This window comes from Lysobacter humi (ex Lee et al. 2017) (genome assembly GCF_054781815.1).
Genome location: NZ_BAAGTR010000009.1, coordinates 610,468 through 666,269, shown reverse-complemented (window position 1 = coordinate 666,269; position 55,802 = coordinate 610,468). Strand labels below are relative to the sequence as shown.

51 protein-coding genes and 3 tRNA genes (2 of these 54 only partly in view) are annotated in these 55,802 nt (G+C 70.4%); 13 read left to right on the top strand and 41 right to left on the bottom strand.

Features of this window, described 5'->3' with window-relative positions; all coding sequences use genetic code 11:
- A protein-coding gene (locus tag ACYVJJ_RS10015) for a BON domain-containing protein (protein ID WP_460833188.1) crosses the window boundary here: on the bottom strand, positions 1-293 show its start. Its footprint begins 1,480 nt before the window's first position; the window shows 293 of its 1,773 coding nt (coding positions 1-293); the start codon lies at positions 291-293; its stop codon lies beyond the left edge, outside the window.
- 394 nt (positions 294-687) lie between these two features.
- Here ACYVJJ_RS10015 and ACYVJJ_RS10010 point away from each other — a divergent pair, with 394 nt between their 5' ends.
- Positions 688-1,068, top strand: a complete 381-nt coding sequence (locus tag ACYVJJ_RS10010) for a hypothetical protein (RefSeq protein WP_460833186.1) — start codon at positions 688-690, stop codon at positions 1,066-1,068.
- Positions 1,069-1,169: 101 nt separating this feature from the next.
- Here the strand turns inward: ACYVJJ_RS10010 and ligD are convergent, their stop codons facing one another.
- Both ligD and ku read right to left on the bottom strand, forming a co-directional pair.
- Positions 1,170-3,980, bottom strand: coding sequence for a DNA ligase D (gene ligD, locus ACYVJJ_RS10005; RefSeq protein ID WP_460833184.1), 2,811 nt, complete (start codon positions 3,978-3,980; stop codon positions 1,170-1,172).
- Positions 3,981-3,983: 3 nt separating this feature from the next.
- On the bottom strand, positions 3,984-4,871 hold the full coding sequence (gene ku, locus ACYVJJ_RS10000) for a non-homologous end joining protein Ku (protein WP_460833182.1): 888 nt from the start codon (positions 4,869-4,871) through the stop codon (positions 3,984-3,986).
- 100 nt (positions 4,872-4,971) lie between these two features.
- Between ku and arsC the strand changes: the two genes are divergently transcribed.
- Positions 4,972-5,325, top strand: a complete 354-nt coding sequence (gene arsC / locus ACYVJJ_RS09995) for an arsenate reductase (glutaredoxin) (protein WP_460833180.1) — start codon at positions 4,972-4,974, stop codon at positions 5,323-5,325.
- Between the two features lie 185 nt (positions 5,326-5,510).
- Here the strand turns inward: arsC and ACYVJJ_RS09990 are convergent, their stop codons facing one another.
- The 30 genes from ACYVJJ_RS09990 to ACYVJJ_RS09845 form a co-directional block, all read right to left on the bottom strand.
- Positions 5,511-7,367 carry a carboxypeptidase regulatory-like domain-containing protein gene (locus ACYVJJ_RS09990; protein ID WP_460833178.1) on the bottom strand — a complete coding sequence of 619 codons (1,857 nt, stop codon included), beginning with the start codon at positions 7,365-7,367 and terminating at the stop codon, positions 5,511-5,513.
- Complete coding sequence (locus ACYVJJ_RS09985; protein WP_460833177.1) at positions 7,364-9,523, bottom strand: hypothetical protein; 2,160 nt, start codon at positions 9,521-9,523, stop codon at positions 7,364-7,366. The genes ACYVJJ_RS09990 and ACYVJJ_RS09985 overlap by 4 nt, the downstream gene beginning before the upstream one ends.
- Positions 9,520-10,671 carry a BatA domain-containing protein gene (locus ACYVJJ_RS09980; RefSeq protein WP_460833175.1) on the bottom strand — a complete coding sequence of 384 codons (1,152 nt, stop codon included), beginning with the start codon at positions 10,669-10,671 and terminating at the stop codon, positions 9,520-9,522. The genes ACYVJJ_RS09985 and ACYVJJ_RS09980 overlap by 4 nt, the downstream gene beginning before the upstream one ends.
- Positions 10,668-11,579 (bottom strand): DUF58 domain-containing protein, encoded by a 912-nt coding sequence (locus ACYVJJ_RS09975; RefSeq protein ID WP_460833173.1) that lies wholly within the window; start codon positions 11,577-11,579, stop codon positions 10,668-10,670. The genes ACYVJJ_RS09980 and ACYVJJ_RS09975 overlap by 4 nt, the downstream gene beginning before the upstream one ends.
- Before the next feature lie 3 nt (positions 11,580-11,582).
- The gene (locus ACYVJJ_RS09970; RefSeq protein WP_460833171.1) at positions 11,583-12,581 is read right to left on the bottom strand and encodes an AAA family ATPase; all 999 of its coding nucleotides are present in this window, start codon (positions 12,579-12,581) and stop codon (positions 11,583-11,585) included.
- Between the two features lie 16 nt (positions 12,582-12,597).
- A complete protein-coding gene (locus ACYVJJ_RS09965; protein ID WP_460833365.1) occupies positions 12,598-13,272 on the bottom strand; it encodes a DUF4159 domain-containing protein in 675 nt (224 codons plus the stop codon).
- A gap of 23 nt (positions 13,273-13,295) precedes the next feature.
- The gene (locus ACYVJJ_RS09960; RefSeq protein ID WP_460833169.1) at positions 13,296-14,921 is read right to left on the bottom strand and encodes a TldD/PmbA family protein; all 1,626 of its coding nucleotides are present in this window, start codon (positions 14,919-14,921) and stop codon (positions 13,296-13,298) included.
- A gap of 74 nt (positions 14,922-14,995) precedes the next feature.
- A complete protein-coding gene (locus ACYVJJ_RS09955) occupies positions 14,996-16,330 on the bottom strand; it encodes a TldD/PmbA family protein (RefSeq protein ID WP_460833168.1) in 1,335 nt (444 codons plus the stop codon).
- A gap of 18 nt (positions 16,331-16,348) precedes the next feature.
- Positions 16,349-17,977 carry a TldD/PmbA family protein gene (locus ACYVJJ_RS09950; RefSeq protein WP_460833166.1) on the bottom strand — a complete coding sequence of 543 codons (1,629 nt, stop codon included), beginning with the start codon at positions 17,975-17,977 and terminating at the stop codon, positions 16,349-16,351.
- Positions 17,978-18,244: 267 nt separating this feature from the next.
- Positions 18,245-18,331 (bottom strand) — tRNA-Leu (locus ACYVJJ_RS09945).
- Positions 18,332-18,460: 129 nt separating this feature from the next.
- Positions 18,461-18,534 (bottom strand) — tRNA-Cys (locus tag ACYVJJ_RS09940).
- Between the two features lie 121 nt (positions 18,535-18,655).
- A tRNA-Gly gene (locus ACYVJJ_RS09935) sits at positions 18,656-18,731 on the bottom strand.
- Positions 18,732-18,769: 38 nt separating this feature from the next.
- Positions 18,770-19,366, bottom strand: a complete 597-nt coding sequence (gene pgsA / locus ACYVJJ_RS09930; protein WP_460833164.1) for a CDP-diacylglycerol--glycerol-3-phosphate 3-phosphatidyltransferase — start codon at positions 19,364-19,366, stop codon at positions 18,770-18,772.
- Positions 19,367-19,369: 3 nt separating this feature from the next.
- Positions 19,370-21,274 (bottom strand): excinuclease ABC subunit UvrC, encoded by a 1,905-nt coding sequence (gene uvrC / locus ACYVJJ_RS09925; protein WP_460833163.1) that lies wholly within the window; start codon positions 21,272-21,274, stop codon positions 19,370-19,372.
- A 123-nt stretch (positions 21,275-21,397) separates the two neighbouring features.
- Positions 21,398-22,162, bottom strand: a complete 765-nt coding sequence (gene kdsB, locus ACYVJJ_RS09920; protein ID WP_460833161.1) for a 3-deoxy-manno-octulosonate cytidylyltransferase — start codon at positions 22,160-22,162, stop codon at positions 21,398-21,400.
- Positions 22,159-23,151 carry a tetraacyldisaccharide 4'-kinase gene (gene lpxK, locus ACYVJJ_RS09915; RefSeq protein ID WP_460833159.1) on the bottom strand — a complete coding sequence of 331 codons (993 nt, stop codon included), beginning with the start codon at positions 23,149-23,151 and terminating at the stop codon, positions 22,159-22,161. Before lpxK ends, kdsB begins: the two co-directional genes overlap by 4 nt.
- The gene (msbA, locus tag ACYVJJ_RS09910) at positions 23,152-24,897 is read right to left on the bottom strand and encodes a lipid A export permease/ATP-binding protein MsbA (RefSeq protein ID WP_460833158.1); all 1,746 of its coding nucleotides are present in this window, start codon (positions 24,895-24,897) and stop codon (positions 23,152-23,154) included.
- Complete coding sequence (locus tag ACYVJJ_RS09905; RefSeq protein WP_460833157.1) at positions 24,894-25,331, bottom strand: ExbD/TolR family protein; 438 nt, start codon at positions 25,329-25,331, stop codon at positions 24,894-24,896. The genes msbA and ACYVJJ_RS09905 overlap by 4 nt, the downstream gene beginning before the upstream one ends.
- A 3-nt stretch (positions 25,332-25,334) precedes the next feature.
- Positions 25,335-25,961, bottom strand: coding sequence for a MotA/TolQ/ExbB proton channel family protein (locus tag ACYVJJ_RS09900; RefSeq protein ID WP_460833156.1), 627 nt, complete (start codon positions 25,959-25,961; stop codon positions 25,335-25,337).
- 18 nt (positions 25,962-25,979) lie between these two features.
- On the bottom strand, positions 25,980-28,292 hold the full coding sequence (locus tag ACYVJJ_RS09895; protein WP_460833154.1) for a DNA internalization-related competence protein ComEC/Rec2: 2,313 nt from the start codon (positions 28,290-28,292) through the stop codon (positions 25,980-25,982).
- 21 nt (positions 28,293-28,313) lie between these two features.
- Positions 28,314-29,030: a lipoprotein-releasing ABC transporter ATP-binding protein LolD gene (lolD, locus tag ACYVJJ_RS09890; protein WP_460833153.1), complete on the bottom strand. Its 717-nt coding sequence runs from the start codon at positions 29,028-29,030 to the stop codon at positions 28,314-28,316.
- Positions 29,023-30,267: a lipoprotein-releasing ABC transporter permease subunit gene (locus ACYVJJ_RS09885; protein WP_460833151.1), complete on the bottom strand. Its 1,245-nt coding sequence runs from the start codon at positions 30,265-30,267 to the stop codon at positions 29,023-29,025. The genes lolD and ACYVJJ_RS09885 overlap by 8 nt, the downstream gene beginning before the upstream one ends.
- Positions 30,268-30,291: 24 nt before the next feature.
- Positions 30,292-30,660, bottom strand: a complete 369-nt coding sequence (locus tag ACYVJJ_RS09880) for a hypothetical protein (RefSeq protein ID WP_460833150.1) — start codon at positions 30,658-30,660, stop codon at positions 30,292-30,294.
- A 28-nt stretch (positions 30,661-30,688) separates the two neighbouring features.
- On the bottom strand, positions 30,689-30,940 hold the full coding sequence (locus tag ACYVJJ_RS09875) for an FAD assembly factor SdhE (RefSeq protein ID WP_460833148.1): 252 nt from the start codon (positions 30,938-30,940) through the stop codon (positions 30,689-30,691).
- Entirely contained in the window at positions 30,937-31,359 is a 423-nt protein-coding gene (locus ACYVJJ_RS09870) for an MAPEG family protein (RefSeq protein ID WP_460833146.1), read from the bottom strand. Before ACYVJJ_RS09870 ends, ACYVJJ_RS09875 begins: the two co-directional genes overlap by 4 nt.
- A 125-nt stretch (positions 31,360-31,484) precedes the next feature.
- Positions 31,485-32,267 (bottom strand): succinate dehydrogenase iron-sulfur subunit, encoded by a 783-nt coding sequence (locus tag ACYVJJ_RS09865; RefSeq protein ID WP_460833144.1) that lies wholly within the window; start codon positions 32,265-32,267, stop codon positions 31,485-31,487.
- A gap of 40 nt (positions 32,268-32,307) precedes the next feature.
- Complete coding sequence (sdhA, locus tag ACYVJJ_RS09860) at positions 32,308-34,101, bottom strand: succinate dehydrogenase flavoprotein subunit (protein ID WP_460833142.1); 1,794 nt, start codon at positions 34,099-34,101, stop codon at positions 32,308-32,310.
- Positions 34,102-34,115: 14 nt separating this feature from the next.
- On the bottom strand, positions 34,116-34,523 hold the full coding sequence (gene sdhD / locus ACYVJJ_RS09855; protein ID WP_460833140.1) for a succinate dehydrogenase, hydrophobic membrane anchor protein: 408 nt from the start codon (positions 34,521-34,523) through the stop codon (positions 34,116-34,118).
- Positions 34,520-34,915 (bottom strand): succinate dehydrogenase, cytochrome b556 subunit, encoded by a 396-nt coding sequence (gene sdhC, locus ACYVJJ_RS09850; RefSeq protein ID WP_460833138.1) that lies wholly within the window; start codon positions 34,913-34,915, stop codon positions 34,520-34,522. Before sdhC ends, sdhD begins: the two co-directional genes overlap by 4 nt.
- Before the next feature lie 56 nt (positions 34,916-34,971).
- Entirely contained in the window at positions 34,972-35,145 is a 174-nt protein-coding gene (locus ACYVJJ_RS09845; RefSeq protein ID WP_460833136.1) for a DUF1674 domain-containing protein, read from the bottom strand.
- A 29-nt stretch (positions 35,146-35,174) separates the two neighbouring features.
- Here ACYVJJ_RS09845 and ygfZ point away from each other — a divergent pair, with 29 nt between their 5' ends.
- Complete coding sequence (ygfZ, locus tag ACYVJJ_RS09840) at positions 35,175-36,038, top strand: CAF17-like 4Fe-4S cluster assembly/insertion protein YgfZ (RefSeq protein WP_460833134.1); 864 nt, start codon at positions 35,175-35,177, stop codon at positions 36,036-36,038.
- 87 nt (positions 36,039-36,125) lie between these two features.
- On the opposite strand, the gene ACYVJJ_RS09835 is transcribed toward ygfZ, so the two are convergent.
- The 5 genes from ACYVJJ_RS09835 to ACYVJJ_RS09815 form a co-directional block, all read right to left on the bottom strand.
- Positions 36,126-38,393, bottom strand: coding sequence for a thiamine pyrophosphate-dependent enzyme (locus ACYVJJ_RS09835; RefSeq protein WP_460833132.1), 2,268 nt, complete (start codon positions 38,391-38,393; stop codon positions 36,126-36,128).
- A 51-nt stretch (positions 38,394-38,444) separates the two neighbouring features.
- Positions 38,445-39,113: a glutathione S-transferase family protein gene (locus tag ACYVJJ_RS09830; RefSeq protein WP_460833131.1), complete on the bottom strand. Its 669-nt coding sequence runs from the start codon at positions 39,111-39,113 to the stop codon at positions 38,445-38,447.
- Positions 39,083-39,625, bottom strand: coding sequence for a GNAT family N-acetyltransferase (locus ACYVJJ_RS09825; RefSeq protein ID WP_460833130.1), 543 nt, complete (start codon positions 39,623-39,625; stop codon positions 39,083-39,085). Before ACYVJJ_RS09825 ends, ACYVJJ_RS09830 begins: the two co-directional genes overlap by 31 nt.
- A 79-nt stretch (positions 39,626-39,704) precedes the next feature.
- The gene (locus tag ACYVJJ_RS09820) at positions 39,705-40,868 is read right to left on the bottom strand and encodes an acyl-CoA dehydrogenase family protein (RefSeq protein WP_460833128.1); all 1,164 of its coding nucleotides are present in this window, start codon (positions 40,866-40,868) and stop codon (positions 39,705-39,707) included.
- 128 nt (positions 40,869-40,996) lie between these two features.
- Positions 40,997-41,851 carry a glycine zipper 2TM domain-containing protein gene (locus ACYVJJ_RS09815; RefSeq protein ID WP_460833126.1) on the bottom strand — a complete coding sequence of 285 codons (855 nt, stop codon included), beginning with the start codon at positions 41,849-41,851 and terminating at the stop codon, positions 40,997-40,999.
- Positions 41,852-42,013: 162 nt separating this feature from the next.
- Between ACYVJJ_RS09815 and ACYVJJ_RS09810 the strand changes: the two genes are divergently transcribed.
- Positions 42,014-42,217, top strand: a complete 204-nt coding sequence (locus tag ACYVJJ_RS09810) for a DUF6116 family protein (RefSeq protein WP_460833124.1) — start codon at positions 42,014-42,016, stop codon at positions 42,215-42,217.
- A complete protein-coding gene (locus ACYVJJ_RS09805; protein ID WP_460833122.1) occupies positions 42,214-42,996 on the top strand; it encodes a TatD family hydrolase in 783 nt (260 codons plus the stop codon). Before ACYVJJ_RS09810 ends, ACYVJJ_RS09805 begins: the two co-directional genes overlap by 4 nt.
- Here the strand turns inward: ACYVJJ_RS09805 and ACYVJJ_RS09800 are convergent.
- The gene (locus ACYVJJ_RS09800; RefSeq protein ID WP_460833120.1) at positions 42,983-43,780 is read right to left on the bottom strand and encodes a tRNA threonylcarbamoyladenosine dehydratase; all 798 of its coding nucleotides are present in this window, start codon (positions 43,778-43,780) and stop codon (positions 42,983-42,985) included. The genes ACYVJJ_RS09805 and ACYVJJ_RS09800 overlap by 14 nt on opposite strands.
- A 76-nt stretch (positions 43,781-43,856) precedes the next feature.
- Between ACYVJJ_RS09800 and ACYVJJ_RS09795 the strand changes: the two genes are divergently transcribed.
- The 7 genes from ACYVJJ_RS09795 to ACYVJJ_RS09765 all read left to right on the top strand — a co-directional run bounded on the left by ACYVJJ_RS09795 (position 43,857) and on the right by ACYVJJ_RS09765 (position 50,469).
- On the top strand, positions 43,857-44,303 hold the full coding sequence (locus ACYVJJ_RS09795; RefSeq protein ID WP_460833118.1) for a hypothetical protein: 447 nt from the start codon (positions 43,857-43,859) through the stop codon (positions 44,301-44,303).
- Positions 44,304-44,440: 137 nt separating this feature from the next.
- The gene (locus tag ACYVJJ_RS09790) at positions 44,441-44,908 is read left to right on the top strand and encodes a glycine zipper 2TM domain-containing protein (RefSeq protein ID WP_460833116.1); all 468 of its coding nucleotides are present in this window, start codon (positions 44,441-44,443) and stop codon (positions 44,906-44,908) included.
- 166 nt (positions 44,909-45,074) lie between these two features.
- Entirely contained in the window at positions 45,075-46,175 is a 1,101-nt protein-coding gene (locus tag ACYVJJ_RS09785; protein WP_460833115.1) for a M35 family metalloendopeptidase, read from the top strand.
- 102 nt (positions 46,176-46,277) lie between these two features.
- Positions 46,278-46,784, top strand: a complete 507-nt coding sequence (locus ACYVJJ_RS09780) for a DUF456 domain-containing protein (protein ID WP_460833113.1) — start codon at positions 46,278-46,280, stop codon at positions 46,782-46,784.
- An 88-nt stretch (positions 46,785-46,872) separates the two neighbouring features.
- Positions 46,873-48,138 carry a phospholipase D-like domain-containing protein gene (locus tag ACYVJJ_RS09775; RefSeq protein ID WP_460833112.1) on the top strand — a complete coding sequence of 422 codons (1,266 nt, stop codon included), beginning with the start codon at positions 46,873-46,875 and terminating at the stop codon, positions 48,136-48,138.
- 9 nt (positions 48,139-48,147) lie between these two features.
- Positions 48,148-49,458, top strand: a complete 1,311-nt coding sequence (locus ACYVJJ_RS09770; RefSeq protein WP_460833110.1) for a mechanosensitive ion channel domain-containing protein — start codon at positions 48,148-48,150, stop codon at positions 49,456-49,458.
- A 54-nt stretch (positions 49,459-49,512) separates the two neighbouring features.
- On the top strand, positions 49,513-50,469 hold the full coding sequence (locus ACYVJJ_RS09765) for a patatin-like phospholipase family protein (RefSeq protein WP_460833109.1): 957 nt from the start codon (positions 49,513-49,515) through the stop codon (positions 50,467-50,469).
- Positions 50,470-50,481: 12 nt separating this feature from the next.
- Here ACYVJJ_RS09765 and ACYVJJ_RS09760 read toward each other — a convergent pair whose 3' ends face one another.
- Positions 50,482-52,035, bottom strand: a complete 1,554-nt coding sequence (locus tag ACYVJJ_RS09760; RefSeq protein ID WP_460833107.1) for a fumarate hydratase — start codon at positions 52,033-52,035, stop codon at positions 50,482-50,484.
- 47 nt (positions 52,036-52,082) lie between these two features.
- Entirely contained in the window at positions 52,083-55,295 is a 3,213-nt protein-coding gene (locus tag ACYVJJ_RS09755; protein ID WP_460833106.1) for a sensor domain-containing protein, read from the bottom strand.
- Positions 55,296-55,625: 330 nt separating this feature from the next.
- Here ACYVJJ_RS09755 and ACYVJJ_RS09750 point away from each other — a divergent pair, with 330 nt between their 5' ends.
- On the top strand, positions 55,626-55,802 hold the 5' end (the start) of the coding sequence (locus ACYVJJ_RS09750) for a Tex family protein (RefSeq protein ID WP_460833105.1). It continues 2,193 nt past the right edge of the window; the window shows 177 of its 2,370 coding nt (coding positions 1-177); the start codon lies at positions 55,626-55,628; the stop codon falls past the right edge of the window.

Below are 55,802 nucleotides of genomic sequence, written 5' to 3'. Positions count from 1 at the left end.
CCCATGCCATGCGACGAGCTGCCGAAGCTATGCGAGCCGAAGCCCTGCCCGCCGGAGCTCTGCTGGCCGGAGTCGGACGTGCCGTAATTGGTCTGACCGTACTGGTTGCCGCGGCCGAACATCTCGCCTTGGTTCATCTGGTTGTTGTAGCCGACGTCCCACTGGCCGCTCTCGCGGCCATGGCCCTGTCGCGCGGCCTGGCCCTGATCGGCCTGATGCTGCCCACCGATGCCGCCGTGCGAGCCGTAGTTGCGGCTACCGGACTGCTGACTGCCGTGTTCGTTGTGATGCATGTCGTCTCTCCTTTCGTTGAGCCAATTGCGCCCTGCGTTGATCGCCTGAGCCCCGAGGCGCATGACGTCGGTCGCGACCTCCCGGATCTGGCGTCCCATCTGCTGATCACGCACGTCGAATTCCTCCTGTGTAGTGGTCGTCCGGCGTGTACCCGCCGCGCGAATCGCGACGAACGATCCCGCGCAAGACACGTGCCAGCGACCACCTTCGCAGATGCGTTGTTTCGCGCAGGTGCATGCACTGTGCGCACGTCGTTTGTTCAGGGCGCGCGCAGTTTTTTCAGTCGTTCATGTGAGAACGGAACGCTCACGCGCAGTTGACGCTGCGATGGCATACCGTCTGCGACAGTACATCCGAGGCTCCGCCTCCCTATCCCCTACCGAGACGCACACCATGAAGAAGATTCTCGCCATCGCGATCACGTCCCTCGTCCTGACTGCCTGCGGCAGCCGCGAGCAGGCTGACACCGCCGCCACCACCGATCCGGCCGTGACCGGCGCCGATACCACTGCGCCGGCGACGGATCCGGCCACGATGCCGGGCGCCGACACGGGCGCGGGCGCCACTACCGGCGACACCACCGGCACGGGCACCGATATGGGCACGGGTACCGGCACCGGCACGGGCACGGGCACCGACATGGGCACCGGCACAGGCACCGGCACGGGGACGGGCGTCGACGCCGGTACCGGCACCGACACGGGCGCCACCAATTCGACCACCACCGGCACCGACGCGAACCAGCAGAACCAGTCGACTCCGCCGACCCCGTAATCGGCTCGGGTGGTATGCAGCAACCGAACGGCGGCCTCTCGGCCGCCGTTCTTCCTTGCGGGTTCGACGACGCACGCACAGCGGCATGCGCGCAAGAGGCGTCAGACCGGCAAGGGCTTCGCGCGGCGGATCAGCTCGCGCGCCTCGTCGGGAAGGTCGCGCCTGGCCGCATCTTCGAGCGTGTAGCGCTGCGGCGAGCGCACCCGAGCGAGCTCGGCCCACGTGATCGGCACCGCGGCAGGCGCGCCAGCACGGGCGCGCAGGGACCAGCTGGCCACGCTGGTTGCGCCGCGGCCGTTGCGCAGCCAGTCGATAAAGATGCGTCCCTTGCGCTTGGCCTTGCTCATCGTCGCCACGTAGCGATTCGGCGCCTGGCGTTCCATCGCATCTGCGAAGGCATCGCAGAACATTCGCACCTGTTCCCAGTCTGCGCGCGGCTTGAGCGGCACGACCACATGCACGCCCTTGCCGCCCGACAGCTTCGGGAACGATTCGAGTCCGACGTCCAGCAGGCGTGCACGCACGTCCTTCGCCGCCGCCTTGATGTCCGCCCAGCCCACGGTCGGGTCGGGATCGAGGTCGAACACCATTCGGTCGGGCCGCTCGAGCGTCTCGATGCGCGAACCCCACGGGTGGATCTCGAGCGTGTTCATCTGCACCAGGGCCATCAGCCCGGCGAGATCATCGATATAGAAGTAGGTGGCCTCGTCACCGTCGTTCTCGACCAGCCGGTACGGCCGGATCGACGCGTCGAAGCCGGGCTTGACGTGCTTCTGGAAGAAATGCTGGCCGCCGATGCCGTCCGGGCATCGCACGATCGACAGGAGCCGACCGGAGATCTCCTCGAGCAGGCGCGGTGCCGCTGCAAGGTAGTAGTTCCAGACATCCTGCTTGGTGTAACCCTCCGCGGGATAGACGACGCGATCCGGGCTGCTGAGATCGGGCAGCGCGTCCGCGGCCGGCGATGCACCGCGTGTGCGGCGCGATACAGGCTTCTTGGTGGCGGCCGCGGCCGACGTGCGCACGGGCGCCGAACCGCGTGCGGCTGCGGGCGCCTTCTTCGACGCCGCGGACTTCTTCGCGGTCGCGCGCCCTGCACGCCGTGGCGCCTCGGGCTCGGGTTGTTCGAGCGCAGCAGGCGTGGCGGGCTTGTCGTCGCGCACGCGGTGGAACGATGCCTGCCTCACCAGCCCCTCCTTGCCCCAGCCGCGGAAGAACACTTCGACCACCATTTCCGGCCGCACCCACTGGATGCGCCCGCCGGGCAACGGCACGTGCTTCGGGATCTCGACGATCGGCGAGTCGGTCTCGATCGCGCGGAGCCGGCGGTGCAGGTCGAGGAGCAGCGTGTTCGTCATGCCGGAGCCGACGCGGCCCGCATAGACGAGCGTACGGTCCTTGTACTGGCCGAGCATGAGTGCGCCGATCCCCTGGCGGGCACCCTTCGGTGGCGTGTAGCCCACCACGACGAAGTCGCGCGTGTCGGCCGCCTTGACCTTCAGCCATTGCTCCGAGCGGCCGTCGACGTAGACCGAATCGGCGCGCTTGCTGATGATGCCTTCCATGCGCCGCTCGCGCGCCGCGTCGAAGATCTCGGGGCCGCGCCCGACGATGTGCGTGCTGTAGAAGAATCGCGGGTCGACGCCTTCGAGGAGCCGCTCGAGCAGCGCCTTGCGCTGCAGGAGCGGGACGCCGCGGAGGTCATGTCCGTCGAGTGCCAGAAGGTCGAAGACGACGTAGCGCAGGCATTCCGCATCGCGCTGCATGAGCGCACGCTGCAGCGCATTGAAGTCGCTGTACCCCGACCGATCGATGGCGATCAGCTCGCCGTCGAGTACGGCCGGGATGCCGAGCCCGCCGAGCATGCGGATGAGTTCCGGTGCGCGATCGTTCCAGGCGATGCCGTTGCGCGACCAGAGCAGCGGCGCTGCGCCGGACTGCCCGATCAACCGGTAGCCGTCCCACTTCCACTCGTGGATCCAGTCCTCCCCCGGCGGCGCCGCGGACGCGGCGACGGTGAGCATGGGCTGGACGAACTCGCCCATCGGGAAACGCGCGCCGTCGGCGAGCCTTGCTGCATCGCGGCGCAATGCACGCAGGTCGCGGCGGCCGGTCACGGCAAGCGGCGGCTTCGCCGACTTCCTCGCGGCCGTCTTTGCACCGCGGGTCGCCTTCGCAGGTTCGGCGCCTGCGGGCGATGCACTTGCGCGCTTGGCCGCGGCCGACGGCGTGCCCGCGATGCGGGTCGATCCGCGAGGAGACTTTGCGGGCGTCGTGCCGACGGTTCCACGGGATCGGGCTTTTGCAGGTGTCGCATCCACGTCGAACCCCTTGCGTGCGCGGATTTCCAGGCCCTCGCGGGTCGAGGCGCCCGGCGAATCGACCGGTGGCGCGGGCAGCGCCTCGATGAGGTCGTCGGCCTCGAGGTCGGCGGCGAACTCGTCGGTGCGCTTGAGCAGCATCCACTGCGCCTTGCTGCCGCGCTTGTGCGTGCGGATCAGTGACCAGCGCCCTTTCAGCCGCTCGCCTTCCAGCCGGAAGTCGATCCGGCCCTTGCGCATCGCACTGTCGAGGTCGCCCTCGGGCACCCAGGTGCCGTGGTCGAAGATCGCCATGTGCCCGGCGCCGTACTCGCCCTCGGGAATGAGCCCCTCGAAATGCGAGTAGGTGAGCGGATGGTCTTCCGTCTCCACCGCGAGGCGCTTCTCGCCCGGCCGGAACGACGGCCCCCGCGGGACGGCCCAGCTGCGGAGCACGCCGTCGATCTCGAGCCGGAAGTCGTAGTGGCGCGCGCGGGCGTGGTGCAGCTGCACGACGAAGCTGAGAGGGCCCCCGCGCTTCTTCGGGCGATCGCCCTTCGGCTCCGGCGTGCGCGCGAAGTGTCGCTTGCGGTTGTATTCCTCGAGCGCCATGCGTCAGGCCCGCTTGGTGCGCGTGCGCTTGGTCGTGGCGGTCGCCTTGCGCGCGGTCTTCTTGGCGGCCTTCTTCGCCGGCGCGCGGGCGTCCCCCTTCTTGTCGAGACTCTTCTTGAGCAGCGACATGAAGTCGACGACGTTGGTGGCGGTCTCGACCTCCTCGTCCTCGGACTCCTCCTCGATGCGGGTGGTGCCCTTCGCCTTGATGCGCGCCTTGATGACCTCCGACAGCCGCTCCCGGAACTCGTCCTTGTAGTTCGCGGGCGTCCAGTCCTCGGTCATCGACTCCATCAGCATCTCCGCCATTTCCATCTCGCGCGGCGTGACGTGGTAGCTGCGCGCGCTACCGGCGGGAAGCTCGTACTCGGAGACGTCGACCAGCTCCTGCGGGAAGCGCAGCAGGATCAGCATCAGCGCATCGCCCTGCGGGATCAGCATGCAGAGGTATTCGCGCGTGCGGATCACGACACGGCCGATGCCCACGCGCCCGTTCTTCTTGAGCACTTCGCGCAGGAGCACGTAGCCCTTCTCGGCCTTCTTGCCCGGTACGAGGATGTAGGGCTTTTCGAGATACGCGGGCGAGATCGAATCCGCGTCGACGAACGACTCGATCGCGATCGTCTCGTGGTTCTCCGTCGCCGCGCGCTCGATGTCCTCGGGCTTCAGGACGACGTAGTTGTCCTTGGAGAACTCGTAGGCCTTGACGATCTCCTTCCACGGCACTTCCTCGCCGGTGTCGGAGTTCACGCGCTCGTAGCGCACCGGGGAGTTGTCGCGTGCATCCAGCATGCGGAAGTGGATGTCGTTGCGGCGCTCACCCGACATCAGTTGGATGGGAATGTTCAGCAGGCCGAACGAGATCGATCCTGTCCAGATGGGCCGAGCCATGGGCGTCTCCAGAGGTTTTCCCCACCCTCGCGCACGCGCCGTACTCGGCGGGTGAAGCGGCCACGCGGCGATAATGCGACCTTCCCCCGGGAGCGCCGCGATGGCCGAGATCCGCCTGTTCCACAACCCGCGCTGCTCGAAGTCGCGTGAGGCGCATGCGCTGCTCGCTTCGCGCGGCGTCGCGTTCGAGGAGATCCGCTACCTCGAGACGCCACCGACCGTCGACGACCTTCAGGCGCTTGTTGCGCGGCTCGGCCTTCCGGCCCGCGCGCTGCTGCGGACCTCGGAGGACGCGTACGCGGCGCTCGGACTCGACGACGCCGCGCTCCCCGACGCGATGTTGCTCGCGGCGATGGCTGCGCATCCGCAGCTCATCGAACGGCCCATCCTCGTCGTGGGCGACCGCGCCGTGATCGGGCGTCCGCCGGAGCGCGTGCTCGAGCTGCTGGACTGACGCCACGCGGCGCATGGCGCGAGGCGCCACGCGCCCGAGCGGCCGTCGACGCGCCGAGCAGTACCGTCGTATCGAAACCGGCAATGGGCGCGCGAGGGCATATGCCGCAGTAGCGCAGCACCATCGCGCGGTTACGTCTCACGACCCGCATGGCATCTGCGCGCCCGACCCCGCCCGCCGTATCGTCAGCCGCGGCGGCCGATCCGAGCGCGCTCGAGCCACCAGAGCGCGCCGCTCGCGAGCAGCCAGCCGAGCCACCAGGGCCATCGGCGCCCCGGCTGCTCCGGCGCGGCCGCAGTGTTCGCGCGCTGCGCATCGGGTGCCGTGGCGCGCAGCCTCTCGGTCGCCTCGTGGACGGCATGCGCGTGCAGGCCCGGCGCCTCGTCGTCGCGACGCACATGCAGGATCGCCGCGAGCGTCCCCGCTTCGACACGGTGCAGACCGGCCTGCCGCGGCCAGAACGCGGCACAGGACCCGCTCGGTCGCGACGTCTCCGGCAGCGGAACCGTGACCGTCCCGTCGGGCGCGGTGACGCGGAGCGCGCCGCGCGCGTTGCAGAGCACGAGCCGCCGATGCGGCCGCGCGTCACCCTCTACGCTCAATCGCTCGGCCGACAGCGGGCGCGCCAGCGTCGCGAGCACCCCGCTCCAGAGGTCGCCATGCGCGTCGTCGCGGCCTGCGAGCACCAGGCGGTGGCTGTCGACGACCGTCAGCAGCCCGATGCGTCCCAGCCCTTCCGTGCGCCACGCACCGAGCGGTGCGCCGTCCACATCGCGCAGCAGCGTCGCACCGTCGAGCGGCGCGGCCTGCAGGTCGCGGCGGCTCAGGACAGGCGTTTCAGGCAGCGGGCCATCGGGCGCGCGCGGGGCATCCCGCGTGCCGGGGCCGAGGCGTGCGCGCAGGGCGTCCTCGTCCGGTGCCGGTGGCACCACGCGCGCCGGCATCGGGCGCGCATCGCCGCCGAGCGCGAACCCGAGCGCGGCGAAACGCCGGCGTTCCGCAGCGGACGGCGCACCGGTGAGGCGTACCAGCACGCCCAGGCCGCCGCGCACCGACTGGAGCACCGTCGCTCGGCCGCCTTCGCCCAGCGCGGCCCACGTGCGGTCGTCGACGACGAGCACGTCGGTCCGCGCGAGCGACGCGGTGTCGAGGCGCGCATCGCCGATCGCGAGGCCGCCGCCAGCGTCGATGCGCGAGCGGGCCTGCAGCCCGGCGTCCTGCATCCAGCGGCGCAGGTACTTGACCTCGGGTCCCGGCGCGGCGGCGACGAGCACCACGCGCGTTGCGGGCACGTCGTCGATCAGCACAGGCACGTCGATGCTCTCGACCGGGCGGCGACGTTCATCCCGCAAGCGCAGTGCGAATGTCGCGACCCCGGGCGCGTGCGCTCGGCCGCCCAGCGTGAACCGGCCGTCGGCACCGACGGAAACGCGATCGATCCGTCGCCCCGCGGGGTCGAGCAGCTCGACCGTCCCCCCGTCGAGCCGATGCGTGCGGCCGGAGACAGTGAACGATGCGCCGGTGCCGACACGCGCAGGGCTCAGCACCTCGACAAGGCCGCGGGGCAGCGGCGCGGCCACGAACTCGACAGCGAGCCCGCGCACCGCGTCGCGGTCGCGCGGCTCGAGGCCGCGCCCGACGATGCGCAGACGCGTGATGCCGGGGTACCGGCGGAGTGCCGTAGCGAGGTCCGGTACACGCTCGAGTCCCGCAGCCGGGTCCGCCTCCGGCAATGCGATGCGCGACGCGCTCGGCGGGCCACCGGCGATTATCGCGGGGGTTGCATCGGCGGTGACGACCAGCAGCATGCCGGCTCGACCGCGCTCGGGCGGCGGAAACAACGCGACATACAGCAGCGCAGCGCATGCCGGTTGCGCGAGAACGAGTACGACGACGCGCAGGGCATGCGAGCGCTGCGCGGCCGGCGTGCGCAGCTGCCGCAGCAGCAGGCGCGCGACCGCCAGCAGCGTCGCGAGCGCCAGCATCGCGCCCACGGCCACCTGCAGCTCCGATGCGGGCCACCGGAGGAGGTCCTGGATCATGGCGCGCCCTCCCGGCGCAGCGCATCGAGATAACGTCGTGCGGTCGCGTCGTCCGTGGGACGTCGCGGTACCGGGGCGGGCGGACGCGTGAGCAGCGGCCAGAGCTGCGCCCGCAGCGCGGCGCGGCAGCGCACGCAGGCGGGGTCGTCGCGCACCGCTTCCGCCGCACCGAGCAGCGCGAGCGGGTCCTGCACGCGGCCCGCGTTCGTGCGCAGCCAGCGCTGGAGGCCTGCGAGGTCCGGGCTCCCTCGTCGCTGCGGCGCGGGCTCGAGTGCGCGCCACAGGCCCGCGAGCACCGGATCCCCGGTCATCCTTGGCACGAGCGGGTCGTCGCGATCGGCGAGCCCGGTGCGGTCGCCGGTGAGCCGGCGCCCCTCGTCGATCGGCGGCAGCTGCGTGCCCGTCCGCGGCAGGTAGATGCGGCTCGCCTGCTGCACCTGCTTGATGAAGCCGAGCGCCCGGTACGCGTAGGGCAGCGCCTGTTCCGGATGCCCCTGCCGCAGGTGCAGTTCCGACTGCCACATCTCGTCGAGCGCGGCCTTGAGCGTCGCGCGCGTCTCCGGATCGAGCAGCGTCGCGGCTTCGGCTTCGTCGTGCGTGTGCCCGAAGGCTTCGAGAACACCGCCGGATTCCCCGAAGGCAGGCGCGCCCTGCGTCGCGCCCGCGGGTGCGTCGTCGTGCGCGCCCGGCGGCTCGCCGGCGTGGTCGCGGTCGCCCGCGCCGCCGTCTTCCGCATCGTTGGTTGGCAGCGCGGGGCCCTCGTCCGCCTCCTCGCCGAGGAACTGCCCGTAGCGCAGTCGCAGGATCCGCTGGTCGACGCCGATACCGTCGCTGCGCTCGAGGTAGCGCTCGGTATCGAGGCGGCGCTTCTCCTTCAGCAGGGCCTCGGCGTCGAGGATGATCTGGCGCTGGCTGCGGAAGTACGCCGGCATCACGCGCTTGACCATGCCGTCGAGCCCGGTCGTCTCCACGTCCGGCGGCGGCGGCCATCGCAGGATCAGGCTCGCGCTGCGCGCCGACTGCGGTGCCGGGCTGCGGCGGTCCTGCACGATCAGCTGCGCGATGAGGTCGTCGCCGGCGGCAAGCCCGAGCGCGACGGGATCGAGCGTGCGCGCATAGCGGCGACGCGTCGGCGGGCCCGATCCCGCCACGTCCACGACCTGCTCGCGGAAGGTGATGTTCTCCCCGCTGCCTTGCGCGAGCGTGATGCGCAGCCGCGCCACGGGTGCGACGCCGTGGTCGTCCGTCGCCTCGAACTCGAGCGTCCAGCGCCGCTGGCCCGGCGCGAGCAGCGTAAGTCCCCGTTCGGGCCGTAGCACCCGCACCTGCGGCGCGCGGTCGACGACCGCATCGAGCCGGTGCCGTGCACGCGGCGACAGCGGCGGCGCGCCGTCGAGCTCGATGCGGTAGAGCGTCGGACGCGACACGACCACGTCGGCGTACCAGGCGTCACCGTCGCGAACGAGCGGCGCGCGCCGGCCGTCGTGGAACACGAGCGAGGCCGCCGACGGCTGCGGCGTAAAGCGCAGCCTCCAGTCGACCCGGCTTCCCTCCGGCACGCGCGCGTCGAGTGCGTCCTGCTCCCTCGGCCGAAGACCGGTGTAGCCCGGCGGTGTAATGCGCAGGCGTGCGTGGGTTAGACGCGACTGCGTGGCAGGTGGCGTCCCCTGGATGCCCGACAGCAGCCGCTGCACGGCGTCGTCCTCTCGCGTCGGCCACAGCCACGCCCCACCGACCACCAGCAGGGCAGCGACATGCGCAAGGGCGATCCGCCGCAGCGACCACGCCGGTGCGGGATCCGGCGGCGGCTGATGTTCCAGGCGGCGCAGCACCCGCGAGCGCTGCAGGCGCTGCAACGCGCCGAGCGCGTCGGGGTCGGCGAAGAGCAGGTCGCTGCTGTCGTCAAGGTCGCGCCGGCGTGCGTCGAGTTCGCGGACGAGCCACGCGCGATCGAGCCGCATTGCCCGTCGGATCGCGATCCCAGGGATTAGGATCAGCGCGACGAGTGCCGACACGATCGCGATGCCGACCCCCGCCGCGCGCATCGCAACTGCAGCGGTGGCGAGCGGCAATGCGAGCCCGACCGCGAGCGTGTCGAGCGCGCGCCGGCGGCGCGCATGCGCGAGCATCGCGTCGAGGCGCGCCACGATGCTCATGCGCCCGCCCTGCCCCGGCGGCCCGTGGCGAGCCAGCGCTCGACCAGGAACAGCATCCCCGCAAGGAGCGCGAGGACCCCGCCCAGGTCGCGCGGCTGGATGGGAAACGCGTCGCCGCCCAAACGCGGCAGCATCTCCGCCGCGCGTGCACGGCCGGGTGGTGGCGGCGAGACCGTGATCGCGTCACGCACCAGCGCCGGGAACGTGCCGTCCAGCAGTTCCGGGATCGCTTCGGGGGTCAGCGGCCTGGAGAACCGCAGCAGGCGCCCGCGTCCGAATGCGCTGCCTTCCACCAGCGCATGGCCGCCGTCGTCCCGCACCAGCGTTGCCGGCGCGGGTGCCTTGTCGACGACGGCCTCGATATCGACCAGCACCACACCGCCGCGACGGGCCCAGTCCAGCACCCCGGCCGGAACATCCCCCGGCACCAGCCACGCGAGCGCGCCGGTCGTCGGCAGTGCGGCCGTCGGCGGTGCGATGTCGACTGCCGGGGATCCTGCGAGCGCGATCGCGGTCGCGCGCATGTATCGCGCGGCCTCGCGTCGCGCTGGTACGTAGCGGACAGTGAGCCGGGTCGGCGGGCTCGGCGTGGCGCGCGGCGCGTGCTTCGCGGCCGTCGGAACGATTTGCCAGTCCACGCGTCGCGACAGGCGCGGGCGCTCGCCGTCCACGCCGTCGAGCACCGCGGGCACCACGATCGTCAGCGGGACACCGCGCGGCAGCGTGGCGTCGAGTTCACGCGCCAGGCTCGCGACCGAGCCGCCTGCCCGGGGCATGCCGTCGAGCGCAGGGAAGCCCGGTGCCAGCCAGAGCCAATGCGCATCGGCCGGCGCCCGCACGTGCGCGCGCAGTGCGACGACGTCGAGCCCCGGCGCGACCGCCACGCGCGGACGCAGATCATCGGCGCCCTCGAGCACCGGACGCGCGAGAAGCAGCGCAGTGGCAGCGACGAGCAGCAGGCGCACCAGCAGCAAGGGCCATTCGTCGAAGCGGATGCGATGGCGCGGGCGTTGCTTGGTTCGCAGCCAGCGCAAGGCCGCGAAGACCGTGGGCCGCTGCTCGCTGCGCCGCGCGAGGTGGATCAACGCTGGAAGCAGCAGCGCGGCGAGCGCAGCCAGCCCGGCCGGCAGCAGGACGAACAGGCTCATGCGCGCGCAGCCGCCGTGTCGACGGCGAAGAGCCGACGCAGCGCGTGCTCGGGCGGCTCGTCAAGCACGTGGGTGGCATGGCGGATGCCCGCGGCCTCGAGGCGCACGCGCATCGCCTCGCGCGCCGCGCCGAAGCGCGCGAGGAACTCGTCGCGCATCGCCGCGCCGTCACCGAGCAGTTCCTCGCCGGTTTCGGGGTCGCGGAACCGGTGCCCGCCCTCGAAGGGGAAGTCACGCTCCTCGGCGGTCTGGATCGCGATCGCGAGCACGTCGCGCCGGGCCGCCGCGAGCCGGGTCGCGACGTCGATCGCAGCGTCGTCCAGCAGGTCGCCGAGCAGGATCACCATGTCGCCCGGGCGGATGCGTTCCCACAGCGGGCGGGTTCGCGCGTCGTCGGGCCAGCGACCGGCCGCGTCGAGCGCCTGCAGGACCTGGACGATGCGGTCGCGCTGGCGCGACGTCGCGGCAGGGGTGATCACGCCGACGCCGTCACCGCGCAGTGTCGCCAGGCCGAAACGATCGCCCTGCCGCAGCGCGAGCTCCGCGATGCAGGCCGCGAGCACGCGCGCGGCGTGGAGCCGCGTCCACGCCGCGCGTGCGTCGTCGCCCTGCCCCATCGAGGCCGTGGCATCCACCAGGATCCACACGGCCAGGGGGCTCTCACGCTCGGCCTCGCGCACGAAGAAGCGGTCGGAGCGCGCGTAGAGCTTCCAGTCGACCAGCCTCAGCTCGTCCCCCGGCTCGTAGGCGCGGTACTGCGCGAACTCGAGCCCGCTTCCGCGGCTGAGGCTGCGATGCAGGCCGATGCCGTGCTGGCCGATCGCGCGACGCGAGACCAGCCGCAGGTCCTTCAGCGCCACACGCGTCGACGGCGGGATCAGCCCCGCGATGGCGGCCGGACTGCGCATGGATCAGGCGGCGAACGGAACCGCGCGGAGCAGCGCGGCGACGACGTCGTCGGCCGACTTCTGCTCCGCCTCCGCCGCGAACGAGAGCAGAAGGCGGTGGCGCATGACCGGCGCGGCCAGCGCGGCGACGTCGTCGCGCGTGGCCGCAAGGCGGCCATGCAGCAGCGCGCGCGCTTTCGACGCGAGCACCAGCGATTGCCCCGCGCGCGGTCCCGCGCCCCAGCGCACCCAGTCACGCACCTCGGGCGGAGCGCCGGGACCCGGACGGCTCGCCCGCACCAGGCGCGTGACCCAGCCGAGCAGGTCGGCGCCGAAGTGCACCTCGCGGACGCGGGCCTGCAGCGCGAGGATCTGCACGCCGTCCATCACGCGCGGCACGTCGGCCTGCCGGCTGCCTGTCGTCTGCAGGAGGATCGCTTGCTCCTCCGCCTCGGTCGGGTAGTCCACGCGGATGTGAAGCAGGAAGCGGTCGAGCTGGGCTTCGGGCAGGGGATACGTACCGGCCTGCTCGAGGGGATTCTGCGTCGCGAGCACGAAGAACGGCGACGGCAGCGCATGCGTCACGCCCGCATAGCTCACGGTGCGCTCCTGCATCGCCTCCAGCAGCGCGGCCTGCGTCTTCGGTGGGGTGCGGTTGAGCTCGTCGGCGAGCAGCAGGTGCGTGAACACCGGCCCCTTCTGGAACCGGAAGCTGCGGTGCCCGGTGCCGTGGTCCTCCTCGAGCAGCTCCGTGCCGAGGATGTCGCTCGGCATCAGGTCCGGCGTGAACTGCACGCGGCGGAAGTCGAGCGCGAGCGCCTGCCCCAGCGAACGCACCAGCAGCGTCTTCCCCAACCCGGGCACGCCCTCGAGCAGGCAATGGCCGCCGGCGAGCAGGCCGATGAGCAGCTGCTCGACGACGTCCTGCTGGCCCACGATGGCCTCGGCGATCGCGGCCCGCAGGCCGCCCAACTGCGCGAGCTGCGCTTCGATGTCGGCTTCGGTCGGGGATGGGCTGTTCATGGTGTCCAGTGGGCGGTCAGCTGTTGAGTGCGTACATCACGATGTTGACGGCGAACTTCGTGTTGTCCTCGGCGAGGAAGCGCTTGTTGCGCCAGTCGTAGTCCCATTCGCAGCCATAGTCCTTGTTGCTGTAGAGCACGCCGAGCCGGCCGTCGATCGTGATGCCTCTGAGGTAGTCGTGGACGAGGTCGTCGCCCCACCCGTTCAGCTCGAACGCGGTCGCCGGCGGACCATCCTTGAACACGAAGAAACTGCGGTACAGCGCGTGGGTGTTCGGCAGCTTCTGCAACGCCTTCGCGCCGAAGATCGACGCCATCTGCGCCTCGAACGACTTCGCGAACAGCCCGTCGATGTCATGGTTGCAGTCGTCGACGAACACGAAGCCGCCGTTGCGGACGTACCGCTCGAAATTGCGACGCTCCGCCGGGTTGAACTCGACGAGCTTGTGGCCCGCCAGGTAGCAGAACGGCGCGTCGAACACCTTCGGGTCGGCGAGCGCCACGACGCGCTCGCGCGGGTCGACCCGCAGGTTCGTGTAGTCGATGAGCGCGGTAAGCAGGTTGGAGGGCATGCGCTGGTCGACATCCCAGTCGCCCGAGTCGTACTTCAGTCGCGTCAGCCAGAAGTCCACGTCGCCCGTCGCCGCACGCGCGAGCGACGGGACGAGCGCGCCCGCCGCCCCGGCGAGCATCAACCGCAGGAACTCCGCACGCGTCACAGCGATCGCGCGGTGTTGATCACGTTGATGCCGTCGAAGCGCGCCGTGCTCGCCCCGTGAGAGACCGCGGAGACCTGGCTCGGCTGGCCCTTGCCGTCGAAAAACGAGCCACCGAGGCGGAAGTCGCGCGCGTCGCAGATCGCCGTGCACGCATTCCAGAACTCGGGCGTGCGGATCTGGTAGGCGGCGTCCTCGACGAGGCCCGTCACCTTGCCGTTCTCGATCGAATAGAACAGCTGTCCGCCGAACTGCGCGTTGTAGCGCTGCTGGTCGATCGAGTACGAACCGCGGCCGTGGACATACAGGCCCTTTTCGACATCCTTGACCATGTCGGCCACCGAAAGCGGCTTCTTCCCGGGCATCAGCGAGACGTTCGCCATGCGCTGGAACTGCACGCTCGACCAGGAGTCGGCATAGCTGCAGCCGTGCGACGCCTTGTGGCCGAGGATGTGCGCCTCGTCCCGCGTGGCCTGGTAGTCGACGAGGATGCCGTCGCGGATCAGGTCCCATTCGCGCGTCTTCACGCCCTCGTCGTCCCAGCCGACGGCCGAGAGGCTGCCGGGCCGCGTCTTGTCCGCCACGAAGTTCACGATCTCCGATCCGAAGCGGAAGCCCTGCTCGCGCTTGTCGAGCGTCGCGAAGCTGGTGCCCGCGTAGTTCGCCTCGTAGCCGAGCACGCGGTCGAGCTCCAGCGGGTGGCCGACGTTCTCGTGGATCGTCAGGAACAGGTTCGACGGATCGATGACGAGGTCGTACTTGCCGGGCTTCACCGATGGCGCCTTGAGCTTCGCCCGCGCATCGCGCGCGGCCGCAACGGCGTCGGCCATCACATCGTAATTGCGCCCGTAGCCAACCACGCCGCCCGGCAGCGCGAAGCGGCCCTCGGCGGTGGGATCGAGGTACTCGTAGCCGAGGCCCATGGGCGCCGACAAGCCGTTCCGCGTGCGGAACTTGCCGCTCGCCTTGTCCACGGCGGTGGCGGTCAGCGGCAGCCAGATACGGTGCACGTCCTGGTCGATGTAGCTGCCGTCGCTCGACGCGAAATATTTCTGCTCGTTGATGACGAACAGCGAGGAATTGAAGAAATCGGCGCCCGCCTTCATGCCCGCCGCATTCACCGCGAGGAGCAGCTCCACCTTGTCCTTCAACGGCACGGCCATGGCGTTCCGTCTCACAGGCGTCGCCCAGCGCACTTCGCCCGTGCCCTTGACGGCTGCCAGCACGACAGGCGTCGTGCGCACCTTCGCATTCGCGCGCGCGATCGCGACCGCCTGGCGGGCGGCCGCGGCGACGGCGTCGGGCGTCTGCACATGGGTCGCCGCGAAGCCCCAGGCCCCATGTGCGAGCACGCGGATGCCCACGCCCGAGGACTCGGCGTTGACGACGTTCTCGACGCGGGCCTCGCGCGTGATCACCGACTGGCTGAGATAGCGCCCGACGCGAACGTCGCAATACGTCGCACCTGCCTCGCGTGCCGTGGCGAGCGCCGCATCGGCCAGCGTGCGGCGGCGGCCGTTGTCGGCAGGCTCAAGGAGCGCCTCGGCGGCCATGCTGCGGCCGTGGGGCAGCGCGAGCCCGGCGAGGCCGAGGCCGGTCAGGCTGAGGAAGTCGCGTCGATGCACGGCGTGGAGACTCTACGGAGGAACGGTCTTCTCGGCGGTGGGACGACGGCGCCGCCGAAGCGGCGCCGCCTGCCTCAGACGGCGTCGGAGAGCGAGGTGAAGGTGAAGTCCCGCAGCTTCATCGCGGGGATCATCATGACGAACGAGGCATCGCCGTCCGACACGCGCACGGGGCGGCCGAGCTCCTCGATGTTGTTGAGCATGATCACGGGCGACTCGTTGAACCGGAAGTTCTTCACCGGGTGCTTGATCTTCCCGTTCTCGATGTAGAACGTGCCGTCGCGCGTCAGGCCGGTGAGCAGCACCGTCTGCGGGTCGACCATCCGGATGTACCAGGTCCGCGTGACGAGGATGCCCTTCTGCGTGCTCGCGACCAGTTGCGCGGTGGTCTTGTCGCCGCCGGCCATCAGCAGGTTTCCCGGCGAGCCGACGGCGCGCTTGCCCTGCTTCTTCGCCCAGTAGCGCGAGTACTGCAGTGCGGCCACCTTGCCGTTCTTGACGATGTCCATCTTCTCGCGCGGCAGGCCTTCGCCGTCCCACGGCAGCACGGGGGCACGCGGATCCCATGGGTCGGCGCTGATGTTCACGCGCGGGTCGTAGACCTGGTCGCCCAGGCGGTTGCCGCCGCCCTTCTTCGACAGGAAGCTGCGGCCCTCATCGGCCTGGCGCGCGTCGAAGAAGTTCATCATGAACGAGATGAGCCCCGCGGCGGCGGCCGGCTCGAGGATCACCGTGTACTTGCCGGGCTCCAGCGCCTTGGCGTCGGCGGATTCCGTCGCCTTTCGCATGGCGATGCGGATGTCGGCATCGGCCTTGAAGTCGTCGGCATCCTTCAGGTTGCGCGCCACCCAGCCCGAGCCGCGGCCATCTTCGGTGCGCACCGTGCAGGTGTAGTCGAACTTCGTCGCGCGCTGGTAGCCGAAATTACCGTTGCTGTTGGCGATGGCGACGAAGCTCTGGCCATCCTCGAGGAAGCCGGCCGCGATCAGCTTCGCCGCCTTGCACGGCGCGATCGAATCCGCGGCAACCTGCGCACGAAACTCCGGCGTGATCGCGGCGGTCGAAGCACTGAACGTGGGACTCGGCTTGTAGGCCTGCTTGCCGATAGCCGGCATGAACTCAGGGTTCTCGGGCGCGAGACGCGCCAGGTCCTCCGCACGCCGGACGACACGTTCGAGCGCCGCGTCGTCGAACTCGTTGATCGTCGCTACGCCGACGCGGTTGCCGAACGCAACCTCGACGGCCAGCTCGGTGTTGTCCACGCTGCCGCTGGTGGAGATGTTGTTCAGCGCGAAGCGGATGTTCCCGTCCACGAAGCCGGTCAGCGTCGCGGTGCACTGGTCGGCCTTGCTCAGCTTGACGACCTTCTCGAGGATCGCGCGGGCCTGCTCTTCGGTATAGATGCTCATGTGCGGTGTCCTCGCCGGTCAGCCGAGCTTGCGGGCGGTGTTGATGACGTTGATGCCGTTGAAGCGCGCCGTGCTCGAGCCGTGCGAGACCGCCGAGACCTGGCCCGGCTGGCCCTTGCCGTCGAAGAACGAACCGCCGAGGCGATAGTCGCTCTCGTCGCAGACCGCCGCGCACGCGTTCCAGAACTCCGGCGTGCGGATCTGGTAGGCGACGTCCTCGATCTGCTGCGTGATCTTTCCGTTCTTGATCTCGTAGAACAGCTGCCCGCCGAACTGCGCGTTGTAGCGCTGCTGGTCGATCGAGAAGGAGCCGTCGCCGATGATGTAGATGCCGTTCTCGACGTCCTTGATCATGTCGTCGACCGACAGCTTCTTCTTGCCCGGCGCCAGCGAGACGTTCGCCATGCGCTGGAACTGCACGCTCGACCACGAATCGGCGTAGCAGCAGCCGTCGGACTCCGTCTTGCCGAGGATGTGCGCCTGGTCGCGGATGGTCTGGTAGTCGACCAGCTTGCCGTCCGTGATGAGGTTCCAGCGCTTCGTCTTGACGCCCTCGTCGTCGAAGCCGACGGCGCCGAGGCTTCCCTTCTGCGTCTTGTCCGCGAAGATGTCGACGTTCTCGCTGCCGTACTGAAAGCGCTGCTCGCGCTTGTCGAGCGTCGCGAAGCTCGTGCCGGCATAGTTGGCCTCGTAGCCGAGCACGCGGTCCAGCTCGAGCGGGTGCCCGACGCTCTCGTGGATCGTGAGCCAGGTGTGCGAGGGATCGAGCACCAGGTCGTACTTGCCCGGCTTCACCGAAGGTGCGCTGAGCTTGGCCCGCGCCTGCTTCGCGGCGGCGACCGCGTCTTCCATCATGTCGTAGGACATGCCGTAGTTCACTACGCCGTTCGGCGAAACGAACTTCTCCGACTTGTCGCCGTCGAGGTATTCGAAGCCCAGGCCCATCGGCGACGACAGCCCCTCGCGCGTGCGGAACTTGCCGCTCGCCTTGTCGATGGCGGTCACCGTGAGCGGCGCCCAGATACGGTGCACGTCCTGGTCGATGTAGCTGCCATCGGTCGAAGCGAAGTACTTCTGCTCGTTCACGAGGAACAGCATGGAATTGACGAAGTCCGCGCCGGCCTTCATCGCCGCGGCGTTGACGCCGAGCAGCAGGTCGACCTTGTCCTTGACGGGCACTTCGAGCGCGTTCTTCCTGATCGGCGTGCGCCACGACACATCACCGTACCCCGGGGCCTTGGCGAGCTTCACCGGCACCGTCTGCACCTTCGAGTTCGCCTTCGCGATCGCCGCGGCCTGCCGCGCGGCCTTGGCGACGCCGTCGGCATCGAGCTGGTTCGTGGCCGCGAAGCCCCAGGCACCGTCGACGAGCACGCGGATGCCGGCGCCCGTGGATTCGGTGTTCACCACGTTCTGGACCTTGTCCTCGCGCGTGATCACGAACTGGTTGAGGTAGCGACCGATGCGCACGTCGCAATACGACGCACCGGCGCCCGTCGCCGCGGCGAGCGCCGCATCGGCGAGCGTCTTCTTGCGCGCGACGTCGAGCGGCTCGAGCAGCGCTTCCGCGGCGACCACGCGGCCGAACGGCAGCATGAGTCCCGCGACCCCGATGCCCGACATGGTCAGGAATGAGCGTCGATCCACTGGTTTTGCTCCCCAAGAGTGGGCCCGCGCAGCGAGGATCGAGGCGTCGGGCGGAAGGTGCGATGGCGCCGCCCGACTCTGCGGAGCCCGTGGAGGGAGCGTCAAGTGACCTTTGGGCTATATGAGGTGACGGAATGAACACCACATCGCGGTGCGCGGCGGCTCCGACCGTCTTTCGCATTGCGTGGCGCGCAGGCGCGGTCCGCAAGCACTTCGCGCTGCGCGACTTCGCGAGGACGACGCAGGCGCGGCGATCGGGTCATGGAATGGTGCCCGGAGTGGGACTCGAACCCACATGACCTCGCGGTCGAGGGATTTTAAGTCCCCTGCGTCTACCGATTTCGCCATCCGGGCGGCGCGGCTAGCTTACGTCGCGCGGTCTTCGGCCGCGACGCGACACGGGGCGCAGCCACCGCACCGCACCGCACCGGTGCCGCATCTCGCCCAAGAAAAAGCCCCGCATCGCTGCGGGGCTTCGACGTCTGGAGGCCGAGGTCGGAATTGAACCGGCGTACGCGGATTTGCAGTCCGCTGCATAACCACTCTGCCACCCGGCCGGGAGGCGTTTCGCCCGCGACATGCGCGACGGGCCGAACTATCCGAGCCTGGCCCGGAAAAGACAAGACCCCGAAAACGGGGTCTGGTCGAACGGTTCCGATGCACAGGCCCCGATGAATCTGGAGCGGGAAAAGGGACTCGAACCCTCGACCCCGACCTTGGCAAGGTCGTGCTCTACCAACTGAGCTATTCCCGCGGAACAGGCTGCGCATTCTACGGACGCCGACGGCGATGTCAACTGTTCCCGGCGTCATCGCGGAGAACGGGCCACGCCGCGCGCAGATACTGGGCGCCCGACCACAGCGTCAGCAGCGCCGCGACCGCCAGCAGCCAGTCACCGACGTGGAAGATCGGCTCGCCCAGCCAGGCCTGCGGCCGCGGCGGCTTCTCGGGGGTGACCGAGTACAGCAGGCATGCCAGCGCGACCATCTGCACGGTCGTCTTGATCTTTCCGACGTTCGCGACGCGTACGGTGGCGCGCTGGCCGAGCTCGGCCATCCATTCGCGCAGCGCCGAAACGGCGATCTCGCGCCCGACGATCACCGCGGCCCAGAAGGCCATCCAGGGCGTCGGATGCCCCTGCACGATCAGGAACAGCGCCACGGCCACCATCAGCTTGTCCGCGACCGGATCCAGGAACGCGCCGAACGCCGAGTACTGGTGGTAGCGCCGCGCGATCCAGCCGTCGAGCCAGTCGGTGAACGCGGCGAGCGCGAACACCGCCGCGGACGCGAAGTTCGTCCATGAATAGGGGAGATAGAACACGAGCACGAGCACCGGGATCAGCACGATCCGGAGCAGGGTGAGGAGCGTTGGAACCGTCAGCCGCATGAATTACTCCGCGCCCTCCATCGGCGTCAGCCCGTGCAGGGTGTCATAGATCCGTTGCGCGAGCGCGGCGTTGACGCCCTCCACCCGCGCGATCTCCTCCACGCCCGCGGCCTTGAGCCCACCGAGGCCACCGAAGTGCTTCAGCAGGGCCGCGCGCCGCCGCGGTCCGATGCCGGCGATGTCCTCCAGCCGGCTCGTGGTGCGCGCCTTCTGGCGCTTTCCGCGATGCCCCGTGATCGCGAACCGGTGCGCCTCGTCGCGCACCTGCTGGACGAGCTGCAGCGCGGGCGACTGGGCGCCGGGATGCACGCACCGGCCATCCGGCAGCAGCAGGTCTTCGTCGCCCGGTCGGCGCTCGGGGCCCTTGGCCACGCCAACGATGCGCACGCCCTCGATGCCCAGGGTCTCGAGCACGTCGCGCGCCTGCGCCACCTGCCCCGCCCCACCGTCGATCAGCAAGACATCCGGCAGGACCGCCGCACCGGCTTTCGCCGCGCGCGCGTCGGCTGTCGCATCCGCGTCGGCGGCCGCATCGCGCGCCTCGACGGCGCGGCGGAAGCGCCGCGTCAGCGCCTGGTGCATGGCCGCGTAGTCGTCGCCCGGCGTGACGCCGGTGATGTTGTAGCGCCGGTATTGCGCCCGCACGGGGCCGTCGGCATCGAAGACGACGCAGGACGCCACCGTCGCCTCGCCCATCGTGTGCGAGATGTCGAAGCATTCGATGCGCCCGGGCACGTCGTCCATCGCGAGCAGGTCGCGCAGGCCTTCGACGCGGATCCGCTGCGCGGCACTGCTGGTCATTTCCGACGCGAGCGCCATCTGCGCATTGCGGCGCGCGATGTCGAGGTAACCGGCGCGTTCCCCGCGCACGCTGCAGCGCAGCTGCACCTTGCGGTCGCCCGCCATCGAGAACGCCTGCTCGAGCAGCTCGCGGTCGGGGATGTCGCGGTCGAGCACGATCTCGCGTGGCGGCGTCTTGTCGATGTAATGCTGCGAGACGAAGGCGCCGAGCACCTCGTCGGGCTGGTCGCTGCCGTTGGTTTTCGGAAAGAAGGCGCGCGTGCCGAGGTTGCGGCCGTCGCGGAAGGCCATCATCACGACGCAGGCGTGCACGCCCTGCATGGCGATCGCGAGCACGTCGAGATCCGCGGCGCGACCGTCGACGTACTGCCGCGCCTGGAGCGTGCGAATCGAACTGACCAGGTCGCGCAGTCGCGCGGCCTCCTCGAAGTCGAGGTTTTCGCTCGCCTGCTCCATGCCGCGCGTCAGCTCGGCCGTGAGCTCGTCGCTCCGGCCTTCGAGCATGAGCATCGCGCGACGGACGCTGCGCGCGTACTCCTCGCCGCTGACCAGATCGACGCAGGGCGCGCTGCAGCGGCCGATCTGGAACTGGAGGCAGGGGCGCGAGCGGTTGCGGAAGACGGAGTCCTCGCAGCTGCGCAGCCGGAAGAGCTTGTGCATGAGGTTCAGCGTCTCCCGCACCGCGCCCACGCTCGCGTACGGGCCGAAATACCGCCCCTGCACGCTCCGTGGGCCGCGGTGGACGGCGATGCGCGGATAATCCTCCCCCGTGAGCAGGACGTACGGGTAACTCTTGTCGTCGCGCAGCAGCACGTTGTAGCGCGGCTTGAGCGACTTGATGAGCTCGTTTTCGAGGATCAGCGCCTCGGCCTCGGTCCGCGTGACCGTGACCTCCACCCGCGCGATCTGCGAGACCATGGCTTGGATCCGCGCGGACTTCGGCGTGTTGTTGAAATAGCTCGAGACGCGGTTCTTCAGTGCGCTCGCCTTGCCGACGTAGAGCACGCTGTCGTCAGCCCCGATCATCCGGTAGACGCCCGGCGCCGTGCTCAGGCCGCGCACGAACTCCTTGCCGTCGAACTCGACCACGCGCGGTACGCGGCTCACGGCGTCGCCCTCCGCGCTGGGCGGGCGATCGACGACAAGGCTCGGGAGGGCGCGGGACGGATCAAGACGGGCATCGGCACGGATCTGCGGCCGATTATCCGCGAGTGCAAGTGAGCGCCGGCTTCAGGGCGCGCGCAGCCGGCGTTCGGCGCGCTCGAGGTCGTCGGGCGTGTCGACCCCCGGGGGAAAGGCCTCGGGGGTGAGCGCGACCGCGATCCGGTGCCCCGCCTCGAGCACGCGGAGCTGCTCGAGCGATTCGATGCACTCCAGGCGCCCCGGCGGCAGCGAACTGAAGGCCTGGAGAAAGCGGGCGCGGTAGGCGTAGATCCCGATGTGCCGCCACCAGTGCGGCCCCGTTGGGAGCGTGGACGGCCCCGCCATGAACGCATCGCGAGGCCAGGGCATCGGCGCGCGGCTGAAATAGAGCGCACGGCCGGCGGCATCGGCCACGACCTTGACCGCGTTCGGATCGAGCAGCGTCGCGGTATCGTCGATCGGAGTCGCAAGGGTCGCCATGGGGCAGCCGCTGTCCGCGAGCAGCTGCGCGACGGCGCGGATGCCGGCTGCCGGCGCGAACGGCTCGTCGCCCTGCAGGTTCACCACGAGCGTGTCCTCGCCCCAGCCGGCGATGCGCGCGCATTCGGCGAGGCGATCGGTGCCGGATGCGTGTGCGGTCGACGTCATCGCAATGCGCACTCCGCTGCCGACCAGTGCGGCGGCGATGCGCTCGTCATCCGCGGCGACCCAGACCTCGCGCGCACCGGCCGCGAGGGCGCGGCGCGCGACGTGCAGCACGAGCGGCTCGCCCGCGAGCAGCCGCAACGGCTTGCCCGGCAGGCGGCTGGCGGCGTAGCGCGCGGGAATGGCGACGACGAAGTCGGGATTCATCGGGTCTCTCGGAGGCGTGCGAGGCGGTCGAGCAGCGCGGTCCAGAACGCCTCGGGCAGCTCGGAGGACACCGGCACCGCATACGCGTCCTCGGGTGCGAACCCCGCGCACTTCACCGCGTCCTTCTCGGTCATGAGCACGGGCAGCGGGCTCGCGAACTCGAGGTCGGTCGGGCGGAAATCATGGTGGTCCGCAAAGGCATGCGGGACGACGGCGATGCCGCGTGCCTTGAGCATGTGGAAAAAGCGCGCCGGATCGCCGATGCCGGCGACCGCATGCACCCGCTGCCCCGCGAAGCTCGCCAGTGGACGGTCGCGCCGGCCCGCGAGCGGTATCGCGGCGTTCGCGACCAGGCGCATGGGCCATTCGCCGAATTCCGTCTCGGCGGCGCCGTCGCCGACGTTGGCGACGCGGAAGTCCACGTCCGCGGATCGCGACGCAGGCTCACGCAGCGGTCCGGCCGGGAGCATGCGTCCGTTGCCGTAGCGGCGCCGCGCGTCGACCACCTCGATCTCGATGTCGCGTGCCAGGGCGTAATGCTGCAGGCCGTCGTCGCAGAGCACGATGTCGCAGCCGGCGGCCGCGAGTTCCGTCGCCGCGGCCGCGCGCTGGCGGTCCACCCGGACTTTCGCGCCGGTGCGCCGCGCGATCAGTAGCGGCTCGTCGCCTGCCAGGTGCACCGGCGTGCCCGCTTCGACCCAGATCGGCTGGCTGCCCTCGCGCCCGTAGCCGCGGCTCGCGACGCCGGGTGACCAGCCGGCCTCGCGCAGCCGCTCCACCAGTGCGATCGTCAGGGGCGTCTTGCCTGCCCCGCCGGCGGTGAGGTTGCCGACCACCACCACCGGTACGCCGGGATGGCGCGCGCGCAGCAGGCCGCGCGCGTAGGCCCGGCGGCGAAGCCCGACGACACCGCGATAGACCGGCTCGAGGCAGCGCGCGGGCAGCGGCACGGCGACGTCGCCGTACCAGTGACGCGGTGTGCGTGCCACCTAGCCGGCCTCCCGGAACTGCATGCGATGCAGATGCGCGTAGAGCCCCCCACGCGCGAGCAGTTCCGAATGCGTGCCGCGCTCGACGATGCGCCCGGCGTCGAGCACGAGCACCTGGTCCGCATGCTCGATCGTGGAAAGGCGGTGCGCGATCACCAGCGTCGTGCGGTCGGGCATGAGCCGCTCGAGCGCATCCTGCACGAGCCGTTCGGACTCGGTGTCGAGCGCCGCGGTCGCCTCGTCGAGGATCAGGATGGGCGCGTCCTTCAGCATCGCGCGTGCGATCGCGAGGCGCTGGCGCTGGCCACCGGACAGGCGGCCGCCACGGATGCCGATCGAGGTCTCCGAGCGCTCGGGCAGGCGGTCGACGAACTCGGCCGCATTGGCGCCGCCGATCGCGCGTTCGAGGTCGTCACGCGTCGCCGCCGACAGTTCGCCGTAGGCCACGTTCGCGGCGACCGAACCGTCGAAGAGCATCACCTGCTGGCCGACGAGCGCGATCTGGCGGCGGAGGTCGGCGAGGCGGTACTCGCGCAGCGGCCGGCCGTCCAGCAGGATCTCGCCGGACTCGATCTCGTAGAACCGCGGGATCAGCTTGATGAGCGTGGACTTGCCGCTGCCGGAACGGCCGACGATCGCGGTCACCGTGCCGGGCCGCGCCACGAACGAGATGTCCGACAGCGCCGGCGCGTCCTGGCCCGGATAGCGGGCGACGACGTCGCGGAACTCGATCTCGCCGCGCGCTCGCTCGATACGCGCGGTGCCCGCGTCGGCCTCGTCGGGGCTGTCGAGCACCTCGAACAGGCGGTCGGCCGAGGCGACGCCGCGCTGGAGCATGCCCTGCACGTTGGTGAGCTGCTTGATCGCCGGAATGATCGCCATCATGGAGACCATCAGCGCGACGAAGCCGCCCGCGGTGAGCCGCCCCGCCGCGGCCTCGCGCCCGGCGAGGAACAGCAGCGCCGCGAGCCCGACCGCGCCCATCAGCTGCACGACCGCCGAGGAGATGCTGCGCGTCGATTCGACCTTCAGGCTGAGCCGGAGGTAGTCGTCGGCCTGCGCCGCGTAGCGCTCGGTCTCGATCGCCTGAGCGCCGTAGGCCTTGACGTCCTGATGGTTGCCGAGCGACTGGTCCGCGATCTGCAGCAGCTGCGCGGAACTCTCCTGGATGCGATGGCCGATTCGCCGGTAGCGGCGGCCGACCTTGTCCATGATCCATGCCAGCGGCGGCGCGAGCACGAAGATCGCGAGCGTCACGCTCCAGCTGTAATAGAGCATCACCGCGATCATCGCGACGACCTGCAGCGACTGCTGCACCATCACCTTGAGCGCGTCGACCGCCGCGAGCGCGACCTGGTCGCTGTCGGACCCGAGCCGCGTGAGCATCGATGGCACCGGCTCGGAGTCGAAACGCAGGCCCGGCAGGCGCAGGTACTTGCCGAGCACGTGCACGCGCAGGTCGCGCGCGATGCCGCGGCCGGCGCGCGCCGAGCTCACGTCGGCGACGTAGCCCGCGATGCCGCGGAACACGAACAGGCCGATGATCGCGAGCGGCAGCAGGACGCTGTAGTTGGGATCCCTCTCGACCATGGTCTCGTCGACCATCGGACGCATCAGGTACGAGAAGCCGGCGCTCGCAAGCGCCTCGAGGCCCATCGCGAAGAACCCGAGGCCCATCAGCCCGCGGTACGGGCGGCCGAACTGCTGAAGGCGGCGGTACGTCGCCCAGGGGGACTGCGGACTCACTGCGCGCCCTGTCCCGCGCGCTGCGTGGGTGTCGCGACCGCGAGCAGGATCCGCCGGTAGCCGAGCTGGCCGAGCGTCTCCTGCGCGGTGATGACGGCCTGGTAGGGCGTGCGGGCATCGGCGCGGAGCATCACGGGACGGTCGCGGTCCGTGCCGCCGACGTCGGCGATCGTCTGTCGGAGCGCGGTCGCGTCGTCGCGCAATACCTCGCGGTCCTCGACGAAGTAGCGGCCGTCGGCATTGACCAGCACGTCGAGCGGGTCCTGCGCCTTCGTAGGCTCGCCGGAGGCACGCGGCAGCTCGAGCTTGAGTGCGGAGCGGCCCTCGAACGTCGCGGTGACCACGAAGAAGATCACCAGCACGAGGATCACGTCGATCAGCGGGACCAGGTCGATGCCCGGCTCGTCCGACGGCCGGTGCCCTCCGATGCGCATGGCTCAGGCCGCCTGCGGCTCGGTGCGCGGGCTGCGCTCGACGACATCCATGAGCAGGATCGCCTCGTGCTCCATGTCGACGATGTACTCGGCGATGCGCCCGCGGAACCAGCGGTGCGCGATCAGTGCGGGGATGGCCACGATCATGCCCGCCGCCGTGCAGACCAGCGCCTTGCCGATGCCGCCGGCGAGCTGGTTCACGTCGCCGATGCCGTGGTCGAGGATCCCGAGGAACATCTGGATCATGCCGACGACAGTACCGAACAGCCCCAGCAGCGGGCCCGCGGCCGCGATCGTGCCGAGCGTGTTGAGGTAGCGCTCCATGCGGTGCACCAGATGGCGACCGACGTCCTCGACGCGCTCGCGCATGTGTTCGCGCGGGCGCTGCCGCATGTCGAGCACCGATGCGAGCAATGCGCCGAGCGGCGACGTCGCGCGAAGGGAGTCGATGTGGGCCGGATCGAGGTTGCCGCGGGCCGCCCAGACGCGGACCTCGTCGCCCAGGCGCGGCGGCAGCACGCGGGTGCGGCGGAGGGTCCACGCGCGCTCGACGATGAGCGCCAGCGCGAGCGCGGACAGCAGCAGCAGCGGAATCATCGGCCAACCGCCGGCTTTCACCAGTTCCAGCACTGCAGTCGTCTCCCGCGTCTAGTCGCGTCCGTAGGATAGCCCACGCTCGTGGCCGGCCGCCCGATGGCTGGCGTCCCACAGGCGGCGCTTCTCGCTCCGCCGCTCGGAGACCGTGATGCCGTCCGCACCCAGCCGGACGCGCAGCGCCCCGCCCTGCGCAGTCGTGTGGACCTCCGCGCCGGCCCCGCGCCAGCGTTCCATCACGGTCGAGGCGGGATGACGGTAGCGATTCGCGTGCCCCGCCGAGATCAACGCCACCCGCGGGCGGGTCGCCGCGACGAAGCGCTCGCCCGAGGAACCGCGGCTGCCATGGTGGGCGACGAGCACGACGTCGGAGGCGAGCGCACGCCCGTATCGCGCTACGAGACGATCCTCCACGACGTCGCCGATGTCGCCCGTCAGCAGCGCGGACCCCGTCGCGCCGCGGATGCGGAGCACGCAGCTCGACTCGTTCGCGAGGTACGGGAAGAGCGGCGGCGGGTGCAGGAACTCGAAACGGACCCCGTCCCAGGCCCACGCCTCGCCAGCGAGGCATGGCGCAGCCCTCACCGGGCCGCCCGCAGGGGCGTGCATCCGATCCGCCGGCACGGCGCGGATCACGGCCTGTACCCCGCCCGCGTGATCGAGGTCGCCATGGCTCACGACGAACCGGTGCAGCCGACGGACGCCGAGCGCATGCAGCGCCGGCACCACCGCCCGTTCGCCCGCGTCGAAGCCGTCGGGCACAGCCGGGCCCGCGTCGTAGAGCAGGTCGTGCCGATGCGTGCGGACGACGACGGCGAGTCCCTGCCCGACATCGAGCACGTGCATCTCGAACGCACCCTCGGCCGGCCGCGTGGTGTCCGGCCACAGCAGGGGCAGCCACAGCAGCAGCGCGACGGCCTTACCGGGGGTGCCGCGTGGCAACAGCAGCCAGAACGCGCCGACCAGCGCCAGTGGCACCGCCAGCGGAGGCGCTTCCGGCAACCTGAGGAGCGAGAGCGGGCTACGCGCGAGCAACTCGAACAGGGGCCAGCCGACATCGAACACGCGTGCCGCCGCGCGCCAGAGCAGCTCGGCCATGCCGACGTGGACGAAGTCGAGCCCGAGCCCGAGGACGGCGAGTGGTGCGACGACGAGGCTCCAGAGCGGCACCGCCACGAGATTCGCGAACGGACCGGCGAGCGAGGCCTCGCCGAACAGCAGGACCGTGAGCGGCAGCAGGCCGACGCTCGCGACCGCCTGTGCGCGGACGAGGTCGCGCGCAGGACTCGAACCGGCGCGCGGCATGCACCAGAGCAGCCAGGCCACACCCGCGAAACTGAGCCAGAAGCCGGCGGACAGCACGGAAAGCGGATCCACCAGAAGGATCGCGAGGAGCGCGACGGCGAGTGCCTGCATCGTCGAGAAGCGGCGTCGCGCGGCGAGCGCGAGCGCGCCGACGACGATCATCGCGAGCGTGCGCAGGGTGGGCAGCGAGAAGCCGGCCGCCGCCGCGTACAGCCCGGCCGCGGCCACGCCGACGACCGCCGCGGCGACGCGCGCAGGACAACGCCGCCCGAACGCCGGTGCCAGCCACCACAGCAGGCGCACGAGCGCGGCGCCGGCACCCGCGACCATCCCCACGTGGAAGCCGCTGATCGCGACGAGATGGGTGAGCCCGTTGGCACGAAGGACGGCCCAGTCCTCGTCCGTGAGCCATCGCGTGTCGCCGAGCGCGAGCGCGCGCACGAAACGCGACGTGCCGTCGGGGACGGCACTCGCGATACGTGCCGACGCGGCGTCGCGCCACGCGGCAAGCCCCGACCCGGCCTCGAGCCTGCGCGCGGCGTCGCCCCGGACGTAGCCGGTCGCCGCGAGGCAATCGGCGAACGCATGCCGTTCCGCATCGGTTCCGCCCGGGTTGCGCAATCCACGCGGCGCCTGCAGCCGCACGGCCAGACGCCAGCGCTCGCCGCCGCGCAGCACCGGCGGCGGCACCTCGCCGTCGGCGTACCAGGACACGCGCACGCGACGGCCGTCGAGGGCTAGCCCGCGGGCGCGCTCGACATCGAACTCGAAGACGACGCGCCGCGGCTCATACCGGGGCAGCCCCGCGATCCGCCCGTCGACCACGACGTCATGCTTCGCGGGCTGCGCCGGGACCTGCCGCGAAAGCGACCAGCCCGCATGCAGCGTCGCCCAGGCGAACGCCGCAAGCAGCATCGCCGCGACGAGGCTGCTGCGCGAGGCGAGAACGGCGGCGAGGAGTACCGCGAGGACCGCCGGCACTGTCGGCAACGACGCGCAGGCCAGGCACGCGCCGACGCCCGCGAGCGCGGCGATGGCGATGATGGGGAGCGAGGGCGGCATCCTTGCCGCGGGCATGCCGGACTAGACCTCGTCCGGCGCGAGCTGTCGCAATCGCCCCTCGTGCAGCTCGAGCACACGATCGAGCCGACGCGCGAGGCGGCGGTCATGCGTGACGAGCACCAGGCTGGTGCGCTGCTCGCGGTTGAGCGTGAGCATCAGGTCGAAGACGGTCGCGGCGGTCTTCTCGTCGAGGTTGCCGGTCGGCTCGTCGCCCAGCACGCACGCCGGGCGGTTGACCAGCGCCCGTGCGACCGCGGCACGCTGCCGCTCGCCGCCCGAGAGCTCGCCGGGCTTGTGTGCGAGCCGGTGCCCGAGCCCCACCGATTCGAGCAGCGCCTGCGAGCGGGCACGCGCTTCCGCCACCGGCGCGCCACCGAGCACCACCGGCAGCATCACGTTCTCCAGCGCGGTGAACTCGGGAAGGAGGTGATGGAACTGGTAGATGAAGCCGAGCGCGCGATTGCGTAGTCGACCGCGCTCGGCGTCGGACAGCGCGCTCATCTTCTGGCCGGCGACGAACACTTCGCCCGCGGTGGGCGTGTCGAGGCCGCCCAGCAGGTGGAGCAGCGTGCTCTTGCCTGCGCCCGAGGCCCCGAGGATCGCGACCGTCTCGCCCCGCGCCACGGCGAGATCGAGTCCGTCGAACACTGGCGTACGCAGTGCGCCTTCCGCATAGGTCTTGCCGAGGCCCTCGGCGTGGATCACCGGCTCCGAATCGTCCAAGCGAACCTTACTCATAGCGGAGCGCCTCGGCGGGCGGCGTACGCGAGGCGCGCCAGGCGGGATAGATCGTCGCCATGAAGGCCATCAGCAGGGCGACGGCGGCGATCGCGACGACGTCGCCCGCCTGCAGTTCCGTGGGCAGGCCGGTGATGTAGTAGACGTCCTCGGGAAGGAGCTGCACGCCGAGCACCGCCTCGATCCCGCGCAGGATGTGCTCGAGGTTGAGCGTGAGCAGGATGCCGAACACCACGCCGAGCACGGTGCCGATCACGCCGATCAGCGTGCCCTGCACGATGAAGACCTGCATGACGCCCCGCGGGCTCAGCCCGAGCGTGCGCATGATCGCGATGTCGGCCTGCTTGTCGGTGACCAGCATCACCTGCGACGACACCAGGTTGAACGCGCCCATGGCGATGATCAGCGACAGCAGGATCGCCATGATGGTCTTCTCCATCTTGAGCGCGCGGAACATGTTGGCGTTCTCGCTCGTCCAGTCGCTGACGCGGTATGGCCCGCCGAGCGAAAGCGCGAGGTCGCGCGCGACCTCCCAGGCCTGGTCCATGTCGTGCAGCTTCAGGCGTACGCCGGTGACGCCCTGCCCCATGCGCTGCAGGCGTTGCAGGTCCTGCATGTGCGCGAAGGCCATGCCGCGGTCGAATTCGTTATAGCCCGCCTCGAAGAGGCCGCTCACCCGGAAGCGCTTCATCTGGGGGAGCGCACCGAGCGGCGTCGCACGCGCCTCGGAGGTCATCATCACCACGTCGTCGCCGATGCCGACACCCAGCCACAGCGCGAGCTCGCGGCCCAGGACGATGTTGAAGCTCCCGGGCTTCAGGTCCTCGAGGCGGCCCTCCACCATCTTGCCGCCGAGCACGGAGACGGTCCGCTCCTCCGCGGGAAGCACGCCGCGCACGATCGCGGGCTGCTTGCGCGGGCCCGAGAGCAGCGCTTGGGCCTCCACATACGGCGCGGCGCCGGCGACGCGCTTGTCGGCCATCGCGCGGCCCACCGCGGTGCGCCAGTCCTCGATCGGCTCGCCGTAACCGCTGACCGTCGCATGCGCCACCATCTGCAGCATGCGGTCGCGGATCTCACGCTGGAATCCGCTCATGACCGCGAGCGTCGTGATGAGCGCGGCGACGCCGAGCCCGATCCCGAGGATCGACGCCAGCGAGATGAAGGAGATGAAACCGTTTCGGCGTTTCGCGCGCAGGTAGCGCAGGCCGATGGCGACGGGGAGCGGAGTGAACATTCGGTCGGCGCGGCCAGGGGTCGGCTATGGTGCCACCGACGGCGGCCGGCGCGCAGGACGCGTCGCCAGCGCCCACAGGCGGAGTTCACGACGGACGCCCCGATCGAGCACGTCGGGCCAGCCGACGAGCCGAAGCCGCCGACCGCCATCGCGGGCATCGAGGATCGCGAGCGGTCCCTGCCAGCACAGGCGGACGTCGTCGAGGGGCCGTGCGTCCGCCGTCACCCGCCCATCGGCGAGGAACTCCATGCGCATGCCGGGGCGACAGAGTTCGCGACGGACGGCCCGCAGCGAGGCAAGAACGGCCACCAGTGCGACCGGGACCGCCACCGCGCGCGGCATCGCACTCACCAGGACGGCGGGCACGGCGAGTGCGCCGAGCAGCGCAAGCATCGCCGCGACGAGGCGCGAAGGGCCCCAGTCAATGCTCGAGTGCGGCGATGGTGGCGACGAGATCCTGCGCGGCGGCATCGTCCAGCGGGTCCTGTCCGAGGAAGGCTCGCCAGAGCTTATCGTCCTCGAGGGTGAGGAGATGTCGGAAAACCGCTCGTTCCGGCTCGGAAGCCGCCGCCCAGCAGCGGTCGAGCCAGCGCTCGAGCAACTGGTCGAGCTCGCGCATGCCGCGCCGGCATCGCCAGCGCAGCGCCTTCACCTCGGGATCGGTGCCTATCATCGTGCGACCAGCCCCGCCGCAACGTAGACCCACAGCAGCACCAGCAGCAGGCCACCGGCGACATAGGTGGCGAATCGGTGCATCACGCGGTTGTACGTGACGTGCACCAGGCTGTGCGCGACGCGCGCCGATACGAACGCCCAGGCCAGTGCCAGCGTGACTCCGTCGACCCTCCCGATGCGCTCGGCCACCACAAGCGCGAGATAGAACAGCACCGGAAGCTCGAAGAGGTTGCGGAAGTTGTCGGCCGCGCGGCTGTCGGTAAGCAGCGCCGCGGCCTGCGCGGAGGTGGCGACCTTCTGCGGGTGGATGCGCTCACGCCTCATCTGCCCGACGCGGGCGAAGAACATCCTCAGCCAGACCAGGAACGTCAGCGCGACCATCGCGAGCGCGGGCAGCCAGATCGAGCGGGTATCCAAGCGGGTCCTCCTCGCGACAGGCAGTGCCTACTCGATGACGCAATGCAGGAAGCTCCTGCACGCGCGCCGGCTCATCGCCATCGCCGAGCCGGCCCGCGATGCAGTACGGCCACGCGGACGCTCCGTCAGACGCGGCGCGCCAGCATCAGCTTCTTGATCTCGCCGATCGCACGCGCCGGGTTGAGCCCCTTCGGGCACGTGCGTGCGCAGTTCATGATCGTGTGGCAACGGTAGAGCTTGAACGGGTCCTCGAGGTCGTCGAGGCGCGCGCCCGTGTCCTCGTCCCGCGAGTCGACGATCCAGCGGTAAGCCTGCAGGAGGATCGCCGGGCCGAGGTAGCGGTCGCCGTTCCACCAGTAGCTCGGGCAGCTGGTCGAGCAGCAGGCGCACAGGATGCACTCGTACAGGCCGTCGAGCTTGCGACGGTCCTCCGGCGACTGCAGGCGCTCGCGATCGGCCGGCGTCGGGCTCTGCGTGCGCAGCCACGGCTTGATCGACGCGTACTGCGCGTAGAAGTGCGTGAGGTCCGGCACGAGATCCTTCACCACCGGCATGTGCGGCAGCGGGTAGATCGCGACCTCGCCCGGGCGGCAGTCGTCGATCGCCTTGGTGCAGGCGAGCGTGTTGGTGCCGTCGATGTTCATCGCGCACGAGCCGCAGATGCCCTCGCGGCACGAGCGGCGGAACGTCAGCGTCGGATCGATCTCGTTCTTGATCTTGATGAGCGCGTCGAGAACCATCGGGCCGCACGAGGCAAGGTCGACCTCGTACGTGTCGACGCGCGGGTTGGCGTCGTCGTCCGGATTCCAGCGATAGACCTTGAAGACCCTCGCGCTCTTGGCGCCGGCCGTCGCGAAATGGCGGCCCTTCTGGATCTTCGAGTTCTTGGGGAGGGTGAATTCGGCCATCGTTCGGCTCCGGTGCGCCCGCCGGCGGCGGGCACGGATATCAGTAGACGCGCTTCTTCGGCGGGACCGGCGCGACCTCGTTGGTCAGCGTGTAGGCGTGGACCGGCCGGTACTCGATGCGCGTATTGCCTGCGGCGTCGACGCCACACAGCGTGTGCTTCATCCAGTTCTGGTCGTCGCGGTCCGGGAAGTCCTCGCGCGCATGCGCGCCGCGCGATTCCTTGCGGTTCTCGGCGGAGACGATCGTGACCAGCGCCTGGTCCAGCAGGTTCGCGAGTTCGAAGGTCTCGACGAGATCGGAGTTCCAGACGAGCGAGCGATCGGTGACGCGCACATCGGCGAACGATGCATGGATCTCGCGCATCTTGCGCACGCCATCGGCAAGCGTCTCGCCCGTGCGGAACACGGCGGCGTCGGCCTGCATCGTGCGCTGCATCTTGTCGCGGATCACGGAGGTCGGCGTGCCGCCATTGGCGTTGCGCAGCGCATCGAGGCGCGAGAGCGCCGGGTCGACCGAGTCCGCCGCAAGCGGCGCATGCGGCATGTCCGGGCGCATGGTTTCCGCGCAGCGGTTCGCGACGGCGCGGCCGAAGACGACAAGGTCGAGCAGCGAGTTCGAGCCGAGGCGGTTGGCCCCGTGGACGGACACGCACGCCGCCTCGCCGATCGCGTAAAGGCCCGGCACGACCGCATCCGGATCGTCGCCGCGCAGCTGCACGACCTCACCGTGGTAGTTGGTCGGGATGCCGCCCATGTTGTAGTGGACGGTCGGGATCACCGGGATCGGCTGCTTCTCGACGTCGACGCCGGCGAAGATCCGCGCGGATTCGGCGATGCCCGGCAGCTTCTCATGGATCACCTCGGGGCCGAGGTGCGTCAGGTCGAGCAGGATGTGGTCGTTGAACTCGCCGACGCCACGGCCTTCGCGGATCTCCATCGTCATCGCGCGGCTCACCATGTCGCGCGGGGCGAGGTCCTTCACGCTCGGCGCATAGCGCTCCATGAAGCGCTCGCCGTTCGAGTTGCGCAGGATGCCGCCCTCGCCTCGCACGCCTTCCGTGATCAGGCAACCCGCGCCGTAGATGCCGGTCGGGTGGAACTGCACGAACTCCATGTCCTGCATCGCGAGTCCCGCGCGCAGCGCCATGCCGCCGCCATCGCCCGTGCAGGTGTGCGCGGACGTCGCGCTGAAGTAGGCGCGGCCGTAGCCGCCCGTGGCGAGCACGGTGCCGTGTGCGCGGAACAGATGGAGCGTGCCGCTGGACATGTCGAGCGCGAGCACGCCGCGGCAGGCGCCGGCCTGATCCATGATCAAGTCGAGCGCGAAGTACTCGATGAAGAACTGCGCGTCGTGCGCCAGCGACTGCTGGTAGAGCGTGTGCAGGATCGCGTGGCCGGTGCGGTCGGCCGCCGCGCAGGTGCGCTGCGCCGGCGGGCCCTCGCCGAAGCGCGTGGTCATGCCGCCGAACGGGCGCTGGTAGATGCGGCCGTCCTCCGTGCGCGAGAACGGCACGCCGTAGTGCTCGAGCTCGACGATCGCGGGGATCGCCTCGCGGCACATGTATTCGATCGCGTCCTGGTCGCCGAGCCAGTCGCTGCCCTTCACCGTGTCGAAGAAGTGGTAGCGCCAGTCGTCCTCGCCCATGTTGGCGAGCGCCGCGGCGACGCCGCCCTGCGCCGCCACGGTGTGCGAGCGCGTCGGGAAGACCTTGGTGATGCAGGCCGTCTTGAGGCCCTTCTGCGCGAGGCCGAACGTGGCACGCAGGCCGGCGCCACCGGCGCCGACGACGACCATGTCGAACTTGTGTTCCTGGATGGGGTATGCGGCGGGCATCGAGGGTTTCCGGATCAGGCGCCGAGCATGACGCGCACCACGGCGAGGACGCTGGCGAGGCCTGCGATCCAGCACGCGAATACGATGAAGAGCTGCAGCGCGGCGTAGCGCGCAGCGGTATGGACGTAGTCCTCGACGATCACCTGCAGGCCGAGGCGGGCATGCCAGAAGTTCGCGACGAGGAAGGCGATCAGGAGCGTCGCGTGGACCGGATGGCCGACGCGCGCACGCACGCTGTCGAAATCGGCGCCGACCAGCGAGACGATGAGCCCGACGACGTAGAGCGTGAGGAACGTCAACGCGACCGCGGTCACGCGCTGGACGAGGAAGTGATGCGTGCCATCCTTCGCCGAGCCGAGGCCGCGGGCGACCTTCAACGGGTGGCGCAGCATGGGCGGACGAGAGCCGGAGTTCGTGCTCATGCCGCACCCCACTTCTGCATCGCGAGCAGCCAAACCACCGCGGTCAACACCAGGCTGCCGACGATCGAGACCCAGGCGCTCTTGACGAAGGCGGGAATCGACACGCCGACGCCCATGTCCTGCGACAGATGGCGCAACCCGTTGAGCAGGTGGTAGGCGAGCGCCCACGTCCAGCCGAACAGGATCAGGAAACCGAGCGGCGACGTGGCGGCGTCGGTGAAATCGCTCCACGCGCCGCGCCCCGCGGCGAGCGCGACGAAGCCCCAGGCGAGGAGCAGGCTGCCGAGCGACAGGATCACGCCGGTGGCACGGTGGATGATCGAGGCCACCATCTGCACCTGCCAGCGGTAGACCTGCAGATGCGGTGACAACGGACGTTCGCGGTACGCCATGCGGGAGATCTCGGTCGATGCGGACGCGGCGCAGCCGCGGGGCGAAGCGGGCGACGCTAGAAATCGATGCAGCGGCCGTCCTTTTCCCAGTCCCCGTAGCGCGTGGGCTCGGGGCCGGGGCGCCCACCGATCTCGCGCGGAAGCGGATGCGCGGGTGCCGCAGGCACCGGCTCGGAGGTCGGATTCTCCGGCGATTCCTGCGGGGTGTCGGGGGTCGTGTGGCCTATCATTCCAGCCGGAAAGCTTAAGTCCGGACCTCATGTCTGACAACCTGCAAAGTGGAACGGCATCGCCGTTCGCCCTGCCCCATATACGGGTGATCGCGCTCACTGGACGCGACGCCGCGGCATTCGCGCAGGCGCAGTTCATGAACGACGTGCTCGCGCTTCCGCCCGGCCGCTGGCAATGGAACGGCTGGCTGACGCCGAAGGGCCGGGTCATCGCGCTGTTCGCGCTGCTGAGGGTCGAGGACGAGGTGCTCTGGCTCGTTCTTCCCGACGCGGACCCCGAAGCGCTCACAACCGCGCTCCGGCGCTTCGTTTTCCGAAGCAAGGTGGCGATCGCGCTCGCGGGCGATGTCGTAGCAACCGGCGTGTTCGCCGCCCCAGCGCTCGCGAACGGCCCGGAGCTCGGCCGTCTGCAGGACGGCTGGGAGCTCGACATGGGCACGGGCGCCGCGCCGCGCGGACTTCGACTGGCGCGGTCTGGACCTGGCGCGCTAAACGCCGGGAGCGACGCCTGGGCGCTCGCCGACCTCGAGTCAGGCCTGCCGCGGCTCGGCCCCGAGCAGGCTGAGCGCTGGACGCCCCAGCAGCTCTCGCTCGAACGGCTGCGCGCCTTCAGCGTGAAGAAGGGCTGCTATCCAGGCCAGGAGATCGTGGCGCGGACGCACTTCCTGGGGCAGGCCAAGCGCGCTCTGGCGCTCTTCGAGGCGGACGCGCCGCCGCTCGCCTCCGATATCGAGGGCACCGCGGGCGTTTGGGGGGCGGTCGTGAGCACCGCTTCGCACGGAGGTCGCCATCTCGTGCTCGGCGTCGGAAGTCCGGAGCGGCTCCCGCCGGAGGCGCACTGCGGCGGTGTCGGCCTTCGCGCTTCACGGCTTCAGGAAGGGCTCGCGCGCTGAGACCCGCCCGGCGGTTCGCGCAAGCGGCACGTTCGGTGAGACGACACAGGCGGCTCGGGAGGATCGATCCCGGGCCGCGCTGCCCGCTTACGCGAGCCGGGTCGCCTCCGCCACGATGTCGTCGTCGCCGGGGATCACCATGAAGGCCGCGCCCGCCAGCGGCGTGTAGGTATCGGCCCCCACCACGCGACCGACAGGCGTGGCGCCCAGCCCGCCCTCGACCAGCGCGGTGATGACGCCCTCGCCCACGCTCGCACTGCGACGTCCTTCGTCCACGACGACGATGCGCCTGGCGCCCCTGCACTGCTCGACGATGTAGGCATCGTTCAACGGCACGAGCCAGCGCAGGTCGACCACGCGTACCTTCCAGCCGTGCTGCTGCTCGATGCGCCGCGCCGCGCGCAGGCTCATCGGCACGCCGTTGCCGTAGGTGACAATCACGAGGTCGTTGCCCTCCCCGTAGACGCGCCCTTCGCCGAGCGGCATCGCCTCGCCGGGCGCCGGGTACTGCGTCAGCCAGAGGCCATCGCCAGGCTCGTAGAGGTCCTTCGTCATGTAGAGCGCGATGGGCTCGAGGAAGATGCTCACGCGCCCGTCGACCTTCGCAAGCGCCATCAGCGTGCGCAGCATGGTCGCGGCGTCGTCGCCGCGGGACGGGCAGCCGACGACGAGCCCCGGGATATCGCGCAGCGCGGTGATCGAGTTGTCGTTGTGGAAATGCCCGCCGAAGCCGCGCTGGTAGCCCAGGCCCGCCATGCGCACGACCATCGGATTGCGGAACTGGTCGTTGCTGAAGAACTGCAGGCTCGCGGCCTCGCCGCGGATCTGGTCGCCCGCATTGTGGAAGTACGCGAGGTACTGGATCTCCGGCACCGGCAGCATGCCCATGTTCGCGAAGCCCTGGGCGAGCCCGAAGATCATCGTCTCGTCGAGCAGCGTGTTGAAGACGCGGCGTGCGCCGAAGGCCTTGTGCAGGCCCTTGGTGACCGTATAGACGCCGCCCTTCTGCGCGACGTCCTCGCCGAACAGCAGGGTTTCCGGATATTTCGCGAAAAGGTCGTGCAGGGCCTGGCCGATCTGGATGGCGAGGTGCCGCGGCGGCTGGTTCTCGGGCAGCTTCGCCTCGCTGCCGAAGACCTCGAGCCGACGGCCGGCATAGTCAGTGCGTGTGGCCTCCGCCCGCACCGCATCCGGGCTGTAGGGCGCGAGCGGCGCCACCACCTCATCGAGCGACTGGAGCTTCGGGCGGCGGTCCGCCTCCTCGGCGGCGGCGAAGCACTTGCGGCGCGTGGCCTCGTACAGGTCCAGCACTTCGTCCTTCGACATCAGGCCGGATTCGAGCGCGATCGCGGCCGAGCGCAGGAGAGGATCGCTGGCCTCCACCGCGCACAGCTCCTCGATCGAGCGCCACTCGATTTCGAAGTCGGTGCCGGCGTGGCCCATGATCCGGGTCGTCTTCAGGTGCAGGAACGTGGGACGGCGCGTGCGACGGCAATGCTCGACCGCACGCTGCACGTCGGCGTACCCGTGCGCGAGGTCGAGGCCGTCCGCGAAGAAGTAATCCAGGCCCGGCATGTGCCGGAAACGGTTCGCGATCCAACCCGTCGGCGTCTTGACCGAGATGCCGATGCCGTTGTCCTCGCAGACATAGAGCACGGGGGCGGGCAGCTTCTGGTAGGCGGTCCAGGCCGCGGCATTGAAGGCGGTCTGGGCCGTCGCGTGGTTCGCCGAGGCATCGCCGAACGAGCAGATCGCGATCGAGTCGTCGGGAATGGGCAGCGCATGCCCGATGCGTCGCGCGGTCTCGATGGCGACGGCGGTGCCGAGGGCCTTCGGCAGATGCGAGGCGATCGTCGACGTCTGCGGAAGGACCCAAAGCGGCTTGCTGCCCCAGACCTTGTGGCGCCCCCCGCTCGCGGGGTCATCCTTGCTCGCCGCGAAGCTGAGCGCGGAATCCATCACCGGATCCATGCCCGGCAGCTTGCGGAAGCGCTCGGCCATGAAGCCGCCGGAGCGGTAGTGCAGGAACGCCGGGTCTGTATGGCGCGTCAGTCGCGCGACCATCGCATTGCCTTCGTGGCCGCTGCTGCCGATCGTGTAGAAGACCTTATTCTGCACGCGCAGCACGCGCGCCATCAGATCGAGGTGGCGGCTGACCAGCTGCGACTCGAACAGCTCGCGGAAGCCCTGCGCATCGAGCGCGCTGCCCTCGAGGATCGACTCGCCCGGCGCGGGGCGTGCGTCGACGCGGCCGTCCCACGCCTTCACGAACTCGGTGAAGTTGACGTCGCAGATCTCGGCGCGGTTGAGCCCCTTCATGCGGGCGGGGATCGGATTCGGGAGCGTGGCGGCCATGCAGTCTTCCATGGACGGGCGCGGGCCCGTCGTAGCGGCAAAAAGGGGTGGTCAGTCGGACCGCGCGATCCGCTCGGCGGCGAGCGCGTCGGGCTCGGGCATGCGCACGAATCCCGGCGTCGCGCGGACACGCTCCAGCCAATTCCGGATCGCGGGATAGGCGTCGAGGGGAATGCCCCCGTGCGGCGCGACGTGGGTATAGGCGAAGAGCGCGATGTCTGCGATGCCGTAACCGTCACCAGTGAACCAGTCAGCGCGTGCCAGGTGCTGCTCCATCACGCGCAGCGCCTCGTGCGCGCGCTCGCGGAGCCGCGGGAGGTCGGCACGCCGCGTCGAATTGGCCGGCGTCCATCCGCAGATGAACCGGGCGACGGCGACGTAGGGCTCGTGGCTGTACTGCTCGAAGAACATCCAGCTCAGGGCCTGCGCGCGTTGCCAGGCATCGTCCGGCAGGTACGGCGTCCCTTCCGCGAGCCAGAACAGGATCGCGTTCGACTCGACCAGCACGCGGCCGTCGTCGAGCTCGAGCATCGGAACCTTGCCGTTCGGGTTCTTCGCCAGGTACTCCGCGCTGCGGGTCGCACCGTTCGCGCTGTCCGTCTCGATCCATCGGTACGCACGCCCGAGCTGCTCCAGCAGCAGGCGGACCTTGTGGCAGTTGCCGGACGGAGAAAAGCCATGGACCGCGATCATGCGCGCGTGGCCCGGCGCGCCTGCCATTCATCGCGCGTCTGCAACCAGACATCGATGTGCTTGGTGTCGAGCGGCGCCGGGAAGCGTCCCGGCCCCGTGTTACGCGCACCGAGACGCCGGGCCACGTTCTGCGAGGCGGTATTCGCCGGGTCGATCGAGTGGATGACCTCGGTCCAGCCGAGATGCTCGAACGCCCAGTCGATCGCGGCCGCGCATGCCTCGGTGCAGTAGCCGCGACCCCAGCCGTCGGGATGGAAGGCGTAGCCGACTTCCGTGCCCGGCCACCCGTCCGGCTGCCAAGGCCCGGCCTGCCCCACGAAGCGCCCCGTGGCCCTTTCCTCCACCGCGAACATCGCGAAGCCCTGGATCGCCCAGGCGCCGGGCATCTGCAGGAAGCGGCGCCAGGCGTCGCCCCGCGTGAGCGGCCCGCCGATGTGATGAGTCTCCGGCGCAGCGAACATCTCCGCATAGCGCGGGAAGTCGCCCTCGTGCCACTCGCGCAGGATCAGGCGCTCGGTCTCGACGCGGGGTCCGCTCATACCGCCTCCTTCGATACCGCGGCATCCAGCCACGGCGTTCCTCGTCGACCGCGCCGGCATCGGCCGGCGCGGCGGTGGATCAGAACGCGTTGATGCCCGTCAGCTCGCGGCCGACGACCAGCTGGTGCACCGTCTCGGTGCCCTCGTAGGTGATGACCGACTCGAGGTTCAGCGCGTGGCGGATCGCGGCATGCTCGGTGGTGATGCCGGCGCCGCCCAGGAGGTCACGGCATTCCCGGGCGATGTCGATCGCCATGCGGCAGTTGTTCCACTTCGCGAGCGAGACCTGCGTCGGCTGCATGGTGCCGGCGTCCTTCAGGCGGCCCAGCTGCAGCACGAGCATCTGCGCCAGCGTGATGCGGCGGGCCATGTCGGCCATCTTGATCTGCGCGCTCTGCGTCGCCGCCACCGGGCGGCCGAACAGGATGCGCTCCTTCGTGTAGTCGACCGCCTCCGACAGGCAGGCGATCGCGGCGCCGATGGGGCCCCAGGTGATGCCGTAGCGGGCCTGCGTGAGGCAGCCGAGCGGGCCCTTCAGGCCCTTCACGTTCGGCAGGCGGTTCGCATCCGGCACGCGCACGTTGTCGAAGAACAGCGCGCTGGTCACCGACGCGCGCAGCGACATCTTGTGCTTGATCTCCTGCGCGGCGAAGCCCGCCATGCCCTTCTCGACGACGAAGCCCTGGATGCCGTCGTCGGTCTGTGCCCAGACGATCGCGATGTCGGCGAGGTTGCCGTTCGTGATCCACATCTTCGAGCCGTTGAGGATCCAGTCGTCCCCGTCGCGCTTCGCGTTCGTCTTCATGTTGGCCGGGTCCGACCCGCCGTGCGGCTCGGTCAGGCCGAAGCAGCCGATGACCTTGCCGGCGGCCATGTCGGGCAGCCAGCGCATGCGCTGCTCCTCCGAGCCGTACGCGTAGATCGGATACATGCACAGCGAGCTCTGCACCGAGACGAAGCTGCGGATGCCGCTGTCACCACGCTCGAGCTCCTGGCAGATCAGCCCGTAGCTGACGCCGTTGAGGCCCGCGCAGCCGTACTTCTCCGGGAGCGACGAACCCAGCAGGCCCAGCTCCGCGATCTCCGGGACGAGTTCCTTCGGGAAGCGGCCCTGGTCGAAGGCCTCGCCGATGATCGGGATCACGCGCTCGTCGGTGAAACGCGCGACGGTGTCCTGCACCGCGCGTTCTTCCTCGGACAGCAGCGAGCGGACGTCGTAGAGGTCGTACGGATTCAGGGCCATGCGGGCAGCTCGGGCGTCGGAAGCCCTCCATTGTAATGGCCGTCACAAAGCCTCGACACCCCGGGGACGCATCGGCACGAAAAAAGGGCCGGTCGCCCGGCCCTTTCCGATCAACGCGTTATTACGCTTCAGCCGCGGCTGGCCAGGGCCCGCGCGGTCGCGGCGCTCGTCACGACCTCGCCGTCGACGACCGGAAGCCGCGCGCCCGGCCGGTCGGCCATGCGCACCGTCTGGATCTCGTCGCCGTAGCGGTAGGTCACGTCGTAGCCCACGACTTCCGACTCGGAGCCCATCCGGATACGGCTGCCGGGGCGCTTCTCGGTCCGCATGTTACCGATGGTGCCGTCGGGGTTCCGGAAGGTGACGTTGTAGGCGACGGTGCGCGAGCTGCTCGCGGTGTCGGTCACCGTGCGGCACTGGCGATCGGTCCGGCTGACGACCCGCCCGCCGACGTGTCGACGGTCGATGCGGTTGCCGATGAATCCGCCGGCCGTGGCACCCGCCACCGTCGCGGCCTTCTGCCCGTTGCCGTCACCGATGCGGCTGCCCACCAGGCCGCCGATGATCGCGCCGGCCACCGTGCCGCCGACGTTGCCGTCGCGCTCCGGCAGGCGGTCCTGCACCACGACGTCCTCGCAGATCTCGCGCGGCACCGACGTCGTGCTGGTCTCGCGCACGGGCTCCGTGCCGATCACCGTCGCATAGCGCGGGCTCGACGTGCGGACGGTGTCGACATCGACCACCTCGGCATATTCGAGGCGCGGCTGCTCGGGCGCGACTGCGGCCACCGGCAGCGCTGCGGCCGGAGCGATGCGCGCCTGCGTGGAGGCCGTCGTGTCGAGCTGCATCGCGCCCATCGCGGGCGCCGCGGCGGGCGTGCGTGCGACAGGCGCCGCCTCACCCGAAAAGCTGTTGTACGCCGCGACGGCGACGCCACCGAGGAGCATGGAACCGAGGGCGACGGCGAGAATGTTCTTATCCATGAGGGGTCCGTTTCGGTGCCGGGAATGTGGAGCCGATTCGAGCACCGCGAACCTGAACGACACGGGAGTTGCTTCAGCAGAGTGAGGAAAACGTTCAGGCAGCGGCCGTGGTCCTCGAGGCACCACGAGCCGTGCTAGCGTCCGCGCAACACGAGGACCCCGATGACACCACTCCTGCTCGCTCCGTTTCTGCGCTGGGCCGGCCGGCTCCGGCATCCCACCCTGCTCGCGATCACGGCGGTGCTGTTCGGACTCGACCTGCTGATTCCCGACTTCATTCCGCTGGCCGACGAACTCCTGCTGGGCCTGGGAACGCTGGTCCTCGCCAACTGGAAGAAGCGCGGCCTGCCCCCCGGCGGCCGATGATCCTGGTCGACAGCCACAGCCACATCGACGTCGACACCTTCGACGCCGACCGCGACACGGTCGTCGCGCGCGCCCGCGACGCGGGCGTCGCGCACCAGATCGTGCCGGCGATCGCCGCAGCGACGTGGCCGCAGCTCCGCGACGTCTGTACGCGGCATCCGGGCCTGCATGCCGCCTATGGTCTCCACCCGATGTACCTCGCCGACCACCGGCCTGCCCACCTGGTCGAACTGCGCGCCTGGATCGAGCGCGAGCGCCCGGTGGCCGTCGGCGAATGCGGGCTCGACCACTTCGTCGAAGGGCTCGATTCCATAGCGCAGGCCGCGTATTTCGATGCGCAACTCCGCATCGCGCGCGATTTCGACCTGCCCGTGATCGTGCATGCACGCCGCGCGGTCGACGCGGTGATCGCCGCGATCCGGCGCGTCGGCGGATTGTGCGGCGTGGTGCACAGCTTTCCGGGCAGCCGCGAGCAGGCCGACGTGCTCTGGCGCAACGGCTTCCTCGTGGGTATCGGCGGCCCCGCCACCTACGAACGTGCGAACCGGCTGCGCGGGCTGGTGGCCACGCTGCCGATCGAATCCATCCTGCTCGAGACCGATTCGCCCGACCAGCCCGGCAGCGCGCATCGCGGGCAGCGCAACGAGCCCGCGCACCTGCGGCACGTGCTGGAGAGGGTTGCCGCCCTGCGCGGCGAGGCCGAGGACGACGTGGCACGCGCGACGACGGCGAACGCGATGCGTCTTTTTCGGCTTGCGAGCCCGGTCAGCGCCGCTTGAGCAGCAGCTCGATCGCCTTGCCCGCCATCGCGAAGGCGAACGTGCCGGTGATGTGCGTCGCTGCACCCAGCCCCCCGCTGCAGTCGAGCTTGAGCGCGCCGTCCGCCTGCGGACGGACGCCGCAGACGCTGCCGTCGGCCTGGGGATACTTGACGTTCTCGAGCGAGTAGACGGCCGGGACGCCGAAATAGCGGTCGGCATTGCGCGGAAAGCCGAACTCGGCGCGCAGCTTCTTGCGCACCAGCGCGAGCATCGCGTCGTGCTCGGTGCGCGACAGGTCGCGCACGCGCACGAGCGTCGCATCCGTGCGCCCGCCTGCGGAACCGCTGACCACGAGGGGCAGCTTGCGCCGCCGGCACCACGCGATCATCTCGACCTTGCTGCGGAAGCTGTCGCAGGCATCGACCACGAGGTCGAAGCCGCCGTCGAGATGCGCCTCGAGGTTGGTCGGCGTCACGAAGGCCGGCACCGGCTCGACCTCGATCAGCGGATTGATCGCCATGCATCGCGCGGCCATCGAAGCGACCTTCGCATGCCCGTAGTGGCCTTCGATCGCGGGCAGCTGGCGGTTGGTGTTGGAGACACAGATGTCGTCCGCATCGATCAGCCGCATGTGGCCCACCGCCGATCGCGCGAGGGCCTCGGCGACCCACGAGCCCACGCCGCCGAGCCCGACGATCGCGACGCGGGAGCCCGCGAGTCGTTCGACCGCGCCCCGGCCGTAGAGGCGATCGATACCGGCGAATCGCTCGTGCCAAGCGGGTTCGAGGCTGCTCGTCTGCATCCGCATATTGTAGGCGCGGCGCGAACGAGCACCGTGCAGGTGCGTGATATCGTCGCCCGACCGACAGGAGGCGACCATGGCCGACGACGCATCGCACGCTCCCCGCCGCCCGCGCATGGGCCCGCGCTATCTGTTCATGGTGCTGCTGGGGCTGGTCGTCGGCGCGGTGGCGACGGTGTCGGCGATGCGTGCCATCGAAGCGCGCCGCGACCCCTATCCGGACGCGGTCATGCACGTCATGTCGGCGCATACCAAGGCGCTGAAGCAGAACGTCACGCAGAACCGCTGCAACGCCACCGACACCCTGCCCCACCTGCAAACCTTGCGCCTGCTCGCCAACGACATCGAGCCCGCGTTCGGCGCGATGAGCGACGACGCGCAGTTCGCCCGGCATGCCGGCGCGCTGCGTGGCGCACTCGATGCGTCGCTGACGTCGCCGCCGCTCAACTGTGCCGGCGTGCAGAAGGCGGTGCAGGACGTCGGCCGTACCTGCGAGGCCTGTCACCAGTACGCCCACGACTGAACCGTCGCCGCGGCTTGACCGCACGCCCGCTGAATGCGGCTGCAGCGTTTGATCGACCGTTCACCGCGTCACTCCTAGCGTGCGGCTGGACATGGCATCGGCCATGGACCATCACCGTCGCAAACGGGAGAGTCGCAATGAACATCAAGATTTCCATGGTCGCCGCCGCACTGGCGTCGACGCTCGCGCTCGCGGGCTGCGCCACCACGTCGTCCGGTTACGCGGGCAGCCCGCCGCCGATGGGCGGCTCCACCGCCTGCTACGACTGCGGCACGGTCACGCGGATCGAGACGGTGGCCGGCACCGGTGGCGGCACCGGGGTAACGGGCGCCGTCATCGGCGGCCTCGTCGGCGCGGCCGCGGGCCGTGAGCTGACGGACGACGAGAGCAAGGGTCGCCAGAACACCGCGACCGTGGCCGGCGCCGCGGCCGGCGCCGCGGCGGGTGCTGCGATCCAGCGCAACATGACCGGTGCCGGTGCGCAGTACAACGTCTACGTCCGAATGAACGATGGGCGCACCACAGTCGTGACGCAGAACGACCTCGGCGGCATCCGAGAGGGCTCGATGGTCCGCGTCTACAACGGGCGCGCCTGGGTCCGCTGAGGCACCTGAAATCGCGTTACGCGGGGCGGCCCTTCGGGGTCGCCCTCTTTTTGGCCGGTTCCATCGGCCTTTTGCGTTTTGTGCGCCGCGTCATGCTTCCGGCTGTCCAGAGGATTAACGTCGGGGGCGTCCGCATGGACGCCACCCTTCCCCCGAGGTGCTCCCGATGAAATCCGCTCCCCCGCTCCTGGCCGCGGCACTCACTGCGGCCGGTGCGGCCGCCCTGTCCGCGACCGCCTCCGCACCACCCGCGCAGTACAACCCGCTGCGCGTCTCGATGGTCGCCGCGCAGGGCGCGTCGTCGTTCCTCGGCGCGGTCGACGTCGAGCTCACCAACACCAGCAGCCGCACCGTGCGCGTCCCGGCGTGGCAGCTGCCGTCGCCCTACCTGATGGCGAAGCTCTTCGAAGTCACCCGCGACGGCCAGCCGGTGGCGTACGAGGGCGCGATGATCAAGCGCGGCCTGCCCGCGGCGTCGGACTTCGTGATCCTGCGCCCAGGCCAGACCCATCGCGCCACGGTCGACCTGTCCGCGTTCTACGACCTCACCCGTACCGGCGAATACACGGTGACCTTCAAGGCGCCGCTGCAGCATGCCTCGCTGTCGACCGGCGAAATGCTCAAGCTGCCGAACGGCGTGGCGATGAGCGCCCGCAGCGCGCCGCTGAAGCTGTGGGTGGACGGCACCGACCAGCTCGGCGCGAGCACGATCCAGGCGCAGCGCAAGCCGAGCACCGGCGGCACCATCGTCAATGGCGTGTCGTACAAGAACTGCTCGACGACGCAGATCAGCACGCTCGGCAGCGCGATCGGCTCGGCACGCAACTATTCCGAGAACAGCAAGGGCTACCTCGCGGGCGGCACCGCCGGCCCGCGCTACACCACGTGGTTCGGCGCCTACACCTCGACGCGCTATGCGACCGCGCGCCAGCACTTCGTCGACATCGACGCGGCGATGGACCAGACCGGCGGCCAGATCACGATCAACTGCGGCTGCAACCAGAGCTATTACGCCTACGTCTACCCGACCCGGCCCTACGAGATCTTCGTCTGCCGCGCGTTCTGGAACGCTCCGCTCACCGGCACCGACTCCAAGGCCGGCACGCTCATCCATGAGATGAGCCACTTCAATGCCGTCGCGGGCACCGACGACCACGCCTACGGCCAGAGCGCGGCGAAGTCGCTCGCGGCGTCCGATCCGACGCGTGCGCTGGACAACGCCGACAACCACGAGTATTTCGCGGAAAACACGCCGTCGCAGAACTAAAGGCGTCGCGGTGAGACCCGAAGACCCGGCTCCGGCCGGGTCTTTCTTTGCGGCGATCGCGGCCGCTCGCCCACAATGGCCGCCTTCCCGAAGGAGCGCATCGTGGCCGACCTCAGCACCCTCTGGTACGTGATCGCCGTCGTCCTGATCATCGTCGGCATCGCGGGCACGATCCTGCCCGCCCTGCCCGGCCTGCCCCTCGTCTTCGGCGGCATGCTACTCGCAGCATGGGCCGACGGCTTCGAGCGCGTCGGTGCCTGGCCGCTCACGATCCTCGCAGTGCTCACTCTGCTCTCGATCGGCGTCGACTTCCTCGCCACCGCGATGGGCGCCAAGCGCGTCGGCGCGAGCCGGCTCGCCCTGCTCGGCGCGATGATCGGCACGTTCGCGGGGCTGCTCGCGGGCATCGTGGGCGTCTTCATCGGGCCGTTCATCGGGGCCCTGATCGGCGAGCTCGCGCATCGTCGTCGGCTCGGCGGCGAGGACATGGCGCAGGCCGCAAAGGTCGGCGCGGGCACGTGGATGGGGATCGTGCTCGGGGTGGTCCTCAAGCTGGGCATCGCCTTCGCGATGGTCGGGCTGTTCACCGCGGCATGGCTCTGGTGGTAAGGCGCTAGCGCCGCTTCACGCCCGCTTCCAGCCGCTTGGACCAAAGTCGCCCGCGATGATCCGCCTCAGAGAATGGAGCCGTCGCCGCATGATCTGGACTATCGCCCTCACGGCGTTGGCCACGCTGTTCGTCGTCGTGCTGTCGATGAACTTCGCGACGCCCGAGAAGAAGATCGAGCGGCGTGTCGCGCACCGCTACGCGACGACCGACCCCCAGTTCCTCCGCGAGATGGGCGTGATGCTCGGCCCGTCGATCGTGCCCGGCAACCGCGTCACGCGGCTCGACAACGGGGACGAGATCTTCCCGGCGATGCTTTCGGCGATTCGCGGCGCCCAGCGCACGATCACGTTCGAGACCTACATCTACTGGTCGGGGCAGATCGCCGAGCAGTTCAGCGAGGCGCTGTCCGAGCGCGCCCGCGCGGGCGTCGACGTCAACGTGACGGTCGACTGGGCGGGCAGCATGAAGATGGACAATGCGCTCCTCGAGCGGATGAAGACCGCAGGGGTGAAGATCGAGCGCTACCGGCCACTGCACTGGTACAACCTCGGCCGCCTCAACAACCGCACGCACCGCAAGCTGCTCGTGATCGACGGCCGGATCGGCTTCACCGGCGGCGTCGGCATCGCCGACCAGTGGCTGGGACGCGCGCAGGACAAGGACCACTGGCGCGACATGCACTTCCGCGTGGAGGGGCCCGTCGTCTCGCAGGTCCAGGCCGCGTTCAACGACAACTGGATCAAGAGCACCGGCACCGTGCTCAACGGCGCGGACTATTTCCCGCACGTCGAGCAGGCTGGCGACATGAGCGCGCACATGTTCGTCGCCTCGCCCGCCGGGGGCAGCGAGAGCATGCACCTGATGTACCTGCTCGCGATCGCCTCCGCCACGAAGAGCATCGACCTCGCCGCGTCGTATTTCGTGCCGGACGACCTCATGGTCAAGGCGCTGCTCGCCGCGCGGCAGCGTGGCGTGCGGGTCCGCCTGCTCCTGCCGGGCCCGCACATCGATTCCGAGACCGTGCGCATCGCCTCCAAGCGCGAGTGGGGCCCATTGCTCGCAGCCGGCGTCGAGGTGCATCTCTACCAGCCGACGATGCTGCACGTGAAGCTGCTGATCGTCGACCGCTATATGGTGTCGGTCGGGTCGACCAACTTCGACATCCGCTCGTTCCGCCTCAACGACGAGGCGAGTCTGAACGTCTACCATGCCGACTTCGCCCGGGAGATGGGCGAGGTCTTCGAGCGCGACCTGGAATCGGCGACGCCCTACACCCACGCGATGTGGAAGCGGCGGCCGTGGACCGAGCGGCTTTCGGAGATGTTCCTGCTCCCGATCAAGTCCCAGCTCTGAGGTCGACCCGTGTCCTTTTCCCGCGCGGCCGGCGCGCTGCTCGCCGCCCTGCTTGTCCTGTCGCCGACCTCCGGCGCCGCCGTGGCGCCCCCTGCATCCCCCGCGGCCGCCGCGTCGAAGGTTCCGACCGACGCCGACGCGCGGCTCGCGCACAGCGTCGCGCGTCGGCTGCACGCCGTGCCGGACCTGCACGACATCACCGTGACCGCGACCGCCGCCGAGGTGCGCCTGGACGGCCGAGTGGCCGGGCTGGAGGACCGCGCGCATGCCGAGCAGATCGCGCGGCAGCAGCCGGGGGTGCGCGCCGTCGACAACCGCGTGCAGCTGAGCACCGGGCTCGTCGACCGTCTCCGCGTCGCGCTGGGGCAGGTCTACGGCAAGCTCATCGGGCTGGTCGCCAAGCTCCCGCTCCTGCTGGTGGCCGGCCTGATCGTCCTGCTCGCGTGGTGGATCGCGCGGCGGGTGACGCGGCACATCCACCTCTCGCGCTTCAGCGCGCGCAATCCGTACATCGACGCGCTCGTCGGGCGCCTGCTGCGCTGGGGCATCGTGCTGCTCGGGTTGCTGGTGGCGCTGGACCTGCTCGAGGCCACGGCGATCGTCGGCGCGCTCCTCGGCTCGGCGGGCGTGGTGGGCATCGCCGTGGGCTTCGCCTTCCGCGACATCGCCGAGAACTACGTCGCCGGGATCCTGCTGAGCCTGCGCCGCGGGTTCGCGCCGGGCGACCACGTGCTCGTGGAGAAGTACGAGGGCAAGGTCGTCGCGCTCACGGCGCGCTCGACCCTGCTGATGACCTTCGACGGCAACCAGGTCTCGGTGCCGAACGCGCTGGTCTTCAAGTCGGTGGTGACCAACTTCTCGCAGAACGACAACCGGCGCTTCGAGTTCACCACGGTGATCGACGTCGCCGAGTCGGCCGGCGAGTCGCAGCGCGTCGCGCTCGCGGCGATCGCGGGGGTGGACGGGGTCCTGCCCGATCCCGCGCCATCGTCTGTCGTCGACGGCTACCTGGGCGGCGGCATCCAGCTCAAGTTCCACGGCTGGGTGAACCAGCGCGCGAGCGATCTCGGCAAGGTGCGCAGCGAGGCGGTGCGCGCGGTGAAATCGGCCTTCGAGAAGGCGCGCATCGACGGGCCGCGGCCGGTGCAGTACGTCTTCACGGCGCCGCTGCCGGAGGACGTCGCGGAGCGGATGGGCATCTCGACGGCGCCGAGGAACGCGACCGAACCGGCCGCCTGCGGGGACACTTCGGTGAACCACGACATCGACGCGCAACTGGACGCCGAGCGCAAGGCGCACGTCGACGACACCCTCATCTAGGGTCGCGCAGGCTGCGACCCGGGACGCGCATCATGGGCTTCACGGAGGACGGCCATGCAGCTTCGACGCATCCTTTCGCTCGACGGCGGCGGCATCCGCGGCCTGGTCACCTGCCGCTGGCTCGCGGGAATCGACGCCGCGCTCGCTGCGGCGGGCCGGCGAGAGATCCCGACGAGCTTCGACCTGCTGGCGGGCAGCTCGACCGGGGGCCTGATCGCCTGCGGGCTCGCCCTGGGCCGACCGCCCGGCGAGCTCGCCGAGCTGTACCGGCAGCGGCGCCACGACATCTTCCCCGGCATGGCGCGGCGGCTGTGGTCGCGCGCGACGCGCCTTTTCGGCGCCGGCCCCTCCGCACCGCGCTATGACGGACGCGGCCTCGAGCGGGTTCTCGCCGACGTCTTCGGCGATGCGCGCCTTGGTGACCTGCGCGTGCCGACGCTGGTGACGAGCTACGACACGATCAGCCGCAAGCCGGTCGTGTTCAAGAGCTTCAAGGCCGAGCACGCCGGGTTGCGCGTGCGCGACGTCTGTCGCGCCACCAGCGCAGCGCCCACCTACTTCCCGGCTCATCCGATGCGTGTCGAAGGCGTTGACTGCGCGCTCATCGACGGCGGCATCGTGGCCAACAACCCGACCGCCTGCGCGATCGCCGAGGCCCTGCGCAAGGACCCGGCCGTCGATCGCACCCAGGATCTGGTCGTCGCCTCCGTCGGCAGCGGGGAGCGCGTGCGGCCGATCGACCTTGCGTCGGCACGCGAATGGGGCGCGCTCGAGTGGGCGATCCCGATGATCGACGTTCTGTTCGACGGCAATGCCGAGTCGGTCGACTACATCGCGCGCCACGTCGTGGGCGATGGCTACTTCCGCCTGCAGGCGCCGCTCACCGTCGGCCTCGATGACCTCGACGACGTGAGCGACACCAACCTCGAGGCGCTCGAGCTACTCGCCGCGCGCTATCTCGCCCTGCCTGCGACGCGCGCGACGCTCACGCGCCTTGCGTCGCGGCTCTGAGGCATCGACGGATCAGGCCACGACCACCGGGATCTTGCCGATGCGTGCCTGCCACTCGCGCGGGCCGGTCGCGTGGACCGAGGTGCCCTGCGAATCGACGGCGACGGTGACGGGCATGTCCTGCACGGTGAATTCGTAGATCGCCTCCATGCCGAGGTCCTCGAAGGCGACCACGCGTGCGGCCCTGATCGCCTTCGAGACGAGGTAGGCCGCCCCGCCGACGGCCATCAGGTAGGCCGAGCGGTGCTCGCGGATCGCCTCGATCGCGACCGGCCCGCGCTCGGCCTTGCCGACCATGCCGAGCAGGCCCGTCTGCGCGAGAACCTGCCCGGTGAACTTGTCCATGCGGGTCGCCGTGGTCGGGCCGGCGGGGCCGACGACCTCGTCGCGCACGGGATCGACCGGGCCGACGTAGTAGATGAAGCGGCCCGCGAGGTCGACGGGGAGCGGCTCGCCGCGGTTGAGCATGTCGACGATGCGCTTGTGCGCGGCGTCGCGGCCGGTGAGCAGGCGACCATTGAGCAGCAGCACCTCGCCGGGCTTCCAGCCCGCGACGTCCTCGCGCGTGATCGTGTCGAGGTTCACCCGCCGTCCCGCGCTCGCGTCGTAGGTCAGCTTCGGCCAGTCCTCGAGCGACGGCGGCTCGAGCATCGCAGGGCCGCTGCCGTCCAGCGTGAAGTGCGTATGCCGCGTGGCCGCGCAGTTCGGGATGATCGCGACCGGCAGGTTCGCGGCGTGCGTCGGGTAATCCTTGATCTTGACGTCGAGCACGGTGGTGAGCCCGCCGAGGCCCTGTGCGCCGATGCCGAGCGCATTGACCTTCTCGAACAGCTCCAGCCGCAATTCCTCGATGCGATTCGATGGGCCGCGCGCGACGAGGTCCTGGATGTCGATCGGCTCCATCAGGACTTCCTTGGCGAGCTGCATCGCCTTCTCGGCGGTGCCGCCGATGCCAATGCCGAGCATGCCCGGCGGGCACCAGCCCGCGCCCATGGTGGGTACGGTCTTGAGCACCCAGTCGACGATCGAGTCGGACGGATTGAGCATGGCGAACTTGGACTTCGCCTCCGAGCCGCCGCCCTTCGCCGCCACGGTCACGTTCACGGTATTGCCCGGGACGAGCTTCACGTGGATGACCGCGGGCGTGTTGTCGCGGGTGTTGCGGCGCGCGCCCGCGGGATCGGCGAGTACGCTCGCGCGCAGCACGTTGTCCGGATGCGAGTAGGCGCGGCGCACGCCTTCGTTGACCATGTCCTCGACCGACATGGTGGCGCCATCCCAGCGCACGTCCATGCCGACGTCGAGGAAGACGGTGACGATGCCCGTGTCCTGGCAGATCGGGCGGCGGCCCTCCGCGCACATGCGCGAATTGATGAGGATCTGCGCCATCGCGTCGCGCGCGGCGGGCGATTCCTCGCGCTCGTAGGCCGCCGTGAGCGCCTTGATGTAGTCGACCGGGTGGTAATAGCTGATGTACTGCAGCGCGTCGGCGACAGACTGGATCAGGTCGTCCTGGCGGATGGCGACGGGCGCGGACGGGGCGAACGGAGCGGACTGGGCGGTCACGGCGGCACGGGCGGCGGAAAGTCCGCCATTTTACCGCCGCTGCCGGCCTATGCCCGCCGTGCCTCCGGCATCGGGCGCGGCACGTCGACCAGCGCGGGCAACAGTTCAGCCGACATCGGTGGCGCGAACAGCGCGCCCTGCAGGCCCACGCAGCCCCAGCCGACGAGCAGCTCGCGATGCGCCTCGCTCTCCACGCCCTTGGCGATGACGGGGTACCCAAGAGCACGGCCGAGCCGGCAGACGCCCTCGGCGACGCGACGCGCGCGGGCGTCGTCGGGAAGTGCACCGACCACCGAAAGATCGAGCTTGAGTGCATCCAGCCCGAGGTCCGCCAGCGAGGCCACGCTCGCGTCCGTGCTCGCCACGTCGTCGATCGCCACCTTCGCGCCCACGGCACGCAGCTCGGCCACCAGGGCGCGGCCCTTGTCGCCGAGCGGGATGAGCTGGTCGCCGCGGAACTCGATCTCCAGGCACGCGGCGTCGAGCGCGGCGCTGGCGAGACTCTCGCGCACCTGCCCGAGCAGGCGCGCGGGGTCGAACCGCGCGAGCGAGACGTTCACCGAGATCGGCCAGCGCGGCAGCTCCCTGGCCTGCCAGGCTGCATTCTGGCGACAGGCTTCGCGCAGGACCCATTCGTCGATCTGCACGATCAGCCCCGTCTCCTCGGCGACGGACAGGAAGTCCTGCGGCAGCAGCACGCTGCCGTCGCCGCGGCGCCAGCGCAGCAGTGCCTCGACCGACGTGAAGCGGCCCGTCGCGACGTCGACGATCGGCTGGTAGTCCAGCACGAAGTCCTCGTTCATCAGCGCGAAGCGCAGGTCGTGCTCCATGCGGATGCGTGCCTCGGCACGCTCGCCCATCAGGTCGGTGAAGTAGCTGTAGCGCCCACGGCCGGTCTCCTTGACGTGGTAGAGCGCGGTGTCGGCCTGCTTCATGAGCGTTCGCGCATCACGACCGTCCTGCGGAAACAGCGAGATCCCCACGCTTGCCCCGACGCGCAACTCGTGCCCGTCGACGAGGATCGGCTGCTCGACCGAGCGGATCAGCTTCTCGGCCACGCGGGCGGCATCGCGCGGGTCGGCGAGGCGCTGCAGCAGCAGCACGAACTCGTCGCCGCCCTGCCGGCTCACGGTGTCGTCCTCGCGAACGCAGGCACGCAGGCGCGTGGACACTTCCTGCAGCACCTTGTCGCCCACCGGATGGCCGAGCGTGTCGTTGATCGGCTTGAACTTGTCGAGGTCGATGTAGAGCACGGCGCCCTTGCCGCCCTGCGCGACGGTCGCGAGTGCCTGCGTCAGCCGGTCCTGGAACAGCACGCGGTTCGGCAGGCCAGTGAGGAAATCGTGCTGCGCCATGTGTGACAGCGCCTGCGCCTGCTCGCGCACGTGGGCGACGTCGTGGAACATCAGGACGCCGCCGATCGACTGCCCCGTGCGGTCGCGCAGCGGCGAGGCCGACTCCTCGATCGCGCGCTGCGCGCCGTCGCGGCGAACGAGTTCGATCTCGCCGTCGGCGCGGCCCGGGCGGCCGGTGCGCAGCACGTCGCGCACGATCGACGGGCGCATCGCGCCCTGCCCTGGATCCACGAGGCGGACGACCTCCTCGAGCACGCGGCCGACCGCGTCCGCGGCGGGCCAGCCCGTCAGCTCGGTCGCGGCCGGGTTGAAGCCGGTGATCGTGCCGTCGCGGTCGACGACGACGAGCGCATCGCTGATCGAGTCGAGCGTGGCCTGCGCCTGCTCGCGGGCGTGCCGGGCCGCCTCCTCGAGCGCGCGCTGGCGCGAGAGGTCACGCAGCGCGACGACGGCGCGGCCGCCATGCTCGCCGGGCATCGACCCGAGACGCAGCTCGACGGGAAACACGGAGCCGTCGCTGCGCCGCGCCCTGAGGCCCGCGTCGGCGCCCTCGCGCGCTTGGCGTCCGGTCGCCTCGCTGAGCCAGGCGGTGAGCGGCGTACCGACCAGTTCGCGCGACGTCGCGGCGAACAGCGCGGCGGCCGCCTCGTTGTGGAGCTGGATCTGGCCGCTCTCGTCGAGCACGAGCGTCGGCTCCGGCGATGCCGCCACGAGCGCCTTGAGGTCGCGCTCCGACTGCCCGCGCCAGGACACGTCTTCGGCCAGCACGTGTACGCCCGCGATCCCGCCGTCGAGGCCGAAGTACGGCTCCAGCCGGACGTCGAGCGAACGCCCCTGCGCGGTCTCGACCTGCAGTTGCTGCGAGGCCCCCGCCATCGCGCGCGCGATGGAGCTGTCGAGCCGCGAGACCACGGGCTCGCCGAGCACGTCGGTCATCGGCGCGCCCTGCAGGCGGTCGGCGGGTAGCCCGCTCCAGGCGCGATACGCGTCGTTGAAGAAGCGATGGCGGCGCTCGCGGTCGAAGGTGGCGACGAGGCCGGGGCTCTTCTCCGCAAGCGTGAGCAGGTGGCCGCTCGCGGCGCGCAGGCGCGCACGCACGCGATCGCGCTGGTGCACGAGCAGGCTGCCGGTGGATGCGAGGGCGAGTACCACCGCGACGAGCGCCAGCGACGCCGTGCCGCTCCAGCCGCCGAACATGGCGCCGAGGAGCAGCGGCCGAAGGTCGGCGAGCGCAGCCGCCGCGACGGCGATCGCGGCGCCCAGCACCGCGAGCGTCCGTGCGCGTCCACCGGCCGCGAGGGCGAGCAGGGCGACCACCAGCAGCGGCGCGAAGCGCGGGGCCCACAGGGCCAGCGCTGCGCCGCCGAGCACGGTCGCACCGAGCAGCACGACGGTGATCCGCCGCGGATCGTCGGCGAACGGATCGCGCTCCTCGGACGCGCCGAGGGTGGTCGCGCAGGCGGCCGCGACGACAGCGCCGAGCGAGACGGCCGGCCACAGGGTCATCCAATCGGATCCGGATGCCGTCGGCAGCACCCGGGTGGCGAGCAGCGCGAAGGGGCCTGCGATCGCCGCGAGCACCGTGAGCAGCGTCGCGGTGACGGCCGGGTCGTCCCACTCGTAGCGGGAATGCCAGCGCCGCAGCCCGCTTCGCAGCGCAAGCGCGGTCACCGAGGCCGCGACGGTCGCCACGAGTGTCCACGACGGCGGCAGGCGGGCGGCGGCAAGGCCCAGCGCGATGCCGGCGGCCGGCAGCAGCCAGCGCAGGTCGGCGCGCCCGTCCAGCGGTCGCGCGGCCCAGATTCCGCACCAGGCGCCGACCGCCGCGCCGAGGGCCATCGCCCCGAGGTTCGCTGGCAGGCCCCGGGCCGCAGCGAACAGCAGCCCTGCAATGGCCAGGGCCATGAGCGCCGGCGCCCGGAGCAGCCGCGCGGCCGCGAGCGGCCGGCGGGCGTCCGCGGATTTCGTGGGGGCAGCCGGGGGACTGCGTCGGGGCATCGGAGGGTTTCGGATGAGGGAGCGGCGCTACGGTTTACGGCCGGCGCCACCCATTCTGAGGATCATGCCCCACAAGATTCTGTGCAGCCGGCTCCAGCCCGCGCCGCAATGTCGCCTGCGCGCCGGGGCACCGGCCGCCCGGCGCCGCATCCGCAGGACTCGGGTCGGCGCCTGTCAACGGTGACGCCCTGCCCGCCCCCGGCGACAATCGCGGCCCCGTACGTCGCCCGAGCCGCCATGCAGCATCGTTCCATCGCGCAGTCCATCGCCCGCCGCATCGCCGACGAGATCGGCGCCGAGGCGCGTCAGGTCGAGGCCGCCGTCGGCCTTCTCGACGAGGGCGCTACCGTCCCCTTCATCGCGCGGTATCGCAAGGAGGTGACCGGCGGGCTGGACGACATCCAGCTGCGCGAG

Excerpts from the sequence above, each read along its gene's own strand:
- ACYVJJ_RS10010 (WP_460833186.1), top strand. The coding sequence starts at position 688 with ATGAAGAAGATTCTCGCCATCGCGATCACGTCCCTCGTCCTGACTGCC.
- ligD (WP_460833184.1), bottom strand. The coding sequence starts at position 3,980 with ATGGCGCTCGAGGAATACAACCGCAAGCGACACTTCGCGCGCACGCCG.
- ku (WP_460833182.1), bottom strand. The coding sequence starts at position 4,871 with ATGGCTCGGCCCATCTGGACAGGATCGATCTCGTTCGGCCTGCTGAAC.
- arsC (WP_460833180.1), top strand. The coding sequence starts at position 4,972 with ATGGCCGAGATCCGCCTGTTCCACAACCCGCGCTGCTCGAAGTCGCGT.
- ACYVJJ_RS09990 (WP_460833178.1), bottom strand. The coding sequence starts at position 7,367 with ATGATCCAGGACCTCCTCCGGTGGCCCGCATCGGAGCTGCAGGTGGCC.
- ACYVJJ_RS09985 (WP_460833177.1), bottom strand. The coding sequence starts at position 9,523 with ATGAGCATCGTGGCGCGCCTCGACGCGATGCTCGCGCATGCGCGCCGC.
- ACYVJJ_RS09980 (WP_460833175.1), bottom strand. The coding sequence starts at position 10,671 with ATGAGCCTGTTCGTCCTGCTGCCGGCCGGGCTGGCTGCGCTCGCCGCG.
- ACYVJJ_RS09975 (WP_460833173.1), bottom strand. The coding sequence starts at position 11,579 with ATGCGCAGTCCGGCCGCCATCGCGGGGCTGATCCCGCCGTCGACGCGT.
- ACYVJJ_RS09970 (WP_460833171.1), bottom strand. The coding sequence starts at position 12,581 with ATGAACAGCCCATCCCCGACCGAAGCCGACATCGAAGCGCAGCTCGCG.
- ACYVJJ_RS09965 (WP_460833365.1), bottom strand. The coding sequence starts at position 13,272 with ATGCTCGCCGGGGCGGCGGGCGCGCTCGTCCCGTCGCTCGCGCGTGCG.
- ACYVJJ_RS09955 (WP_460833168.1), bottom strand. The coding sequence starts at position 16,330 with ATGAGCATCTATACCGAAGAGCAGGCCCGCGCGATCCTCGAGAAGGTC.
- pgsA (WP_460833164.1), bottom strand. The coding sequence starts at position 19,366 with ATGCGGCTGACGGTTCCAACGCTCCTCACCCTGCTCCGGATCGTGCTG.
- kdsB (WP_460833161.1), bottom strand. The coding sequence starts at position 22,162 with ATGAATCCCGACTTCGTCGTCGCCATTCCCGCGCGCTACGCCGCCAGC.
- ACYVJJ_RS09905 (WP_460833157.1), bottom strand. The coding sequence starts at position 25,331 with ATGCGCATCGGAGGGCACCGGCCGTCGGACGAGCCGGGCATCGACCTG.
- ACYVJJ_RS09895 (WP_460833154.1), bottom strand. The coding sequence starts at position 28,292 with ATGCCGCCCTCGCTCCCCATCATCGCCATCGCCGCGCTCGCGGGCGTC.
- lolD (WP_460833153.1), bottom strand. The coding sequence starts at position 29,030 with ATGAGTAAGGTTCGCTTGGACGATTCGGAGCCGGTGATCCACGCCGAG.
- ACYVJJ_RS09885 (WP_460833151.1), bottom strand. The coding sequence starts at position 30,267 with ATGTTCACTCCGCTCCCCGTCGCCATCGGCCTGCGCTACCTGCGCGCG.
- ACYVJJ_RS09880 (WP_460833150.1), bottom strand. The coding sequence starts at position 30,660 with ATGCTTGCGCTGCTCGGCGCACTCGCCGTGCCCGCCGTCCTGGTGAGT.
- ACYVJJ_RS09875 (WP_460833148.1), bottom strand. The coding sequence starts at position 30,940 with ATGATAGGCACCGATCCCGAGGTGAAGGCGCTGCGCTGGCGATGCCGG.
- ACYVJJ_RS09865 (WP_460833144.1), bottom strand. The coding sequence starts at position 32,267 with ATGGCCGAATTCACCCTCCCCAAGAACTCGAAGATCCAGAAGGGCCGC.
- sdhA (WP_460833142.1), bottom strand. The coding sequence starts at position 34,101 with ATGCCCGCCGCATACCCCATCCAGGAACACAAGTTCGACATGGTCGTC.
- sdhD (WP_460833140.1), bottom strand. The coding sequence starts at position 34,523 with ATGAGCACGAACTCCGGCTCTCGTCCGCCCATGCTGCGCCACCCGTTG.
- sdhC (WP_460833138.1), bottom strand. The coding sequence starts at position 34,915 with ATGGCGTACCGCGAACGTCCGTTGTCACCGCATCTGCAGGTCTACCGC.
- ACYVJJ_RS09845 (WP_460833136.1), bottom strand. The coding sequence starts at position 35,145 with ATGATAGGCCACACGACCCCCGACACCCCGCAGGAATCGCCGGAGAAT.
- ygfZ (WP_460833134.1), top strand. The coding sequence starts at position 35,175 with ATGTCTGACAACCTGCAAAGTGGAACGGCATCGCCGTTCGCCCTGCCC.
- ACYVJJ_RS09835 (WP_460833132.1), bottom strand. The coding sequence starts at position 38,393 with ATGGCCGCCACGCTCCCGAATCCGATCCCCGCCCGCATGAAGGGGCTC.
- ACYVJJ_RS09830 (WP_460833131.1), bottom strand. The coding sequence starts at position 39,113 with ATGGCAGGCGCGCCGGGCCACGCGCGCATGATCGCGGTCCATGGCTTT.
- ACYVJJ_RS09825 (WP_460833130.1), bottom strand. The coding sequence starts at position 39,625 with ATGAGCGGACCCCGCGTCGAGACCGAGCGCCTGATCCTGCGCGAGTGG.
- ACYVJJ_RS09820 (WP_460833128.1), bottom strand. The coding sequence starts at position 40,868 with ATGGCCCTGAATCCGTACGACCTCTACGACGTCCGCTCGCTGCTGTCC.
- ACYVJJ_RS09815 (WP_460833126.1), bottom strand. The coding sequence starts at position 41,851 with ATGGATAAGAACATTCTCGCCGTCGCCCTCGGTTCCATGCTCCTCGGT.
- ACYVJJ_RS09810 (WP_460833124.1), top strand. The coding sequence starts at position 42,014 with ATGACACCACTCCTGCTCGCTCCGTTTCTGCGCTGGGCCGGCCGGCTC.
- ACYVJJ_RS09805 (WP_460833122.1), top strand. The coding sequence starts at position 42,214 with ATGATCCTGGTCGACAGCCACAGCCACATCGACGTCGACACCTTCGAC.
- ACYVJJ_RS09800 (WP_460833120.1), bottom strand. The coding sequence starts at position 43,780 with ATGCAGACGAGCAGCCTCGAACCCGCTTGGCACGAGCGATTCGCCGGT.
- ACYVJJ_RS09795 (WP_460833118.1), top strand. The coding sequence starts at position 43,857 with ATGGCCGACGACGCATCGCACGCTCCCCGCCGCCCGCGCATGGGCCCG.
- ACYVJJ_RS09790 (WP_460833116.1), top strand. The coding sequence starts at position 44,441 with ATGAACATCAAGATTTCCATGGTCGCCGCCGCACTGGCGTCGACGCTC.
- ACYVJJ_RS09785 (WP_460833115.1), top strand. The coding sequence starts at position 45,075 with ATGAAATCCGCTCCCCCGCTCCTGGCCGCGGCACTCACTGCGGCCGGT.
- ACYVJJ_RS09775 (WP_460833112.1), top strand. The coding sequence starts at position 46,873 with ATGATCTGGACTATCGCCCTCACGGCGTTGGCCACGCTGTTCGTCGTC.
- ACYVJJ_RS09765 (WP_460833109.1), top strand. The coding sequence starts at position 49,513 with ATGCAGCTTCGACGCATCCTTTCGCTCGACGGCGGCGGCATCCGCGGC.
- ACYVJJ_RS09755 (WP_460833106.1), bottom strand. The coding sequence starts at position 55,295 with ATGGCCCTGGCCATTGCAGGGCTGCTGTTCGCTGCGGCCCGGGGCCTG.